This is a genomic window from Pseudomonas sp. A (genome assembly GCF_056270345.1).
This window is the reverse complement of sequence record NZ_CM149873.1, coordinates 5744665-5800268: the sequence shown is the minus strand read 5'-3', so window position 1 is coordinate 5800268 and position 55604 is coordinate 5744665. Positions and strand designations below refer to the sequence as shown.

Here is a 55604-nt window from a genome sequence, read left to right as displayed (position 1 = left end):
TCTGGAGTGCCGGCTTCGTCACCGCCGGCCATGGCTACAGCAACACCGGCGGCTTCAGCAACGGCACCTTCGATGGCGACCAGTACGCCACCCACGGTCGCAACAACTCGGACTACGCCTTCATTGCCGACAGCGACAGCGCCAACGGTCTGCACTATGTGTTCGACCCGTCCAAGGCCCCGGGCGACAACCTCAACCACTACCTGTGGGGCTCGCTGGACAACGTCTCCCTGGGTGAAGTGCTCGGTGGCGGCAGCGGCAGCGACTTCAGCCTGGGCAACTACGTGGTCAGCTTCAACGGCCTGGACCTGGATGCCGCGCAGGGTGCCGGGCGTGCCGGCAACGAAGTGCAGGGCGTGATCTACGGCCTGATGCAGGGCAACACCTCGGCCCTGGAAGGCGTGCTGGACAACCTGCTGGCCGGTTATGGTGTCTCCACCAACAGCACCTTCGCCGAGATCGGTGCGGCCCTGGCCGCCGGCCCGGCTCACGCCGCTGCTGCCGAAGCGGTCGGCGTGCAGGCGCTGCCCGAGGACCTGGCCCTGGCGGCCTGAGCGCAGGCATGAAAAAGCGAATGGAAGGTCACCCTGCCATTCGCTGATCTGATGCACTTACCCCGCAGCCCGTGTCTTTGCCGGGCCCAGGCTGCGGCGGTGCGAATTCTGTGGCGACGACAGGGCGAATGCAATCACCGGTCGGCGCCTTCTACGAGGTTTCCAACAAATGCGAACCGCTCCCGCCGCGGCCAACGAAGTGCTGCGGGCGCTCAGGGCCTGCGGTGCCGGGCTTGGCAACGTTGCGCTGTTCACCGCGGTGATCAACGTGCTGATGCTGGCCCCGGCGCTGTATATGCTGCAGGTCTACGACCGGGTCCTGTCGTCGCGCAACGAGATGACCCTGTTGATGCTCAGCCTCATGGTGCTCGGGGTGTTCGCCTTCATGGGCCTGCTGGAGTGGCTGCGCAGCCAGGTGGTGATCCGCTTGGGCACGCGCATGGACATGGACCTCAACCCACGGGTGTTCGAGGCCGCCTACGAGGCCAGCCTGGCCGGGCACAAGGGTGCCGCAGGGCAGATGCTCGCCGACCTGACCGCGCTGCGCCAGTTCGCCACCGGTCAGGCCCTGTTCGCGTTCTTCGACGCGCCGTGGTTCCCGGTGTACCTGCTGGTGATGTTCATGTTCAGCCCATGGCTCGGCCTGATGGCGCTGCTGGGGGCGGTGCTGCTGACGCTGCTGGCCTGGGTCAACGAGCGCCTGACCCAGGCGCCGTTCGCCGAGGCCGGGCAGCTGTCGCAGCAGGCCGGCCTGGAAGCCAGCGCCAACCTGCGCAACGCCGAGGTGATCGAGGCCATGGGCATGCTGGCGCCGGTGCGTCAGCGCTGGGCGCGCCTGCACCATGGCTTCCTGGCTCGGCAGAACCTGGGCAGCGAGCGTACCGCGGCGGTCACCGCATTGACCAAGACCGTGCGCCTGGCGCTGCAGTCGCTGGTGCTCGGCCTGGGCGCCTGGCTGGCCATCGAGCAACTGATCACGCCGGGGATGATGATCGCCGGCTCCATCCTCATGGCCCGGGTGCTGGCACCCATCGACCAGTTGATCGGCGCCTGGCGCCAATGGAGTGGCGCGCGCCTGGCCTATCAGCGCCTGAGCGAGCTGCTGCTGGCCCAGCCGCCGCGTCCGGCGGGCATGCCGCTGCCGGCACCGCTCGGCAAGCTGACGCTTGAGCAGGTGGGGGCGACGCAGCCGGGCAGCAGCCGTCTGTGCCTGAACAACCTGGGCTTCGAACTGCCAGCGGGCGAGTCACTGGGGATCATCGGCCCGTCCGGCTCGGGCAAGTCGACCCTGGCGCGGCTGCTGGTCGGCGCCGTTGCCCCGGCGAGCGGCAAGGTCCGCCTGGATGGCGCGGACCTGAGGGTCTGGGACCGTGGCGCACTGGGTCAGCATATCGGCTACCTGCCCCAGGACGTGCAGCTGTTCGCCGGCAGCATCGCCGACAACATCGCCCGGCTTGGCGCGGTGGATGCCCAGCAGGTGGTGGCCGCGGCGCAGCTGGCGGGGGTGCACGACATGATCCTCAAGCTGCCGGGCGGCTATGACACGCTGCTGGGCGAGGGCGGACTGGGCCTGTCCGGCGGCCAGCGCCAGCGCATCGGCCTGGCGCGGGCGCTGTATGGGCTGCCGGCGCTGATCGTGCTCGACGAGCCCAATTCCAATCTCGATGAAGCCGGGGAGCAGGCGCTGGTCGAGGCCATTGCCAGGCTGCGCGAGCACAAGCGCACGTTGATCCTGATTACCCACAAGTCCTCGCTGCTGGCCGGCCTGGACAACCTGCTGATGCTCAAGAGCGGCCAGTTGCAGGCTTTCGGCCCCACCGCCCGGGTGCTGCAGGACGCACAACGGTCCGCCCGGCCGGCTCCCGCACCCGTCGCGCCACCCACCACACGCAATCCCATCGGCCTGAGCGTCACCTTCGGCCAGCCAAGAGCCTGACTTCATGAGCGTACACGCCCTCTCCACGCAAAAGACCGAGGCGAGCCTGCTCAGCCTCGACGAACACCGCCCGGGCCGGGTCGGCCGCTGGCTGGTGCTGGCAGGTTTCGGTGGCTTCCTCCTGTGGGCCGCGTTGGCGCCGCTGGACAAGGGTGTGCCGGTCAGCGGCAGCGTGATGGTCGCCGGTAGCCGACAGGCCGTGCAGCACCCCACGGGTGGGGTGATCGAGCAGTTGCTGGTGCGTGACGGCGACACGGTGAGCGCCGGCCAGGTCGTACTGCGCATGGACCCGACCCAGACCCAGGCCCAGGTTGGTTCGCTGCGGGTGCAGTACGTCAACGCCCGCGCCGCCGAGGCGCGCCTGCTGGCCGAGCGCGATGGCAGGGCTTCGATCGACTTCCCCCAAGGCCTGCGTGACCAGGCCGCCAGCGCCTGGGTGGCCACGGTGCTGGAGAGCCAGCGGCAACTGCGCAGCAGCCGCGCCCAGGCGCTGGAGATGGAACTCGGCGGCCTGCGCGAGAGCATCGCTGGCGCCGAAGCCTCGCTGCAGGGCCTGCAAGGCTCGCTGATCAGCAAACAGGCCCAGCGTGACGCGCTGGACGAGCAACTGCGCGGCCTGCGCGAACTGGCTCGGGATGGCTACATCGCCCGCAATCGCCTGCTCGACAGCGAACGCCTGCTGGCCCAGGTCAACGGCTCGATCGCCGAGGACTTCGGCAGCATCGGCCGCACCCGGCGCCAGGTACTGGAGCTCAAGCTGCGCATCGGCCAGCGCCAGCAGGAGTACCAGAACGAGGTGCGCCAGCAGCTCGCCGAGCTGCAGGCCAGCGCCGAGGACCTGGACAACCGCCTGCGCAGCGCCGAATTCGAGCTGGCCCATACCCAGGTGCGGGCGCCCGTGGCCGGCACAGTGGTCGGCCTCAGCGTATTCACCAACGGCGGGGTCATCGCCAGGGGCCAGCAACTGATGGAGATCGTGCCGCGCGATGCGCCGTTGCTGGTCGACGCCCGCGCTTCGGTGGACATGGTCGACCGCCTGCGCCCAGGGCTGCCGGTGGAATTGATGTTCGTCGCCTTCAACCAGAGCACCACGCCGCGAGTGGATGGCGAGGTGACGTTGGTCTCGGCCGACCGCCTGCTCGACGAAAAGACCCAGCAGCCCTACTACCAGGTGCGCATCAAGGTCAGCGAGCAGGGCCTCGGCCAACTGGCCGGCCTGGATATCCGTCCGGGCATGCCGGTGGAGGCCTTCGTGCGGACCGGCGAACGCTCGATGCTCAACTACCTGTTCAAGCCACTGGCCGACCGGGTGCATGTCGCCCTGGCCGAGGAATAAAAGGATGTCAGTGTTTTTGCGTGCCGCCTGCCCGCTGCTGTTGTTTACGAGTCTGTCGGCGCAGGCCCTGGACCTGGGCGACGCCTATGCCCTGGCCCTGCGCAACGATCCCACCTGGCAGGGCTCCATCGCCGAGCGCGAGGCGGGGCTCGAGAACCTGGCGATCGGTCGTGCCGGCCTGCTGCCCAGGCTGTCGTACCGCTACAACCGCGCCCGCAACGATTCCGAGGTGACCCAGCGCAGCCAGTTCGGCGACGTGACCACCCAGCGCGACTACCGCAGCTACAGTTCGACCCTGACCCTCGAGCAGCCGCTGTTCGACTATGGTGCCTGGAGCGACTACCGCCGTGGCGTGGCCCAGGCCGCCCTGGCCGACGAGCGCTATCGCGGCCGTGGCCAGGAGCTGATGGTGCGTTTGTTCGGCGCCTACAGCGAAGCGTTGTTCGCCAACGAACAGATCGCCCTGGCCCAGGCCCAGCGACGCACCTACGCCGAGCAGTTGACCCTCAATGAGCGCCTGCTCAAGGGCGGCGAGGGCACCCGTACCGATGTGCTGGAAACCCGCGCCCGCTACGAGCTGGCCCAGGCCCAGGAGATCGAGGCCGGCGACAATCTCGATGCGGCGTTGCGCGTCTTGCAGGCGATCATCGGCGAGCCGGTGGCAGTCGAGGACCTGGCGCCGATGGCCGGCGATTTTCGCGTCCAGCCGCTCACCCCCACACGTTTCGAACCCTGGCGCGACCTGGCCGTCGCCCACAACGCCGAACTGGCCAGCCAGCGCCACGGGCTCGAGGTCGCCGAGCAGAACATCGAGCGGCAGCGGGCCGGGCACCTGCCTTCGTTGAGTGCCTATGCCAGCAAGGGCATTTCCAGTTCCAGCTCCGAGAGCAGCTACAACCAGCGTTACGACACCGACAGCATTGGCGTGCAGTTGAGCGTGCCGCTGTTTGCCGGAGGCGGTGTGCAGGCGTCGGTGCGTCAGGCCCGGGCCCAGCGCGATGCCGCGGGTTTCGAGCTGGATGCGCAGCTGCGCGACACGCTCAACCAGCTGCGCCGGCAGTTCAACCTGTGCGCCAGCGGCACGGCGAAGATCCGTGCCTACGACCTGGCGGTGAAGGCCGCCTCGGCCCTGGTGCAGGCCACGCGCAAGAGTGTGCGGGGAGGGGAGAGGGTCAACCTGGATGTGCTGGACGCCGAGCAGCAGCTGTTCGGTGCCCGGCGCGACCTGGCGCAGGCACGCCATGAGTACCTGCGGGCGTGGTTGCAGTTGCGCTATCTGGCGGGGGTGCTGGAGGCGGGGGATCTGAATGTGTTGAACCGGTACTTCGTGGCGCACGGCTAGGGCGACTCAGCGGATCGAACGTGGGAGCGGGCTTGCCCCGCGATGGCGTCCTGTCATGAAGTGATGTTGTACCGACAGACCGGATCGCGGGGCAAGCCCGCTCCCACAGTGCCCGCATCCCACAGTGCCTGCTTGCGCACATGCTCGAGACGAAAAAAAGAGCCGACGATGCGCGTCGGCTCCCCCTCGATGACCGTCCTGGTCAGCGATCAGTGTTCGGCAACTGCCTTGCGCCTGGGCGCCTCGTTGCCGTGCTCGTCGAGTTCCAGCACCGGAACCTCGTTACCGTCGGCGTCGAACAGCTTGCCATCCTTGAAGTAATCGCCATCGCGCAGGGCCGAGATGTCCGAGTACTGGATGGTGCGCTCGTAGGCCGCGGCGAACACCGACTGGTTTTCCGAGTTGCCGGTGGTGAAGTGGTTGAAGATCAGGTTCAGCAGGATGGCCATGATCGCCGCCGAGCTGATGCCGGAGTGGAAGATGGTTTCGAACCAGCTCGGGAAGTTGTGGTAGAAGGTCGGCGCCGCGATCGGGATCATGCCGAAGCCCAGCGAGGCGGCGACGATGATCAGGTTGACGTTGTTCTTGTAGTTGACCTTGGACAGGGTACGGATGCCGCTGGCCGCCACGGTGCCGAACAGCACGATGCCCGCGCCGCCGAGGACCGGGGTTGGTACCGCGGCGATGACCCGGCCCATGATCGGCAGCAAGCCCAGCACCACCAGGATCACCCCGCCGGTGGCCACCACGTAGCGGCTCTTGACCCCGGTCACGGCCACCAGGCCGACGTTCTGGGCGAAGGCGCTCTGGGTGAACGAGCCGAAGATCGGCGCCAGGATGCTCGACGCCATGTCGGCGCGCAGGCCATTGCCCAGGCGCTTGGAGTCGACCTTGGTGTCGATGATCTCACCGACTGCGAGGATGTCCGCCGAGGTTTCCACCAGGGTCACCATGATCACGATGCACATCGACAGGATCGCGGCGATATGGAAGGTCGGCATGCCGAAGTGGAACGGCGTGGGGAAGGCGAAGATCGGGCCTTCGGTGACCTTGCTGAAGTCGGTCATGCCCAGCGCCCAGGCAATCAGGGTGCCGGCGACCATGGCCAGGAGGATCGACAGGCGCGAGATGCTCGCGCTGCCCAGCTTGCTCAGCAGCAGGACGATGGCGAAGGTCAGCCCGGCCAGACCGATGTTGGCCACGCTGCCGAACTCCGGCGAGGCGCTGTTGCCGCCCATCACCCAGCGTGCGGCCACGGGCATCAGGGTCAGGCCGATGGTGGTGATGACGATGCCGGTGACCAGCGGCGGGAAGAACTTGGTGATGCGCGAGAACACCGGGGTGATCAGGAATCCGATGAGCGAAGCCGCCATCACCGCGCCCAGCACCGAAGGCAAGCCGCCACCGCTCTGACTGCCGAGGATCGCGCCCATGGTCGCCACGCCGGCGAACGATACGCCCTGCACCAGTGGCAGCTGGCAACCGAAGAACGGCAGGCCGAGGGTCTGCAGCAGGGTGGCCAGGCCTCCCGCGAACAGCGAGGCGGCGATCAGCAGGCCGATTTCCGCCGGGGCCAGGCCGGCGGCCTGGCCGAGGATCAGGGGTACGGCGACGATCCCTCCATACATGGTCAGGACATGCTGCAGCCCGTAGGCCAGGTTGGCGCCAAGGCCGAGATTTTCGTCCTCGGGGCGCGGGGCGGGAGACGTGCTGGGGGACGTGGTCATTGGAGCAGGCTCTCTGTTTATTGTTGTGTCGCTACTGTAGACAACTACCACAAAAAATTGCCACAAAAATTGTATACAAAGTTTTGATCGTAGCGACGGAACGGGTGCGTCCAGGGTGCGTGAAACCTGGATGCAGGTTGCGTTCCAACATGCAGGAGGCTGTTCCAGAGGGGTGTGTACAAACAGGCTGGCGGGTGTAGGAAAGCTGTCTGGCTGGACAGGAAAGCCGTCACAGCCAGATAGATAGCAGGCTAAGAGATATCAATCTTCGATGAGTTCGCGCAGCTCGCGCATCATTTCGGTGCTGTCACCCACGTTCAGCTCCACCAGACGGTGCAGATGGGTCATCGAATCGATATCGATGTGCAGGCAGATGAAACCCAGACGGCTCGGCTCCTCGTGGCGCAGTTCGACCTGCATCAGCACCTGGGTCTTCTTGTCGTTGAGGTGGATGATCGCTTCGAAGTCCTGGGTGAGGTCGGCATTCCAGGGATCGGGGCGCTCGATCAGCAATCCCTTGAGCGACAGGTCGAGCAGTTTCACCGGCCAGCGCCGCTCGCCCTGGCGCAGTTCAGTGGGGGCATCGAAGGCGATGCGTTGAAAGCGGCGGCGTTCGTCGTGGTCGCTCATGGGAAAAGCCCTCGGGGGTTCAACCTGACTATAGTGGGTTATGTTGCCGTATCAGGTACCGCAATCTGGCCGCAGAGGCTCTAGACCAAAGCAAGTGTGGCAATGCGCTTTGACTGGCCCTAGACTCGATGGGCGGTCTTTCCAATCCACCAGCTGGAAGTAAACCATGAACAACAATAATAGCCTGCTACGCCACATTCCGTGGCTGGCGCTGGCAGTCATAGGGGCCTGCGCGCTGGGTGTGGTTGCCCTGCGTCGCGGTGAGGCGATCAATGCCTTGTGGATCGTGGTCGCGGCAGTGGCCCTCTACCTGGTCGCCTACCGTTACTACAGCCTGTTCATCGCCACCAAGGTGATGCAGCTCGACCCCCGCCGGGCCACGCCCGCGGTACTCAACAACGATGGCCTGGACTACGTCCCGACCAACAAGCACATTCTCTTCGGCCACCACTTCGCCGCCATTGCCGGCGCCGGCCCGCTCGTGGGCCCGGTGCTCGCCGCGCAGATGGGCTACCTGCCCGGCACGCTGTGGCTGATCGCCGGCGTGGTGCTGGCCGGCGCGGTGCAGGACTTCATGGTCCTGTTCCTCTCCACCCGCCGCAACGGCCGCTCGCTGGGCGACATGGTGCGCGAGGAAATGGGCCGCATCCCCGGCACCATCGCCCTGTTCGGCTGCTTCCTGATCATGATCATCATCCTCGCGGTGCTGGCGCTGATCGTGGTCAAGGCCCTGGCCGAGAGCCCGTGGGGCATGTTCACTGTGATGGCGACCATCCCGATCGCGATGTTCATGGGCATCTACATGCGCTACATCCGCCCGGGCCGCATCGGCGAGATCTCGGTCATCGGCGTGGTCCTGCTGCTGCTGTCGATCTGGCTGGGGGGCCAGATCGCCGCGGATCCGGTGTGGGGCCCGGCGTTCACCTTCACCGGCGTGCAGATCACCTGGATGCTGGTCGGCTACGGCTTCGTCGCCGCCGTGCTGCCGGTGTGGCTGGTGCTGGCGCCGCGTGACTACCTGTCGACCTTCCTCAAGATCGGCACTATCGTCGGCCTGGCCATCGGCATCCTGATCATCGCGCCCGAACTGAAGATGCCGGCGCTGACCCAGTTCACCGACGGCACGGGCCCGGTGTGGAAGGGCACCCTGTTCCCGTTCCTGTTCATCACCATCGCCTGCGGCGCGGTGTCCGGCTTCCACGCCCTGATCTCCTCGGGGACCACGCCCAAGCTGCTGGACAACGAAACCAACGCCCGCTACATCGGCTACGGCGGCATGCTCATGGAGTCGTTCGTCGCCATCATGGCCATGGTCGCCGCCTCGGTGATCGAGCCGGGCGTGTACTTCGCCATGAACAGCCCGGCCGCAGTGGTCGGTGCCGACGTCGTCTCGGTGGCGCAGACCGTGAGCAGCTGGGGCTTCATGATCACCCCCGAGCAGCTCGAGGCCACCGCCCGCGACATCGGCGAGCACACCATCCTGGCCCGTGCCGGCGGTGCGCCAACCCTGGCGGTCGGTATCGCGCAGATCCTCCACCAGGTGCTGCCGGGTGAGAACACCATGGCGTTCTGGTACCACTTCGCCATTCTGTTCGAAGCACTGTTCATCCTCACCGCGGTGGACGCCGGTACCCGTGCCGGACGCTTCATGTTGCAGGACCTGCTGGGCAGCTTCGTGCCGGCGCTGAAACGCACCGAGTCGTGGACCGCCAACCTGATCGGCACCGCCGGTTGCGTGGCGCTGTGGGGCTACCTGCTGTACCAGGGCGTGATCGATCCGCTGGGTGGCATCAACACCCTGTGGCCGCTGTTCGGCATCTCCAACCAGATGCTCGCCGGCATCGCCCTGATGCTGGGCACCGTGGTGCTGATCAAGATGAAGCGCCAGCGCTACGTTTGGGTCACCCTGCTGCCGGCCGTGTGGCTGCTGATCTGCACCACCACCGCGGGTCTTATCAAGCTGTTCGACCCGAACCCGGCGGTCGGCTTCCTGGCCCTGGCCAAGAAGTACAGCACCGCGCTGGACGCCGGCCAGGTGCTGGCCCCGGCCAAGGACATCGGCCAGATGCAGCACGTGATCTTCAACGCCTACACCAACGCCGGCCTGACCGTGCTGTTCCTGGTGGTGGTATTCAGCGTGCTGTTCTTTGCCGTCAAGGTCGGCCTCGCCGCCCTGGGTCGCAAGGAGCGCAGCGACAAGGAAACCCCGTTCCAGGCCCTGCCTGACGCTTGAGAGGACCGCCGCGATGTTCAACGACCTGGGTCGACTGGGTAAGTACCTGGGGCAGGCCGCCCGCCTGATGGTCGGCATGCCCGACTACGACAACTATGTCGAGCACATGCAGAAGAAGCACCCGGACAAGCCGGTAATGAGCTACGAGGCGTTCTTCCGCGAGCGCCAGGAAGCGCGCTATGGTGGCAAGTCCGGGCCCAAGTGCTGTTGAACCTGATGCCGGCGCGGTCCTTGTAGGAGCGGCCTTGTGCCGCGAAAGGGCCGCGCAGCGGCCCCGGCAATATCTGCTGCGAACCTGCAAATCTGGGGCCGCTTTGCGGCCCTGTCGCGACACAAGGCCGCTCCTGCAAGGGATCGCGGCCTTTCTTTTTTTTCCGCACAGGAGATTTCCGCGTGCAAACGCCGATTCCCGTTACCGTGCTGACCGGCTTCCTTGGCGCCGGCAAGACCACATTGCTCAAGCACATGCTCAAGGCCGAGCATGGCCTGAGGCTCGCCGTGATCGAGAACGAATTCAGCGAGGCCGGCATCGACAGCCAGCTGCTGGGCGATGAACCGGTGCAGGTCATGACCCTGGCCAACGGCTGCGTGTGCTGCAGCATCCATGGCGACCTGACCCGGGCCCTGTACCTGCTGCTCGAACGGCTGGATGCCGGTGAAATCGCCTTCGATCGCCTGGTCATCGAATGCACCGGCCTTGCCGACCCGGCACCGGTGGCGCAGACCTTCTTCATTGATGAAGAGCTGCGCGAGCGCTATATCCTCGACGGCATCATCACCCTGGTCGACACTGCCCACGCCGAGCTGCACCTGACCCAGGCCATCGCCCAGGCCCAGGTCGGCTTCGCTGACCGTCTGCTGCTGAGCAAGACCGACCTGGTCGAGCCGCAGGTGGTCGAAGCCCTGCGCGAGCGCCTGGCGCGCATCAATGGCCGGGCGGCGATCCGTGTGGTCGAGCACGGTCGCATCGACCTGGCCGAGCTACTCGATGTGCGCGGCTTCAACCTCAACCCGGATCTGGGCATCAGCCCAAAGCCCACCTTGCGCCCGGTGCTCAAGCCGGCCACGCCTGACCGTATCTCGACGCTGGTGCTGCGCACTGAAACGCCGTTGGACATCGATCGGCTCAGCGACTTCATGAACGAGCTGCTGGAAGAGCACGGCAAGCAATTGCTGCGCTACAAGGGGGTACTGAACATTGCCGGCGAGGACCGCCGTCTGGTGTTCCAAGGGGTGCTGAAGCTGTACGGGTTCGACTGGGACGCCGAGTGGAAGGAAGGCGAGACGCGCGAAAGCGTGATGGTGTTCATCGCCGATGAGTTGCCGGAAGAGAATATTCGGGCAGGGTTTGAGGCGTTGTATCACGCATGAGTGGGACGTAGCTGACTGGTTGATGCCGCCGAATGGCGGCATTTTTTTGCCTCGTTCAATTCATTGGGCCATACGCTATGGCCCCCTTGAAAGAGGTACCTTTTTTGGTACACTTGGTCGAGTCACATCCACAGCTTCGGGTGTTTTTCTTTCGCAGTGACCTCGGTAATGAGCCAGTGCGGGAGTGGTTGAAAGCGTTGCCGCGCAACCAGCACAGGTTGATCGGAAACAAGATCAAGTCTGTTCAATTCGGTTGGCCGCTTGGCATGCCTCTGGTTCGGAAGATGGAAAGCGGACTCTGGGAGATCCGTATCGACCTGGGGGATAGCGTGGGACGGGTGATGTTCACGATCACCGATGGGGTGATGGTCTTGCTCCATGGATTCATCAAGAAAAGTCAAAAGACGCCCTCGATCGACCTCGCATTGGCCAGGCAGCGCAGGGCAAGCTTGCGGAGGCAAACGATATGAACCCGCACATCGGTTCGGATTTCGATGATTTTCTTGCCGAAGAAGGCATTCTGGAGGAGGTCACGGCCACAGCGCTCAAACGGGTGATTGCCTGGCAGCTGACTGAGGCGATGAAGCAGCAGAAGGTCAGCAAGAAGGCGCTTGCCGAGCGCATGCACACCAGCCGTACGGCGGTCGATCGAGCGCTTGATCAGACGGATGCCGGCATGACGCTGGCAACGCTGGCCAGTGCGGCGAGGGCGTTGGGGCAGCGCGTGGAAATACGTCTCGTGCCGGATGTCGCAATAACTCGCTGAGAAGAAGCACAAAAAAGCCCGGCACATGGCCGGGCTTTTTCACATCAGGCGTGTGCCAATCAGTTGCCGTACACCGGCAGCTTCTTGCAGATGGCCTTGACCTTCTCACGCACGGCGTCGATCACCGCTTCGTTGTTCAGGTCGGCCAGGATGTCGCAGATCCAGCCGGCCAGTTCGCGGCACTCGGCTTCCTTGAAGCCACGGGTGGTGACGGCCGGGGTGCCGAAACGCAGGCCCGAGGTGACGAACGGCGAACGTGGGTCGTTCGGGACCGAGTTCTTGTTGACGGTGATGAAGGCCTTGCCCAGGGCGGCGTCGGCGTCCTTACCGGAGATTTCCTGCTTGATCAGCGACAGCAGGAACAGGTGGTTCTGGGTGCCGCCGGAAACGACGTCGAAACCACGCTCGATGAACACTTCGGCCATGGCCTGGGCGTTCTTCACCACTTGCTGCTGGTAGGCCTTGAACTCAGGCTGCAGCGCTTCCTTGAAGCAGATCGCCTTGGCGGCGATGACGTGCTCCAGCGGGCCGCCCTGGGCGCCCGGGAAGACCGCGGAGTTCAGCTTCTTCTCGATGTCGGCGTTGGCACGGGCCAGGATCAGGCCGCCACGCGGACCGCGCAGGGTCTTGTGGGTGGTGGTGGTGACCACGTCGGCGAACGGAACCGGGTTCGGGTACACGCCAGCGGCGACCAGGCCTGCCACGTGGGCCATGTCGACGAACAGGTAGGCACCGACCTTGTCGGCGATTTCGCGGAAGCGTGGGAAGTCCAGGACCTGCGAGTAGGCGGAGAAGCCGGCAACGATCATCTTCGGCTTGTGCTCCAGGGCCAGTGCTTCGACTTCGTCGTAGTTGATCAGGCCGTTGGCGTCGATGCCGTACTGGATGGCGTTGTACAGCTTGCCCGAGGAGGAAACGCTGGCGCCGTGGGTCAGGTGACCGCCGTGGGCCAGGCTCATGCCCAGGATGGTATCACCGGCCGACAGCAGGGCCAGGTAGACAGCGGCGTTGGCCTGGGAACCGGCGTGCGGCTGGACGTTGGCGTAGTCGGCGCCGAACAGTTCCTTGGCGCGGTCGATGGCCAGTTGCTCGACGACGTCGACGTACTCGCAACCACCGTAGTAACGCTTGCCTGGGTAGCCTTCGGCGTACTTGTTGGTCAGAACCGAACCCTGGGCCTCCATGACCGCCGGGCTGGTGTAGTTTTCCGAAGCGATCAGCTCGATATGCTCTTCCTGGCGCAGGGCTTCTTGCTGCATGGCTTCGAAGAGCTCGGCGTCGTACTTGGCAATGGTCAAATCACGGCTGAACATGGCGGTCCTCAAGGATCGGGCAGAATTGGGGGTGCATTCTAACCGATTGATTCGCCGCTGGCATATGAAGTGGCATCAAGTCGCGGACCAATGGCCCTCATGTTGCAACCCGCGCCGTTTCTGGGCTGGAGTTGACTTTTGGGTCCGGTTTTTCGACGCTGCGCCGTGCCCTTGTAGGAGCGGCCTTGTGCCGCGAAAGGGCTGCGTAGCAGCCCCAGGATTTCAGCGTTGATGCAAGGTTAGCGGGGACCGCCTTGCGGTCCTTTCGCGGCACAAGGCCGCTCCTACAGGGGCCGTGTGGTTTTGCGATTACTGGAACATGAACAACGTCTCGTTGCTGAACTGCGCCTCGAACTGGTTGGCCGGCATCGGCCGGCCGAACAGGTAGCCCTGCACCTCGTCGCAGCCGTGCTCGCGCAGGAACTCCAGCTGCTCGTGGGTTTCCACGCCCTCGGCGATCACCGCCAGGTTGAGGCTGTGGGCCATGGCGATGATTGCCCGGGCGATCTGCGCGTCCTGCTCGCCCTCGGGCAGGCCGTCGACGAAGGTGCGGTCGATCTTGAGCACGTCGATGGGGAACTGCTTGAGGTAGTTGAGCGACGAGTAGCCGGTGCCGAAGTCATCGACCGCGATGCTCAGGCCGAGGTTCTTCAGGCTGTCGAGGATCTGCATGGCCTCGTTGACCTCGCGCATCAGGATGCTTTCGGTCAGCTCCAGTTCCAGGCAGGCCGGGGGCAATCCGGTTTCCTCGAGGATGGTGGCGATGCGCGTGCCCAGCTGGCCGTCGGAGAACTGCCGGGCGGAAATGTTCACCGACACCTTCGGTACCCGCACCTTCTCCTTGTGCCAGGCCTTGAGCTGGCGGCACGCCTCGCGCAGCACCCAGTCGCCGACGTCGACCACCAGGCCCAGCTCTTCGATCACCGGGATGAAGTCGCCCGGCGGCACCAGGCCGCGGGTCGGGTGGCGCCAGCGCAGCAGTGCCTCGGCGCCGGTCAGGCGCTTGCCGTCGCCGCTGAACTGCGGCTGGTAGTAGAGGATGAACTCGTTCTGCTCCAGAGCATGGCGCAGGTCGCTTTCCAGTTCCAGGCGCTCAAGGGCGCTGGCGTTCATGTCCGTCTGGTAGAACTGGAAGTTGTTCTTGCCGCGTTCCTTGGCGTGGTACATCGCCGTGTCGGCGTTCTTCATCAGCTGGCTGAGCTCGCTGCCGTCCTGCGGGCTCAGGGCGATGCCGATACTGGCGGTGACGAAGAACTCGCGGTTTTCCAGGACGAACGGCGTGACCAGCCCCTCGAGGATGTTCTCGGCGACATGGATGGCCCGGTTGAGCGCCTGCTCGCGGCTGGCCTTGGGCTGCAGCAGCAGGGTGAACTCGTCGCCGCCCATGCGCGCCACGGTGTCGTCGTCGTCGACGCAGGCCAGCAGGCGCTCGGCCATGTCCTTGAGCATGCGGTCGCCCGCGGCATGGCCGAGGGAGTCGTTGATCGGCTTGAATCGGTCGAGGTCGAGGAACATCAGCACCACCCAGGCCTTCTGCCGTTCGGCCTGTTGCAGGGCGGTGTACAGGCGGTCCTGGAACAGCGTGCGGTTGGGCAGGTGGGTCAGGGCATCGTAGTAGGCCAGGCGATGGATGCGCTGTTCGCTGGCCTTGCGCTCGCTGATATCGGTGAAGAAGCACACGTAGCTGGCCAGGTCGCCCTCGTCGTCGAGCACTGCGGTGATGCCCACCCACGCCGGGTAGTGCTCACCGTTGCGGCGCTTGAGCCAGACCTCGCCTTCCCAGGTGCCGCGCTGGCTCAGTTGCTTGAGCACGTAGCCCAGCTGGGCGCTCTGCTGCTGTTCGACGGTGAGCATGCCGGGCAGCTGGTCGAGTACCTCGGCCACGGCATAGCCGCTGACCCGGCTGAAGGCCTCGTTGGCCTGGACGATATAGCCGGCCGGGTCGGTGATGAGGATCGCCGAGGTGGAGTGTTCGAACACTGTCGCGGCCATGCGCAGGTCTTTCTCGGCCCGGCGCTGCTGGCTGATATCGCGGCCCACGCCAAGCACGCCCTCGAAACGCTCGTGTTCGTCCCACACCAGCACCAGGCGCAATTCGATGGGGATCTTGCGGCCATCGGCGCGCAGGCAGTCGAACAGGAACAGCTGGGTGGGCAGGGTGCTGCGCAACTGGGCCAGTTGCTCACTGTCGCCCAGCACCTTGCTGACCCGCTCCAGCAGGTTGTAGACGCCGCTGAGCTGGGCGGGGTTGGCGACGATCGACTGCCAGCCGTTGGCGAAGATCCAGTCGGCCTGGTAGCCCAGCACCGCTTGCACCGAGGGGCTGACGTAGTTCAGCTGCAGCTGGCTGTCGGTGGAGAAGATCACGTCGCTGATGCTCTCGGCGAGCATGCGGTAGCGCTGCTCGCTGTCGCGCAGGGACTCGCTGGCCTCGATCTGCACGGTGACGTCCTTGCCCACGCCGATGATGCGGGTGACCAGGCCCTCGCTGTCGCGGGTCAGCACCTGTTCGCGGATGTCGTAGCAGCGCCAGCCGCCATCGCGGTGGCGGAAACGCAATTGGCAGTGCAGCGACTGGCCGTAGCTGGTATCGCGCTGCTGCTGGCGAAGGGCGCGGTAGTGCTCGGCGTCGCCGGGGTGCAGGAGCATCTCCCAGAAACGGTCGCCCATCTGTGCCAGCTCCACGCGGTCGTAGCCCAGGGTCTGGCCGAGGTGGCGGTTGCTGAAGATCATCCGCTGGCTGTTGACGTCCTGCACGTAGAGCTGGTCGGGCACGGTGCGCACCACATCCGACCAGAAGCCTTCGCGCTCCAGCAGCGACAGCTCCACCTGCTTGCGGCTGGTGATGTCGCTGATGCTCAGGATCACCGCCTGGTAGTCGCGACGCTGCTGGGGCAGGCGGGCCATCAGCCACAGGTGCAGCTCGCCGCCCAGCGGGGCGGGCAGGCGCACTTCCAGCTCAAGCTGCTGGCGCTCTTCGATCAGCGCGTCGAGCAACTGCATGCCGACACTGTCGCGGCTGTCGCCGCTGCCTTCGATCAGGCGCTGCCAGGCGCCTTCGTGGCAGTCGACGTTGAGCAACTGGCGCGCCACCTGGTTGATCTCGGTGATTTTCAGTTCCGCCAGCAGTGTGCGTCGCAGCCTGGTGTCCAGCGCCAGGCTCTGCTTGAGCGCGGCGCGGTTGCGCAGGTGATAGCGGTCGAGCTGGCCGGGCAGGCTGGAGAGGTCGAGCACGCACAGGGCCACGCCGGTGCCCTCGAAGATTTCCTGGTAGCGTCGGCGATCTTCCTGCAGGGCGCGCTGGCGCCGGCGCATGTTGATCAGCGCCAGCACCGGCAGCAGGGCGCAGAACAGCACCAGCACGCACTTGCCGATCAGCGCCGGCAGCAGTTTGTCGCGGGCAAGGCCGGCGTCGAACAGGCCGCGCAGTTGCCAGGTGCTGTTGTCGATGAACGCAAGCATCACGCTCTGCAGCGGTTCATCGCTGGTCTGGCGGTGGCCGTGGTGCTCGATGACCTCGCCGCTGCGGCTGTTTTCCAGCAGCCACAGGGGGTGGGTGGGGCCGTCCAGATGACGGGTCAGCTCTGAGTAGTAGTCCGGGCTCAGGCGCAGCAGCCAGTAGCCGCGGTCCTGTTCGGTCGGCTGGCGCAGCAGCAGGTACACCTGTTTATTGTCGGGGCCGTTGCCATAGAAGAAGGCGCGGCCCTGATTCAGTTGCAGGAGGTCGTCAATCAGCTGACGGTCCGGGGTACCGTCGAGGCTGTCGCTGCGCACCTGCCCGGCGGCGTCCAGCCAGGCCAGGTCGCGCAGGGCCGGCAGGCGCGCCTGCAAGGTAGTGAGCAGGCTCGGCAGGGCGGCGGGCGCCGGTGGTTTGACGTAAGGCTGGACCAGGTTCAGCGATTGCTGGGCCTTGAGCGCCATGTTCAGGCTCAGGTGGTCGGCCAGTTCTGCGCTGGTCGCCAGGCTGTGCTGGCGCAGGTCGGCCTGGGTATGGCGAAATTGGGCGAACAGTTGCCACAACAGCAAACCCAGCAAAACCAGGGCGAGCAGGGCCAGCGCCCCCTTGAGCGAGCCACGCAGGTGTGTACCGGCCGAGGCGTCGGCAGGCCGCAGGGATGACGGTTGCGTGAGATTGGTCAAGCGTTGGGTCCTGCGATTGGGCTGGCGATGGCAGGGGTTGGGTTCTCGCAGCATGCACGGCGCGTGCCGTGGTCACTGAGCACTATAAGACGCAGGCGAGAAGCCGACTAGCATGCCTTCAAATATGGCAAAGTGCCAGTCTGTGTGTCCGCGGTCTGGTCAGCAGCCGGTCATGTCGGTTCGGCAAGCCCCTGCAACCTGTGCGAGAATGCCGCCCGCTTCATAGTCAACGCAACGGAGATGTACGGTTTTGGTTACCCACTATTCCTCCAACGGCCTCGATTCCGCCTGTGGGCGTAGCAGTCAGACCCTGGTCAGCACGGCCGTGGCCGAGGACGTATCCTGCAAGACCTGCCAGCGTTCGCTGGCCAAGCCGGACACGGCTGCCGTCAGTGCCAACAAGACGCCGTCGCTGGCCGAACTGCGCAAACAGGCCAAGCCTGCGGTCGAGCCCGTCGCCCCGGCGCCTGCCAAGCCTGTTGCCGCGCCCGCCAAGGTCGCGAGCAAGCCGGCCGCAAAGGCTGCTGAAAAACCTGCCCGCAGCGGTGGCTTCAGCGTCAAGGCCGCCTGGGCCGCGCGTCTGTCCGAACAGTCGGACCGTTGCCGTCTGCCGCGTGGCAAGGTAAGGCAAGCTCACGTCTGAGCCTGCTCACCCTATCGCGGGTCAAGCCCGCTCCCACGAAACAATGCCGTGGCGTGGGAGCGGGCTTGACCCGCGATAGCCGCCGAGCGGCCCCGCCATCTACCCCATCTGTGCAACGCCGCGACTTGGCGTAGAATGGCCCACTTTGTTCAACGACACCCCGTAACTACATCCCCCTGGCCCATGCCGGGGCGCGTGTCTTTACCTATCTGATAGAGGGCTTGGTTTTGGCTCAATACGTCTACACCATGCATCGGCTGAGCAAGGTCGTGCCGCCGAAGCGGGAAATTCTCAAGAACATTTCCCTGTCGTTCTTCCCGGGCGCCAAGATCGGCGTGCTGGGCCTGAACGGCGCGGGTAAATCGACCCTGCTGCGGATCATGGCAGGCGTCGACAAGGAATTCGACGGCGAAGCCCGTCCGATGCCCGACATCAACGTCGGCTACCTGCCCCAGGAGCCGCAACTGGACCCGACCAAGACCGTGCGTGAAGTGGTCGAGGAAGCGGTCAGCGTGATCAAGGACGCCCAGGCTCGCCTGGACGAGGTCTACGCCGCCTACGCCGACCCGGATGCCGACTTCGACAAGCTGGCCGCCGAGCAGGCCAAGCTCGAGGCCATCCTGCAGGCCGCCGACGGCCACAACCTGGAGCGTCAGCTGGACGTCGCCGCCGACGCCCTGCGCCTGCCGGCCTGGGACGCCAGGATCGAGCACCTGTCCGGTGGCGAGAAGCGCCGCGTGGCCCTGTGCCGCCTGCTGCTGTCGGCTCCCGACATGCTGCTGCTGGACGAACCGACCAACCACCTGGACGCCGACTCGGTGGCCTGGCTTGAGCGTTTCCTCCACGACTTCCCCGGCACCGTGGTGGCGATCACCCACGACCGTTACTTCCTCGACAACGTCGCCGGCTGGATCCTCGAACTGGACCGCGGCGCTGGCATCCCGTACGAAGGCAACTACTCGGGCTGGCTGGAGGCCAAGTCGGATCGTCTGGCCCAGGAATCCAAGCAGCAGAGCGCCCACGAGAAGGCCATGAAAGAGGAACTGGAGTGGGTGCGCAAAGGCGCGAAAGCCCGCCAGTCCAAGTCCAAGGCCCGTCTGCAGCGCTTCGAAGAGATGCAGTCGCAGGAATTCCAGAAGCGCAGCGAGACCAACGAGATCTACATCCCGGCCGGTCCGCGCCTGGGCGACAAGGTCATCGAGTTCAAGAACGTCACCAAGGGCTACGGCGATCGCGTGCTGATCGACAACCTGTCGTTCGCCATGCCCAAGGGCGCCATCGTTGGCGTGATCGGCGGCAACGGTGCCGGTAAGTCGACCCTGTTCCGCATGCTGATGGGCAAGGAGCAACCGGACTCGGGTAGCATCGAGATCGGCGAAACCGTGCAGCTGGCCTGCGTCGACCAGAGCCGCGAGGACCTGGACGGCAGCAAGACCGTGTTCCAGCAGATCTCCGACGGTTCCGACCAGATTCGCATCGGCAGCTACGAGATCCCGTCGCGCACCTACGTCGGCCGCTTCAACTTCAAGGGCGGCGACCAGCAGAAGTTCGTCAAGGACCTCTCCGGTGGTGAGCGTGGCCGCCTGCACCTGGCCCTGACCCTGAAGGAGGGCGGCAACGTCCTGCTGCTCGACGAACCGTCCAACGACCTCGACGTCGAAACCCTGCGTTCCCTGGAAGAAGCCCTGCTGGACTTCCCGGGCGCCGCCATCGTGATTTCCCACGACCGTTGGTTCCTGGACCGTGTGGCCACTCACATCCTGGCGTACGAGGACGACTCGAGCGTGGTGTTCTTCGAGGGCAACTACACCGAGTACGAAGCCGACCGCAAGAAGCGCCTGGGCGACGCCGCTGCCCAGCCGCACCGTGTGCGTCACAAGAAACTGGCCCAGTAAGGCGGTTTCGGTTGCACAAGAATGGGGCCCTTCGGGGCCCCATTTTTGTGCCTGGAATATGCTGTTTGTCTTTGTTTGCGTGGGAGCGGGCTTGCCTCGCGATGGCTCGCGCTCAGGCAATCGCGGGGCAAGCCCGCTCCCACGATTCAGTCATTGATTCTGTATACACTTATAGAAATTGCACCAAATAATTTCATAAAAACGACATTTCGCCCTGTTCCAGTGCGATTGGTTCTTGGTACATTCGGGAAAAAACCAAAAACAATCCCTCTTGGTGAGATGTCTACCATGATCGAATCTGTCGACGATTTCCTGGCCCGGTTGCAGCAGCGTGACCCGGCCCAGCCCGAGTTCCACCAGGCCGTGGAGGAGGTGCTGCGCAGCCTGTGGCCTTTCCTCGAAGCCAATCCTCACTACCTGCAGGCGGGCATCCTCGAGCGCATGGTCGAGCCCGAGCGCGCCGTGCTGTTTCGTGTGTCGTGGGTCGATGACCAGGGCAAGGTCCAGGTCAACCGCGGCTACCGCATCCAGATGAGCAGCGCCATCGGCCCGTACAAGGGCGGCCTGCGCTTCCACCCGTCGGTGAACCTGGGCGTGCTCAAGTTCCTGGCCTTCGAGCAGGTGTTCAAGAACTCGCTGACCTCGCTGCCCATGGGCGGCGGCAAGGGCGGTTCGGACTTCGATCCGAAGGGCAAGAGCGACGCCGAAGTGATGCGCTTCTGCCAGGCATTCATGAGCGAGCTGTACCGTCACATCGGCGCCGACCTCGACGTGCCGGCTGGTGACATCGGTGTCGGCGCCCGCGAGATCGGCTTCCTGTTCGGCCAGTACAAGCGCCTGGCCAACCAGTTCACCTCGGTGCTGACCGGCAAGGGCATGACCTACGGCGGCAGCCTGATCCGTCCGGAGGCCACCGGCTACGGCTGCGTGTATTTCGCCGAAGAGATGCTCAAGCGCCAGGACAAGCGCATCGACGGTCGCCGCGTGGCGATCTCAGGCTCCGGCAACGTCGCCCAGTACGCCGCGCGCAAGGTCATGGACCTGGGCGGCAAGGTCATCTCGCTGTCCGACTCCGAAGGCACCCTGTTCTGTGAAGCCGGGCTGAGCGACGCGCAATGGGATGCGCTGATGGAACTGAAGAACGTCAAGCGTGGCCGCCTCAGCGAGCTGGCCGGGCCGTTCGGCCTGGAGTTCCGCAAGGGGCAGACGCCGTGGAGCCTGCCGTGCGACATCGCCCTGCCGTGCGCCACCCAGAACGAGCTGAACGCCGAGGACGCCCGTACCCTGCTGCGCAACGGCTGCATCTGCGTGGCCGAGGGCGCCAACATGCCGACTACCCTGGAGGCTGTGGATATCTTCATCGAGGCCGGCATCCTCTATGCGCCGGGCAAGGCTTCCAACGCCGGTGGCGTGGCCGTGTCGGGCCTTGAGATGTCGCAGAACGCCATGCGCCTGCTGTGGACTGCAGGCGAGGTGGACAGCAAGCTGCACCACATCATGCAGTCGATCCACCATGCGTGCGTGCATTATGGGGAAGAGGCTGATGGCCGCATCAACTATGTGAAAGGCGCCAACATCGCGGGCTTTGTGAAAGTCGCCGATGCCATGCTGGCCCAGGGCGTGGTCTGATCTCGGATCGCAGGGGCCGCTCTGCGGCCCTTTCGCGGCACAAGGCCGCTCCTACAGGTACAGCGCATGGTCCAATCTTTGCGCAATACCTGTAGGAGCGGCCTTGTGCCGCGAAAGGGCTGCAAAGCAGCCCCTCAACCCTCTACCTCGATCCCGGCAATCTCGATCATCTGATCCCCCACCGGCCTTCGCCACAACACCTCATCCCCAGGCCCCGCCCCCAGCAACGCCCGCCCCAGCGGTGAGCCCCAGTTGATCAGCCCATGCTGCGCATCTGCCTGGTCCTCGCCCACCAGTTGCACCTGATGCTCCCGGCCATCCTCATCGACAAAGCGCACCCGGCTGCCAATCTGTACCTTCTGCGTGGACGTGGCAGTAGGGACCACCTGCGCACTTTGTACGCGGGCGTTGAAGTAGCGCAGGTCACGCTCGGTATCGGCCAATCGCTGTCGGTCGGCCCGCTCGCCCTGCGCTTGCAGCTCGCCGCGTAGCGCATTGAGCGCGGCCAGCCGTTGCTGCAACTGGGCAAGACCGCTGGCAGTGACATAGTTGGGCTGGTCGCTGACGCGTCGCTCCACCGGCTGGCTGGCCTGGGCGGCGGCCTGGTCCTCGTTGACGAATGCTCGGCTCATGCAAAGGCCTCCTTGTACTGGAGACCATGGTGGCAGGTTGCGGGTTGCAACGGTTGTCCGTTTGCGACGTCACTTGCGGCGATAGGCGCGGGCGGCGTCCTGGTCCTTTTCCTGCTGCCAGTCGCGGTCGCGCTCGTCCCAGTAGCGTTCGCGGTATTCGCGCAGGTCTTCGTTGGACTGCATGGCGTGGCACTGGCGAAAGCCGTCGTCCCAGCCGCTTTCGTACTGGCGATTGCGCAGGTAGCGCGGGACATCCTTGCGAAAGTCGCCGGCCATCAGCCCGGCGGCCTGGCGACCGCTGCTGCAGCCGTCCTGGAAGCCGTCGGCGTAGGCGGGGGGATAGCCTTGATTGACCATCTGTTCATGGGTGGTCTCGCACCCCGCCAGCAGTAACACGACGCACAATCCCAACCCGTACCGCAACATGGCCACCAGACCCTCGGAGTGATACTGCAAAGTCTAGGAGGGGAATTGTCGGCGCGATGTCAAAACGCTGTCGAAGGATTGCACCTGGACCGCTTTGCGGTCCTTTCGCGGCACGAGGCCGCTCCTACAGTGTAGGAGCGGCCTCGTGCCGCGAAAGGGCTGCGCAGCGGCCCCACGGTTTCAATACTGATACCACTTCAGCTCCAGCATCACCTCGTTCTGCGCCGTGGCCAGATGACTGAACTGCCGCGAAGCGCTCAACCTCAGCCCCAGGTCACGGCTGATTTCCCACTGCTGGTTCAGGCTCACGCTGCGCCGTACCTCGCCATTGGCAAAGTAATCCCCCTTGGCCTCCAGGGTCAGGTTGCCCAGCCCATTGCGCCATAGCAGCCCGCCATTGAACCCGGCCGCCGGCGAGATGAATTCGGCGAAATCATTGTGGTGTTCAACCCGCACTGTACCCAGGGCAAAGCCCAGCAGGTCGTCGCCCAGCTGCCAGGTGCCGCCGGCGCCGCCGTTGACATGGCTGACCAGCACCTCGTCGTCGTGCTTGCCCGGCACCCGCTCCAGGCCCCCGGCGACCTGCCACGACCAGGGCTTGAGCAACTCATTGCGCGGGGTCAGCGAGCGGATGGTGGCCAGGTCCAGGCGCTGCACCTGCCAGTCGTTGCCCTCGTACTGGCGCAGCTTGAGCTGGAGGATCTCGATCTGCGCGCCCAGCGGGAAGCCATACAGGTTGTCGTTGAGGTCGTGATAGGCCATGCGCAGGCCGTACTCGGCATAGGCACGGTCTTCACGGCTGCCGACGCCCAGTTGCCAGGTGCGCGACTGGTGGCCGTCCTCGGGCAGGCCTGGACGCTCGATCGCCAGCGGTGGCGGCGGGTTGCGGTTGATCGCCTTGAGCAGTTCGAAACTGCGCGCGGCCTGGGCCGGGTCGCGTTCCTGGCCGTTGGCCCGGTAGCGTTCCAGGCGGTAGGCGGCATCCTGCACCAGCGCCTGGCGCTCGCGGGGCAGGGCGGTGAAGTCAGGACTCTGCAACTGGGCGGTGTCGGCGCTGATGGCCAAAACCTGCTGTTTCTCCTCATGGTCCAGCGGCTCGGCGCGGGCCAGCAGCTCGCGCTCGCGGGAGGGGCGGTAGCGCACGTCGGAGACCAGCCCCGACTGCTTGACCGCCTTGACCGTGTCGGTGGGAATGGCGGTCAGCGGGAACTGCGAGGTCAGGTCCAGGCTCGGGCGTGCCACCTGCAGCAGTTCCAGCAGGCGGTAGGAGCAGTTCTCGTCGAAGAAGAAGTAGTCGAACTTGATCTGCTTGAGCTCCCACACGTGCTCGACCATGCGTCCGGTCTCCTCGGGCGTCAGGTCCAACTGGTATTCCCACAGGTCGCGGTTTTCCAGGCTGCGGTACTCGGAGAGCTTCTCCTGGTAGGGCATCATCGCGAACAGGCCGGGATAGCCACCCATCAGGCCCTTCCAGGCATAGAGGATGCTGTTGTCGCTGCCTTCGATGTAGGCGCCGAAGTTGATCGCGTAACTCAACAGCGTGGTGTCGTCGCGGCGGGTGTTGGACTGGTCGATGCGCAGCAGCGTGTGGCCGAACATCGACGACGGGCTGTTGAGGTAGGCCGCCGGGAAGATCAGCGTTGCGCTGTGCGGGTCGATGGATTTGTACCAGGTCTTGAATTCCTGGCAGTCCGGGCTCGGCAGGCCGGTGAGGTCCAGCTGCTCGCGCAGCCAGCGGGTGCGTGCGGGGAACACGCACTGGGCATGCTTGTCGCCCAGGCTGGCCGGGGCGTACAGGGCGGCGACCGTGGCCTGCAGCTCTTGGTCCGGGTGATGGGCGCCATCTTCGGCGAGGAAGAAGCGTCGATCGTCCACATAGCTGCGCCAGCCGCCGAGCTTGGCGGTCTCGTAGTGCCCGAGGGCGATCCAGTAGGGCGTGGCCGCCAACTGCTGGACGCGGGCCGGGTCGAGCTGGGGTGCGGCATGAATCGGTGCGCTGACGATCAGCGCCAGGGAAGCGAGGCGTTTGAGCATGTCGGGCAACTACATCCTGATGATGCCGGAAGGTGAAGCGCCAAACCCGCCCCGCAACCGGGGCGGGAGGCGTGGAACTCAAGCCTCGGTGGCGTACTTGGCCAGTTGCGGGTCGCTCTTGAGCACGGCCAGGGTGTTGGAGTGGACAGTCTCGGCAGTCACGTCGGCGCTGCTGAAGATCTGCTGGAAGTGCTCATGGGTGACGGCGGCGAAGCGAGCGCGGTCTTCAGGGGCTACACCGAGGACCACGGCATAGGTGGTCAGGGCTTCGCCCTGGCCCTGGGCCATGTCTTCGGAGAGCTCGTTCATCATGCCGTTCATGGCGAACCAGGATTTGCCGCCATAGGTGAGCGCGGCCTTGGTCGAGCAGCCGTTGGTGCCCGAGGTCATGCCGAAGGTTGCGTTGCCGGAGGTGCCGTTGGTGGTGGAAGCCAGGAAGTGGGCCGGTGTGCCGCGCTGGCCCTCGAACAGCAGGTTGCCCCAGCCGCAGTTCGGGCCGCCCGGCGCTTCGGCCATGGCGTTGATCGAGACAGCGGCGAACAGAGTACCCAGAAGAATCCGTTTCATAGCGTTGTTCTCTTTCTCAAGTGACGTACCAATGGTCAGGGTTCTGGCAACGCGGTTGCCAGGGCGGGAGGATTTCCATCCCCCTGCGCAGCTTGGAGTTTAGGCACGATCCAAAGGTTGCGTTGTTTATTGCGAAAAATTGCTTGCGCGATCGGCCATGTTGGGCTGTGACATAAAGTCCCACGGAGCCTTGCCGCTGCGCGCTGGCGGCGCCAGAATGCCTTCCATCCGCCCCGCCGAAGTAAGGAAACCCAATGCCCGATTCTGTCGCCTCGCGCCTGCGTCTCGCGCCCGAAGCCCTGACCCGGCGTTTCTCCGCTGAACAGTTCGCTTTCTCCAACACCGACGACCTGGAGCCGTTTCGTGGCGTCCTGGGCCAGGAGCGTGCCGTCGAGGCCCTGCAGTTCGGCGTGGCCATGCCGCGCCCCGGTTACAACGTGTATGTGATGGGCGAGCCCGGCACGGGCCGCTTCTCGTTCGTCAAGCGTTACCTCAAGGCCGAAGGCAAGCGCCAGCACACCCCGGCCGACTGGCTGTACGTCAACAACTTCGAGGACTCCCGCGAGCCCCGCGCCCTCGAGCTGCCGTCCGGCAGCGCCCATGAGTTCATCAGCGACATGAACGGGCTGATCGACAACCTGCTGGCCACCTTCCCGGCGGTGTTCGAGCACCCGTCCTACCAGCAGAAGAAGAGCGCCATCGACCGCGCCTTCAACCAGCGTTACGACCGGGCGCTGGACGTGATCGAACGGGCCTCGCTGGAAAAGGACGTGGCCCTGTACCGCGACAGCAGCAATGTCGCCTTCACCCCCATGGCCGATGGCAAGGCGTTGGATGAAGCCGAATTCGCCCAACTGCCGGAGGCGTTGCGCGAGCGCTTCCACGAGGACATCGCCGAGCTGGAGGAACGCCTGAACGAGGAGCTCTCCAGCCTGCCGCAGTGGAAGCGCGAATCGAACAACCAGTTGCGCCAGCTCAATGAAGAGACCATCACCCTCGCCCTGCAGCCGCTGCTGGCGCCGCTGTCGGAGAAGTACGCGGAAAACGCCGCAGTGTGCGCCTACCTGCAATCGGTGCAGCTGAACCTGCTGCGCACCGTGGTCGAGCAGTTGGTCGATGACAGCAAGACCGACGCCGTGGCGCGCAAGATGCTCGAGGAGCAGTACGCGCCCAACCTGGTGGTCGGCCATCCCGGCAAGGGCGGGGCGCCGGTGGTGTTCGAGCCGCACCCGACCTACGACAACCTGTTCGGCCGCATTGAATACAGCACCGACCAGGGCGCGTTGTACACCTCCTACCGCCAGTTGCGCGCGGGGGCGTTGCACCGCGCCAACGGCGGCTTCCTGATCCTGGAAGCGGAGAAGATGCTCGGCGAGCCGTTCGTCTGGGACGCCCTCAAGCGCGCCCTGCAATCGCGCAAGCTGAAGATGGAGTCGCCGCTGGGCGAACTGGGTCGTGTCGCCACCGTCAGCCTGACGCCGCAGATGATCCCGCTCAGCGTCAAGCTGGTGATCATCGGCTCGCGCCAGCTGTACTACGCGCTGCAGGACCACGACTCGGACTTCCAGGAGATGTTCCGGGTGCTGGTGGATTTCGACGAAGACATGCCCATGGTCGACGAGAACCTGGAGCAGTTCGCCCAGCTGTTGCGCACCCGCACCAACGAAGAGGGCATGGCGCCTTTGACCAGCGATGCGGTGGCGCGCCTGGCCACCTACAGCGCGCGCCTGGCCGAGAACCAGTCGCGGTTGTCGGCACGGATCGGCGACCTGTTCCAGCTGGTCAGCGAGGCGGACTTCATCCGCCAGCTGGCCAACGAGGCCATGACCGATGCCGGCCACATCGAGCGCGCGCTCAAGGCCAAGGCCCAGCGCACCGGGCGGGTGTCGCAGCGGGTGCTCGACGACATGCTCGCCGGGATCATCCTGATCGACACCGAAGGCGCGGCGATCGGCAAGTGCAACGGCCTGACCGTGCTCGAGGTCGGTGATTCGGCGTTCGGCATGCCGGCGCGGATTTCCGCCACCGTCTACCCCGGCGGCAGCGGCATCGTCGACATCGAGCGCGAGGTCAACCTCGGCCAGCCGATCCACTCCAAGGGGGTGATGATCCTCACCGGCTACCTGGGCAGCCGCTACGCCCAGGAGTTCCCCCTGGCGATCTCGGCGAGCATCGCCCTGGAGCAGTCCTACGGCTACGTCGATGGCGACAGCGCCTCGCTGGGCGAGGCCTGCACACTGATTTCGGCGCTGTCGCGCACGCCGCTCAAGCAGTGCTTCGCCATCACCGGCTCGATCAACCAGTTCGGCGAGGTGCAGGCGGTCGGCGGGGTCAACGAGAAGATCGAAGGCTTCTTCCGTCTCTGCGAGGCCCGTGGCCTGACCGGCGAACAGGGCGTGATCATCCCGCGGGCCAACGTCGCCACACTGATGCTCGACGAGCGGGTGGTGCAGGCGGTCGAGGCCGGGCGCTTCCATGTCTACGCCGTCAGCCAGGCCGACGAGGCGCTGAGCCTGCTGGTCGGCGAGGAAGCCGGCGCGGTCGACGACAAGGGCGAATTCGCCGAGGGCAGCGTCAACGCCCGGGTGGTCGAGCGCCTGCGGGTGATCGCCGAGATGATCAGCGAGGAGGAGATCAAGGAGGCCGAGAAGGAGCGCATGGAGGAGGTCATCGCCCAGGCCAAGCCTGCCTGAGTCAATAAACCGGCGCTGGCGGCCATGTGCTACCGTTCAGCGCCGGTTTTCCAACTTTTTCCTCAGCTCGGCTAAAGTGGAACTTAAGGACGTTGTCAGGGTTCAGGATGGAAACAGCCTGAGGGTTTCAGGCTGAACAGGGCTTTACAGAGGGGACGCCGCCATGCGCAACCTCAGCCTCACCCGCCAGTGCCTGGGCCTGGTGACCCGCATCGAATGCAGCATCCGTCCGTTGGCCGGGGACAACGGCATGTGGACCTTGCTGTTCGCCGCCGGCATGGCCGGCGAACAACCCTCGGCGATCAAGGCCCAGGGCCCGTTCCATGGGCCGATGGTGGCCGAGTCGGTGATGAACGCCATCGTCGACAGCCTCACCCTTCATGGTTATCAGGTCGCGGAAGACCCGCAGATCTGGTGCCTGCACCTGCAGGCGCAGTTGCGCCGGATCAACGGTGAGCGTTGCCGCAATCTTGGGGACTATCAGTTCCATCCGGAGACCTGAGCGTCTTTCCTGTGGAACCAGGTTCCCGTGGGAGCGGGCTTGCCCCGCGATAAAGGCCCGGCCTGGCCATTGTGACAAGATGGCTGGCGCCATCGCGGGGCAAGCCCGCTCCCACGAAGTCGTCTCCACAAAGCCCGTTCCCACGTGCGGCAACCAGCCGCAGGCTTTTGCTGTCACAGGTGGCTGGCTATACTCGCGCTCGCTTTTCCAGTCACTTCACGAGTCCCCTACTGTCCATGGAACGTATCCTCGAAAACGCGATGTATGCCTCACGCTGGCTGCTCGCCCCGATCTACTTCGGCCTCTCGCTTGGCCTGCTGGCACTGGCCCTGAAGTTCTTCCAGGAAATCATCCATGTCCTGCCCAACGTCTTCACCCTCGCCGAGGCCGACCTGATCCTGGTGATCCTGTCGCTGATCGACATGTCGCTGGTCGGCGGCCTGTTGGTGATGGTGATGATCTCGGGCTACGAGAACTTCGTCTCGCAGCTGGACATCGACGACAGCAAGGAGAAGCTCAACTGGCTCGGCAAGATGGATTCTTCGTCGCTGAAGATGAAGGTCGCCGCGTCCATCGTCGCTATCTCGTCGATCCACCTGCTGCGGGTGTTCATGGATGCGCAGAACATCTCCACCGACTACCTGATGTGGTACGTGATCATCCACATGACCTTCGTCATCTCGGCGTTTGTCATGGGTTATTTGGATCGCATTACCAAGCACTGATGCCTGCAAGGGCCATTCGCGGGTAAACCCGCTCCCACAGGTTCTCTGCCAACCCTGTGGGAGCGGGTTTACCCGCGAAGAAGGCAATGCGCTGCAACTGACGAGCGGTGCCTTGTCTAATCCAAGGTTCTGTACAAAAAATGAGCACTCATGCGTGGTTCCCGCAGCGAGGTACGCCCATGAACCTGCATCAGCTCAATACCGAGGCCAGGGCTGGCCATGTCGACGAACTCAACCTGATCGCCATCGAAGGTGGTGACTACCTGCTCGAGGCCCGGGTCAAGGGCCGTGCCCACCCATTGGACGATGCGCGTGGCAAGCGCTTGCGCGTGCACTCGGTCGAAGACGCGCGTCAGCTCCTGCAAGCGCTTCCCCTGCTGTCGATGAACCTGGTTCACTGGTCCGTGCAGGATGAGATGTGTGGCCTGGGTCTGCACCCGGAAGAAGACCTCAAGGTCCCGATTTCCCAGCGTTCGGCCTGGTAGCTGCTTCGCGCGGCACCAGTGTGCTAGGCTGCTCGCCCTTTTCATTAGGGCGCGGATGCAGTGCGCCCTTAAGCGGAGCAAGCCAATGTCCGAACTCAACCTGTCCACCGACGAATCCCGCGTCAGCTACGGCATCGGCCGCCAACTGGGCGGCCAGCTGCGTGACAACCCGCCACCAGGCGTCAACCTGAACGCTATCGTTGCCGGCCTGACCGACGCCTTCAACGGCGCCGACAGCCGCGTCAGCGAAGAAGACCTGTCGGCCGCCTTCAAGGTCATCCGCGAAGTGATGCAGGCCGAAGCCGCAGCCAAGGCCGAAGCCGCCGCTGCCGCCGGCAAGGACTTCCTGGCCTTCAACGCCAAGCGCGAAGGCATCGTGACCCTGGCCTCGGGCCTGCAGTACGAAGTGCTGACCGCAGGCGAAGGCGCCAAGCCGACCCGCGAAGACAACGTGCGTACCCACTACCACGGTACCCTGATCGACGGCACCGTGTTCGACAGCTCCTACGAGCGCGGCCAGCCGGCCGAATTCCCGGTCGGTGGCGTGATCGCTGGCTGGACCGAGGCCCTGCAGCTGATGAACGCCGGCAGCAAATGGCGCCTGTACGTGCCGAGCGAGCTGGCCTACGGCGCCCAGGGCGTCGGCAGCATCCCGCCGCACAGCACCCTGGTGTTCGACGTCGAGCTGCTCGACGTTCTGTAATGCCTGATCGCGGGTCAAGCCCGCTCCCACGAAGTAGCAGAGCACCAGTGGGAGCGGGCTTGACCCGCGATGCCTTTCAGTTCCAATCCGTTCCCCCCGGGCGCAACGCCCGCGCATAGCAGAACAGAAACAGATTCCTCACCAGCTCCTTGAGCACCCCGGGTTCACTCGAATTCAACCCCGTGAGGTCCAGGTCACCCTGGTCACGCAGTTCGTCGAGCGCGTCTTCCTCGAGTACGGCGCACACTTCGCCAGTCTCGCGGTGGAGGATACGCAGGTAGGGGTGGGGGCGGTCGAGCCAGGCGTCGATCAGATAGGTCATGGCTATTCTCCTTGGATAGCGTTTCCAATGAGAATAATTCTTATTATCAAAATGGCAAGGGACTATTGGAAGAAATCTTCCAAATGGTGCAGGCGATCCTGTTGCAGGATCTGTCAGGGCCGCCCGCAGGGCAGCCCCGAGGGGCAGGAGATCAGACCTTGCGCACGAACTCGGACTTGAGCTTCATCGCGCCGATGCCGTCGATCTTGCAGTCGATGTCGTGGTCGCCATCGCACAGACGGATGTTCTTGACCTTGGTGCCGACCTTGACCACCAGGGACGAACCCTTGACCTTGAGGTCCTTGATCACGGTGACGGTGTCGCCGTCCTGCAGGACGTTGCCGACCGAATCCTTCTTCACCACGTCGTCGCTGGCGGCTTCGGCTTCGCCGTTGGCCGACCACTCGTGGGCGCATTCGGGGCAGATCAGTTGGGTGCCATCCTCATAGGTGTATTCGGAGTTGCATTGGGGGCAGGGTGGCAGAGTGCTCACGGCTTTTCCTTTCAAGTACAGGCGGGTAAAGGCGCACATTGTATAAGGTTTTGCCTGGGAAATGTGCTTCGCCTGTGCAAAAGCATTCGCGGGTAAACCCGCTCCCACAGGTAAACCATGCTTTCAAGAGCAGTGGGGTACCTGTGGGAGCGGGTTTACCCGCGAAGAAGGCGACGCGATTTGTTTAGTGGGTGCGCGCGACCGCGAACTCGCTCAGCTCGACCAGGGCATCCCGGTACTCGCTGGCCGGCAGCACTTCCAGGCAGGCGATGGCGCGGGCGACGTAGTCGCGGGCCATCTGCGCGGTGTAGTCCAGGGCGCCGGATGCCTCGACGGCGATGCGGATCTGCTCCAGGTCTTCCAGGCCACCTTTCTGGATCGCCTGGCGCACCAGCGCGGCCTGCTCCGGGGTGCCTTCGCGCATGGTGTAGATCAGCGGCAGGGTCGGCTTGCCTTCGGCCAGGTCGTCGCCGACGTTCTTGCCCAGGGTCTCGGAGTCGCCCTTGTAGTCGAGCAGGTCGTCGACCAGCTGGAAGGCCACGCCCAGGTGGTCGCCGAAAGTGCGCAGTGCTTCGCGCTGCTCGTCGCTGGCGCCGGCCAGCGCGGCGGCGCTGTGGGTCGAGGCCTCGAACAGCATCGCGGTCTTGCCGCGGATGACGTCCATGTACACCTCTTCGGTGGTGCTGGCGTCGCGCACGCGCGACAGCTGCAGCACTTCACCCTCGGCGATCACCCGGGTGGCCTTGGAGAGGATCTGCATGACCGGCATCGAGCCCAGCTCGACCATCATCTCGAACGAGCGCGAATAGAGGAAGTCGCCCACCAGCACGCTCGGCGCGTTGCCCCACAGGGCGTTGGCGGTGGAGCGGCCACGGCGCATGCCGGACATGTCGACCACGTCGTCGTGCAGCAAGGTGGCGGTGTGCAGGAACTCGATGGTCGCCGCCAGCAGGCGCAGGTCGTCGCCTTCGCGGCCCAGGGCCTTGCCGCACAGCAGCACCAGCAGCGGGCGCAGGCGTTTGCCGCCGGCGGAGGTGATATAGTCGCCGATCTTCGATACCAGCGGGACGCGCGAGGTCAGCTGCTTCTTGATGATCTCGTCGACGGCGCTGAAATCATCAGCTACCGCGCGGTAGAAGGATTGGGGTTGCATCGGCTGCTCCATTGAGGTTGCGCGGCATGCTAGGTCGCGGGTCCCGGTGTGTCAAGGCGCGGTGGCCGTGGCCCCGGGCCGGTACTTGCAAGCATTTATGGGGTTGCGTACAATCGCGCACCCTAACTTCCTGGGCAGCACCTGCCTTACGCAATTGCACCGGGCCGTTCCAGCCTTGTGCAGCCATGCCAGCCAATACTCATCATATAAAGCGCTGGGTGAGCAGGATTATCGGAGAAATACCATGTCTTACGCAGTAATCGTTACCGGCGGCAAGCAGTACAAAGTCGCTGAAGGTGAATTCCTCAAGATCGAAAAACTGGAAGTCGCCACTGGCGAATCCGTGACCTTCGATCGCGTCCTGCTGGTCGCCAACGGTGAAGAAGTCACCATCGGCGCTCCAGTTGTTGCTGGTGCTAAAGTAGTGGCCGAAGTCGTTTCGCAAGGCCGCCACGACAAGGTTCGCATCATCAAGTTCCGTCGTCGTAAGCACCACATGAAGCGCATGGGCCACCGCCAGTGGTTCACCGAAATCAAAATCACCGGTATCCAGGCTTAATCGCCCCGATCCCCTGAATTTATTGGAGAATTGAACCATGGCTCACAAGAAGGCTGGTGGTAGTACTCGTAACGGTCGCGACTCAGAATCTAAACGCCTTGGCGTGAAGATGTATGGCGGCCAGGTGATCAAGCCGGGCAACATCATCGTCCGTCAGCGCGGCACCGAATTCCACGCTGGCTACGGCGTTGGCATGGGCAAGGATCACACCCTGTTCGCCAAGATCGAAGGCGTGATCAAGTTCGAGAAGAAAGGCGAGTTCATGCGCCGTTACGTGAGCATCGTCGCCGCTTAATCGCGACGTCGCTCCAGAAGCCCCGTCATGCGACGGGGCTTTTTCGTTTGTGGTGAGCCTCTTGCAAAGCTGTTTGTCTGGGCTGCCGGCGTTGGTTTCTGATGGTACGGGGCCGCCGCGCTCATTTTTGCAAGAGCCTCATGGTTTTCTGGTTTTCGACTCGTCGTCCGACGAGAGGCGGTTTTGAATGAAGTTTGTAGACGAAGTATCGATCCGGGTTAAGGCCGGTGACGGCGGCAACGGTTGCATGAGCTTCCGCCGCGAGAAATTCATCGAGAACGGTGGCCCCAACGGCGGTGACGGTGGCGACGGCGGTTCGGTGTACATGGTGGCCGACGAGAACCTCAACACCCTCGTCGACTACCGCTACACCCGTCACCACGAAGCCCAGCGCGGCTCCAACGGCGGCAGCACCGACTGCACCGGCAAGAAGGGCGATGACCTGTTCCTGCGCGTGCCGGTGGGCACCACCGTGATCGACGCAGCCACCCAGGAAGTCATCGGTGACCTGATCACCCCGGGCCAGAAGCTGATGGTCGCCCAGGGCGGCTGGCACGGCCTGGGCAACACCCGCTTCAAGTCCAGCACCAACCGGGCGCCGCGCCAGACCACCCCGGGCAAGCCCGGCGATCAGCGCGACCTGAAGATGGAAATGAAGGTCCTGGCCGACGTCGGCCTGCTGGGCCTGCCGAACGCCGGCAAGAGCACCTTCATCCGCTCGGTCTCGGCCGCCAAGCCGAAAGTCGCCGACTACCCGTTCACCACCCTGGTGCCGAACCTGGGCGTGGTCAGTGTCGACCGCTGGAAGAGCTTCGTCATCGCCGACATCCCCGGCTTGATCGAAGGCGCCTCCGAAGGTGCCGGCCTGGGCATCCGCTTCCTCAAGCACCTGGCCCGTACCCGCGTGCTGCTGCACCTGGTCGACCTGGCGCCGCTGGACGGCAGCAGCCCGGCCGATGCCGCCGAGATCATCATCAACGAGCTGGCGCAGTTCAGCCCGGCGCTGGTCGACCGTGAGCGCTGGCTGGTGCTGAACAAGGCCGACATGATCATGGACGACGAGAAGGATGAGCGCGTCAAGGAAGTGGTCGAGCGCCTGAACTGGGACGGTCCGGTCTATGTCATCTCGGCCATCGCCAAGCAGGGCACCGAGAAGCTCAGCCACGACCTGATGCGCTACCTCGAAGACCGCGCCGACCGCCTGGCCAACGACCCGGCCTACGCCGAGGAACTGGCCGAGCTCGACCAGCGCATCGAGGACGAGGCCCGTGCCCAGCTGCAGGCCCTGGACGATGCCCGCACCCTGCGTCGTACTGGCGTCAAGAGCGTGCACGACATCGGTGACGATGATGACTGGGATGACTTCGAGGACGACGAAGACGGCCCGGAAATCATTTACGTGCGCGACTGATCGGTTGCAGTACACTAAACGCCGCTCTCTGGAGCGGCGTTTTTGTATCCACGGTATCTACAGATTCGACATAGGTTGGAAGAGAAGATGCGAAGCAAGGTGACTGGCGCCCAGCGCTGGGTCGTGAAGATCGGCAGTGCGCTGCTGACCGCCGATGGCAAGGGCCTCGACCGCGGCGCCATGGCGGTGTGGGTCGAGCAGATGGTGGCCCTGCGTGAAGCGGGCGTGGAACTGGTGCTGGTCTCCTCCGGGGCCGTGGCCGCCGGCATGAGCCAGCTGGGCTGGACCTCGCGACCGAGCGCGATGAACGAGCTGCAGGCCGCCGCCTCGATCGGCCAGATGCGCCTGGTGCAGGCCTGGGAGTCGAGCTTTGGCGAGCATGGCAAGCACACCGCGCAAATCTTGCTGACCCACGACGACCTCTCCGACCGCAAGCGTTACCTCAATGCCCGCAGCACCCTGCGCACGCTGGTCGACCTGGGCGTGGTGCCGGTGATCAACGAGAACGACACCGTGGTCACCGACGAGATCCGCTTCGGCGACAACGACACCCTGGCCGCCCTGGTGGCCAACCTGGTGGAAGCCGACCTGCTGGTGATCCTCACTGACCGCGACGGCATGTTCGACGCCGACCCGCGCAACAACCCCGAAGCCCAGCTGATCTACGAAGCCCGTGCCGACGACCCGTCGCTGGACGCCGTGGCCGGCGGTACCGGTGGCGCCCTGGGCCGCGGCGGCATGCAGACCAAGCTGCGCGCCGCGCGCCTGGCCGCCCGTTCCGGTGCCCACACCATCATCATTGGTGGCCGTATCGAGCGCGTGCTGGATCGCCTGAAGGCCGGCGAGCGCCTGGGCACCCTGCTGTCGCCCGAGCGCGGCATGCTCGCCGCGCGCAAGCAGTGGCTGGCCGGCCACCTGCAGACCCGTGGCACCCTGGTGCTCGACGACGGCGCGGTGAAGGCCCTGCGCGAATCGAACAAGAGCCTGCTGCCGGTGGGCGTGAAGACCGTGCAGGGTAGCTTCCGCCGTGGCGAGATGGTGGTCTGCGTCGGCCCCGATGGCCTGGAAGTGGCCCGTGGCCTGGCCAACTACAGCGCCCTGGAGGCGCAGAAGATCATCGGCCAGCCGTCCGACGCCATCGAGAGCCTGCTGGGCTACAGCGCCGAGCCTGAGCTGGTGCATCGCGATAACCTGGTCCTGGTCTGAAGGAGATCACCGTGCTGAAAAGGATGTTTGCCGTGGCGGCGCTGCTGCTGCCGATGCTGGCCGGGGCCGAGGAAATCGGCCAGGTGTCCACCGTGTTCAAGTTCGTCGGGCCCAATGACCGCATCGTGGTCGAGGCGTTTGACGACCCGAAGGTCGACGGCGTGACCTGCTACCTGTCGCGGGCCAAGACCGGTGGCTTGAAAGGTGGGTTGGGGCTGGCCGAGGACCGTGCCGAGGCGTCGATTGCCTGCCGCCAGGTGGGGCCGATTCATTTCAAGGGTGAGTTGAAAGATGGCGAGGAGGTGTTCAAGGAGCGCACCTCGCTGGTGTTCAAGACCATGCAGGTGGTGCGGTTCCTCGACAAGAAGCGCAATACGCTGGTGTACCTGGTGTACAGCGACCGGGTGATCGAAGGCAGCCCGCAGAATGCGGTGACGGCGATTCCGATTGTGCCTTGGGCACAGCAGTAACTTCCCGATTTTTGGGAGGCCTTTGGCCTCCTTTCGCGGCACAAGGCCGCTCCTACAGGGGGACGCATATCCCTGTAGGAGCGGCCTTGTGCCGCGAAAGGGCCGCGAAGCGGCCCCATGCACCTAATCAGGCCAGTTCCTCGGCCTCATCCTCGCGCACGATCGCCTTCACTTCGTCGCGACGGCTGATGTACTTCCAGTCCGCCTCGTCGATGTAGATGCCATTCGGCCCGCTGCCGCCTTCCAGGTCGATTGCCACCCGCGCCGACACCTGCGGCTTCACGCTCGCCAGGATCGGCACGAAGCCCAGCTGCTGGCTGGTCTCCAGCAACGCCGCCTGGTTGCGTTCGTCGATGTCCGCCGCCTCGTCGAGGTAGTACGGCAGGCGAATGCGCCCGGCCAGGTCGCGGTCCATCAGGTGCAGCAACAGGTACATGTTGGTCAGCGCCTTGATGGTCATGGTGGTGCCGTTGGACGCGGCGCCGTCGATGTCGGCGTGGATCACCGGCTGGCTGTTGATCTTGGTGATCTCGAAGGCCAGCTCGAACAGGTCCTTCAGGCCCAGCTGGTTGTGGTTGGCCGCCACCAGCCGCGCCAGGTACTCCTTGGCCTCTTCGTTCTTGTGATCCTGCTCGGCGCTTTGCGTGAGGTCGAACACCGACAGGGTTTCGCCTTCCTCGTACTGGCCGGCGCTGTGGATGATCTGGTCGATGTGCCGGAGCGCTTCCTTGTTCGGTGCCAGCACCACGCGGAAGCTCTCCAGGTTCGACACCTGGCGCTTGTTGATCTCGCGGTTGAACAGCGCCAGCTGGTGCTCGAGGCTGTCGTAGTCGCTGCGGATGTTGCGCAGGGTCCGGGCGATGTCGGTGACCGCGGCGCGGCGGGCCTTGGCCAGGGTCAGCGCTTCCTCGGTGCGGTGCGAGTAGGCGTTGATCAGCAGCTGCAGGCGGCGCTCCATGTCGTCTTCGCTGTCGAACTTGGCCACGCCCTTGAGGCGCACCTGGGCGTACAGCGCCTCGATCTGGTTGTCCACGCGCTGCAGCGCCTGCCAGCTGTCCTGGTAGTCGTTGAGCAGCGGCAGCAGGTTGTCCATGGAGTCGTCGATCGCTTCCATGAACGGCGTGCCGAACGGCAGGTCGGCCGGCAGCAGCTGGCGACGGCGCAGGGCGTCCTCCAGGGTGCGCTGTTTGGCTTCGAGGTCGGCGATCTGTCGGCCCACCAGCTGCAGCTTGGCCGACAGCTGCTGGACGCGTTCGGTGAAGGCGTCGCTGGAGCGCTTGAGCTCGTCCTGGGCGGCTTCCAGCTGGCCCAACTGCTCCATTTTTTCCGGCTCTTCGGCGGCCAGGGTCTCGGTGCGGCGGAAGTCTTCCAGGGCCTTCTGCGCATCCAGCACCTGCTGGTACAGGGCCTCGGTCTGCGCCTTGCTGGCGGCGCGGTCGAGGGCCACGGCCTGCTGGGTCTTGAGCTGCTTGAGCTCTTTTTCCAGGCGCTCCTTCTGGTCGCGCAGGGCGGCGCGGTCGGCCAGGGCCTGCAGCGCGGGTGGGTCGATGTGCGAGATGTCGATGGACAGGCCCGGCACTTCGAAGCGCTCGCCCTTGAAGCGGTCGAGCACGCCTTCGAGGGTCTTCACCCAGACGTCGCTGTCGTCCAGCTCGATGCCACGGTCACCCAGCGGCAGGCTGAACAGCGCGCCGTTGAACAGGCGCATCAGGCGGTCGACGTCCTGCTGCGAGAACTCCTCGCGCAGGCGGGCGTAGCTGTTGTTGTCGGCGTGGTCGAGCTGCTGCTTGACTGCCTTCACGCGTTTTTCCAGGTCGCGCACGCGCTCGTCGAGGTCCTCGGCGGAGAACTGGCGCGACTGGGCCAGGGCGCCGGCCAGTTCGTCGTGGGCGTCCTTGGCGGCCAGCAGTTGCTGTTCCAGCACCTTGACGTCGGTGACCAGGGCGAAGCGGTGCTTGAGCACCGACAGCTCACCCAGCCAACGCTGGATACCGGTGATTTCGCGCTCCAGGCGCATCAGCTCCTGGGTGCCGCCGCGCTGGTCGTTCTGCAGGCGGTCCTGCTCGCCACGGTAGTGCTCGGACTGGATCACCAGCTCTTCCTTGCGCGCCATGGCGTATTCCTGCCAGGTGCCCAGCAGGTTGTCGAGCAAGGGCGAGATGCGGTGCAGCTTGCCGCGCAGGATGTCACGCTGGGCCACGCCGCCGGCCAGGGCCTCGACCAGTGGGCCTGCGGCCACCAGGGCGTTGTAGTCGCCCTCCATGCGGCGCACGTCGCGGAAGGCCTCTTCGCAGGCGGCGATGTAGTCGACGCTACCGGAGCGCAGGCTGTGCTCGAAGGCGTCGAGGAACAGCTGCTTGAGCTTGGCGGCGGTGATCTCGCGCATGTGCAGCAGGTTGATGAACAGCGCGCGGAAGGTCTTCAGGCTCTGCTCGCTGGTCGAGCGCAGCGGGATCAGGGTCAGGTCCAGCGGCACCGAGGTGTGGCCGCCGACCAGCAGCCGGCGCAGTTCGTCCGGCTTGAGCTCGTAGGCTTTCAGGCCATGGCGCTCGAGGTTGGTGAACAGCTCCTTCTGGCGCAGGCAGGTGTCGTCTTTCTGGTAGTGGGCCAGGTCCAGCTCGCCCTGGTAGGCGAAGAACTGGTGGCCGAAGCCGCCGCCCGGGCCGCGGCCGACCACGCCGATCACGTGCGGGCCGTGGGGCAGGTTCAGTTCGGTGAGGATGTAGCTGGTGTCGCTGGCGAAGTAGAAGCGCCGCGACTGCTCCAGGCTGTACTTGCCGAAGCTCATGTCGGACATGCGCGCCAGGATAGGGAACTGCAGAGCGTTGATCGACGCCGATTTACCCAGGTTGTTGGCGCCGTAGACCGACAGCGGGTGTTCCAGGGGGAACAGGCCGAGGCTGTAGCCGGCGGTGTTGAGCAGTGCGAAGCGGCGGATGCCGTAGCGTTCCTGGCTCATGCGTCAATCTCCTGTTGCTCTTCGCGGATCGCCCGGGCCAGGGCATCCTCTTCGCTTTCCTCGCCGTCGAACGGGGTGAGGTCGAGCGGGTCGTCGGTGCGGTTGAGTTCTTCGGGCGTCTCTTCCACCACCAGCACGGGCACCGGCAGCGGCAGGTCGCTGTGCAGGGTGGCGGCCAGGTCGCGGTCCTGCTGGACCGACAGGCACACGTCGAGGAAACGGTGCATCGGCGGCATGAAGCGGTAGATGCCGCCTTCCTCGAAGGCGAAGCCCAGCTGGGTCATGCGGCGCATGATCTTTTCTTCGAGCTCGTCGACGGTCTGCACTTCGGCCTGCAGGAACAGGTCGCGGTACTTGTCCAGCAGCGACGGCAACTCGTCGCGGCCGATGCTGCCGCCGTCGAGCACGGCCATCGGGTCGCGGCCCTGGTCGGCCAGGTGCTCGACCAGGATGAAGGTGAACAGCGACAGGCGCTGGGCGGTCTTGTTGACCTGCGCGGCGGCCTGCTCGGGGACGAAGTAGTAGAAGCCGCGGGTGTCGCAGACCAGCTCGAAGCCCAGGGCCTTGAACAGGGTGCGGTACTGGTCCTGGAAGTTCGACAGCTGGGCGTACAGCTCCGGGTCGCGGCGGCTGATGTGGAAGCCCTTGAACAGCTCGCGGAAGATCGGCGCGAGCTGGGACAGTTCGGAAAGATCAAGATGCATGGACGGGGCTCGCGGTGGATTCGGTCGTGGTCGCCGGCTTGTTGTCGCGGCTGGAGGTCAGGGCGAAGGAGCGCAGGCTGACCAGGTGTTCGCGGGTGAGGTATTGCTGGCGATCGAGGCGCTCGCGGCTGAAGCGCTTCTCGCGCGACAGGCGCGAGAACCAGTACAGCAGTTCGTCGGTGGCGCCCTCGGGCTCCTGCTCCAGCAGCCAGACCATCAGGTCCGGCAGCGGCAGGGCGTCTTCGCAGCGTTCGAGCATTTCCTTGACCGTGCGTGGGGCGCGGGGCAGCGGGCCCTTTTGCGTCTTGTGCGCCTTGGGGAAGCGGGCAGGCTTGGGCTCGAAGCGGGCCAGGGCGTAGACGTAGGCTTCAACTTGGCTCGCGCTGCCAAGGAAGGTGCTCTGCGGGCGGGTGAACAGCGGCATGGCGGCCTGCGGCACGGCGTCGATGCCCTTCTTGCGGATCACCGACAAGGCCAGCGCGGCGCCACGGGTCACGGCGTTGTGCCGGCGCGCTTCTTCGCGCAGCGGCAGCAGCAGTTCGCGGGCGTGGCGCAGGGTCAGCTGGGCGCTGGTCTGCATTTCGAGGATGCGCGCATGGGTGCGCAGCAGCATGTCGTCGTCGACCAGGTGGCCCAGGCGCGCCTGCTCGCCCAAAAGGCGCAGCAGCACGGTCTCGACCTTGCGCACGCCCTGCTCGAAGGCGCCGTCGGCGTTGACCAGCTGGATCATCGGTTCGACGTACTCGTCCCAGGTCGCCAGCACTTCGGCGTAGCGCTGGCGCAGGGGGATCTGCCGGTTGCTGGTCTTGGCCCGCTCGGCCACGGCCACCAGCGCCTGTTCGTCGTTGTCGAGCTTCTTCAACACGTCGCGCACGCGCATGTCGAGCAGGCGCAGCTGGCGCGCCAGGTCGTCGCTGTCGCGGTTGTCGAAGGCGTCCTGGATATGCCCGGCGAGGCGTTCCAGGTGGCGCAGGTAAGCCTCGATCTCCAGGCACAGGCCCAGCCGGTGTTCGCGGCGCAGGTAGGCGAGGAAATCGTGGATCTGCGCGTTGAGCTCGAAACGGTTCGGGCTCTTGGCCACCGGGACCAGGATGTCCAGGCGGATCCACACGTCGAGCAGCTGGGTGATGTCCTGCGGGGTGCTTTCCACCTGCTGGCGGGCCAGCTGCTGGCGCAGCTCGACCAGGCTCAGGGTGCCCTGGTCGAAGCGCTCGCACAGCGGCTCGATCAAGGCCCAGTGTTCGGCTAGGGCGCGCAGGACGCGCTTGGGTTCGATCATTGGCGGGTCGACTCGTTGCCAAATAAAAGGGGCGATTGTACTGCATCCGGGGGGGAGGATTTCACCCCTTGGTCTGTAATGGGGGATAACCCGAGTTACAGGGTGGCCTGCACTGGCCCTTTCGCGGGTAAACCCGCTCCCACAGGGCCTGCACGCCCTCTGTGGGAGCAACTGTCTTGCTCAATTTTTAGAATCTGGCGCGATCCCTGTGTGTGGGTTTACCCGCGAAAGGGCCAGTGCAGGCAGTAAAATTCCGTCGACCTGTTGCGCCACGATGCTGCCAACGGCGTTAGAATGCCCGACTGTTTCGTCTATCCCCGGATACCCGCGCCTTGCTGATCGAGTCCCGCCGCCGCGCCTACCTGTCCGCCATGCAAGTGGTGCACTGGCTGCCGCGCGCCGAACTGCCGTTCGCCGCCCCGTCGCGGCCGGAGCTGCTGTTGCCGGTGGCGCCGGTTGAGGAACTCGACTTCGAAGTACGTCCGGCCGCTCCCGCGCCTGCGCCGAACGCCACCCCGGCGGCCCCTCAGGCACGTGCCGAGCGGCCGAAGATCGAAATCCCGCGCCCGGGCAGCGCGCCGAAACCGGCCGCCAAGCCGGTCGAGGCCGAGCAGGAGGCCCCCGCGCCACGCCCGGCGCCGGTGCCGCCACCGCGCTTCGCCCTGCAGTTGCTGCGCGCTGGCAGTTGCCTGCTGCTGGTCGAACTGGCCACCGGCCAGCCGTTCCAGAGCCGCGACCCGTCATACCTGCTGCTCAAGGACATGCTGCGTGCCGCTGGCCTGCCGGATGCCCCGCAGATCATCGGCGAGCCGGTGCGCTGGCCGTTGCTGATGCGCGGCAACATGGACCAGGGCCCGGACGCCGCCCGCGACTTTGTCCAGGGTTTCATCGCCGCGCGCCTGGAAGAGGCGCCGTGCACCTGCCTGTGGCTGCTCGGCCTGCCGGCCATCCGCTTCGCCGGCCAGGCCGATGCCGAAGCCTACTACCAAGAACTCGAGGTCGACCTGCTCGGCAACGCCTGGGCTTTGCCCGGCCTTGAACTGTTGATGGACGAGCCGCAACGCAAGGCGGACGTCTGGAAAGCCATGCGCCAGCTGATGGCGCGCTGGAAGAGCGTTGAATGAGTGACTCGATCAGTTTCCGCCCGGCAACCGAGGCGGATCTGGATGCCCTGCTTAAGATCGAATATGCCGCCTTCAGCCACCCCTGGACCCGCGGCATCTTCCTGGATGCGCTGAAGTCCTATGAAGTGTGGCTGATGTTCGTTGGCCAGCAGCAGGTCGGCCATGGCGTGATCAACGTGATCATCGACGAGGCGCACCTGCTCAATATCACCGTCAAGCCGGAGAACCAGGGCTGCGGGTTGGGCCTGCGCCTGCTCGAGCACCTGATGGCGCGGGCCTTCCAGCTCAATGGCCGCGAGTGTTTCCTCGAAGTGCGCGCCAGCAACCAGTCGGCCTATCGCCTGTACGAGCGCTATGGGTTCAACGAGATCGGCCGGCGTCGAGACTACTATCCGGTGGCGGGCGGGCGCGAAGACGCGCTGGTGATGGCCTGTACGTTGCTGGAGGACTGAGGCGCGCCGCCGCGGGCACCGGTTCAAGCCAGTGCCAGGCGACGGCTCAGGTTCAGGCGGCGAGAATCAACGCTCGATTGCCAGGGCTACGCCCTGACCGCCGCCGATGCAGAGGGTCGCCAAGCCTTTCTTCGCATCGCGCTTGATCATTTCGTGCAGCAGGGTCACCAGCACCCGGCAGCCCGAGGCGCCGATCGGGTGGCCCAGGGCGATGGCGCCGCCGTTGACATTGACCTTCGCCGCATCCCATTCCAGTTGTTTGCCAACGGCCAGCGCCTGGGCGGCGAACGCCTCGTTGGCCTCGATCAAGTCCAGATCGGCCAATTGCCAGCCGGCCTTTTCCAGGCAGCGCTGGGTCGCCGACACCGGGCCGATGCCCATGATCGCCGGGTCCACGCCGGCGCTGGCGTAGCCGGCGATCTTCGCCAGCACCGGCAAGCCCAGGGCCTTGGCCTTGGCGGCACTCATCAGCAGCACCGCGGCGGCGCCGTCGTTGAGGCTGGAGGCGTTGCCGGCGGTGACGCTGCCGTCTTTCTTGAACGCGGCGCGCAGCTTGCCCAGGGATTCGGCAGTGGTGCCGGGGCGTGGCTGTTCGTCGGTGTCGAACACCAGCGGCTCGCCTTTTTTCTGCGGGATGTGGATCGGGGTAATCTCGTCCTTGAAGCGCCCGGCCTCGATGGCGGCCACGGCCTTGCGCTGCGACTCGGCGGCGAAGGCATCCTGTTGTTCGCGGGTGAGGGCGTACTTGTCCACCAGGTTCTCGGCGGTGATGCCCATGTGGTAGTCGTTGAAGGCGTCCCACAGACCGTCGGTGATCATGCTGTCGACCAGCTGGCCGTGGCCCATGCGCTGGCCGGTGCGCGCCGAAGGCATCACGTAGGGCGCCAGGCTCATGCTTTCCTGGCCGCCGGCGATCACCACCTCGGCGTCACCGCAGCGGATGGCCTGGGTGGCCAGGTGCAGGGCCTTGAGGCCCGAGCCGCAGACCTTGTTCAGGGTCAGCGCCGGGACCTCGAAGGGCAGGCCGGCCTTCACGGCGGCCTGGCGGGCGGGGTTCTGGCCGGCGCCGGCGGTGAGCACCTGGCCGAGAATCACTTCGTCGACCTGGGCCGGGTCCAGCTGGGTCTGGGCCAGCAGCTGGCGGATCACGGCGGCGCCCAGCTCCACGGCGGACACGTTGGCCAGGGCCCCCTGGAAACTGCCGATGGCAGTACGGGTGGCGGCGACGATGACGACTTCGTTCATTGTTGTTCTCCGGGATGCGGGCGTGATCCTGACAGCATCCCCGCCCGGGGCTTATTTGAGAAGTTTGTTTTTCTTTGCCATTGATCTGAAATTCAAATGAATGATTGGTGCGGGTCGGTGCCTTCAATCGGGCAGGGCTAAGCTTGGCTGGTTCCCGCCAACAACAAGGGGTTCGACCATGCGCCATTCAGTGATCGCCATCACCCTGCTGCTCGCCAGCGCCGGTGCGTTCGCCAGGACCGAGTGCACCACTGCCGATCGCAGCACCTGGCAGGATGCCGACAAGTTCCAGGCCCAGCTCAAGGAGCAGGGGTACAAGATCAACAAGTTCCAGGTCACCAAGGGCAACTGCTACGAGATCTACGGTTTCGACAAGGACGGCCGCAAGGTCGAGATCTACCACGACCCGGTGACGGGCAAGGCGGTCAAGACCGAGTACCATAAGTGACCGCCAGCGTGCGGCTGTGGGACCCGTTGCTCAGGGTGTGCCACTGGTCGCTCGCGCTGGTGTTCTTCGGCGACTATTTCTTCAACGAGGCCGGTGACGACTGGCACCAGTGGCTGGGTTACTACGCCTGCGTGTGCCTGGTGATACGGCTGACGTGGGGCTTCGTCGGGCCGCGCAGTGCGCGCTGGGCGGACTTCTGGCCGACGCCTGCGCGGCTGCTGGGCCATGCCCGGGCGCTGTGGCGCGGTGAGCGTTATCACCGCCTGGGGCACACGCCGATCGGCGCGCTGGTGATGGTGCTGATGATGACCGGCATCGCCAGCCTGGGCCTGACCGGCTGGATGATGCTGGAGGTGGATGCGTTGTGGGGCGCCGAGTGGCTGGAAACCTTGCACAGCTGGCTGGCCGATGGCCTGCTGGCGCTGGTCTGCGTGCACCTGCTGGCGGCGCTGGTGGAGAGCGTGCGACTGCGCGAGAACCTGCCGTGGTCGATGGTGACGGGGCGGCGCAGGTCTACCGAGGACCCGTGAAAGTGGGGCCGCTTTGCGGCCCTTTCCGGCCGGTCCGACGCCTCGGCAAGGCCGCTCCTACAGGAGATAGCGTTTTCTCTGTAGGAGCGGCCTTGTGCCGCGAAAGGGCTGCGCAGCAGCCCCGGCAATCGTGCCTACACCGCCGGGCACTGGTTGGTCACGCAGTGAATCCCGCCCCCACCCGCCGCAATCGCATCGATATCCAACTGCACCACCTTGCGCCCCGGATACAGCTTCACCAGCAACGCCCGCGCCTTCTCGTCGGCACTGCGGTCACCGAACTGCGGCGCGATCACCGCGCCATTGATGACGAAGTAGTTGATATACCCCGCCGCGAAGTCCGGATTGTCCTCGCTGAACTTGCTGCGCCGAGGCTTGAGCGGTGGCGACATCGTGTGCACCTGCAACTTGCGGCCATCGGCATCGGTGGCGTTGCGCAGGATTTCCAGGTGCTCAAGGGTCACTTCGTGATCGTACGAGTCCGGATCGTTGTCCAGGTTCGCCACCACCACGCCGGGCGCCGCGAAGCGCGCGTAGAAGTCCACATGTGCATCGGTGATGTCCTTGCCCTTGATGCCCGGCAGCCAGATGATCTTGCGCAGCCCCAGCCGCTCCTTCAGCTCCGCCTCGACCTGAGCCTTGCTCCAACCCGGGTTGCGGTTGCTGTTGATCCAGCTGCTCTCGGTCATGATCCCGGTGCCGTGGCCGTCCACCTCGATACCGCCGCCTTCGCCCACCAGTTCGCTCTGCTGGTACTGGGCGCCGGCCAGCCTGGCGACGCGAGCCGCGAGCTTGGCGTCGTAGCGGTGCTGCTGCTTGCCGCCCCAGCCGTTGAAGTTGAAGTCCACCGCGCCCAGCGCGCCATCGTCGTCGACCACGAAGTTGGCGCCGATGTCGCGCATCCAGATATCGTCCAGCTCGGTCTCGACATAGGTGATGTTGTGGCTGCCGCATTCCTCCTCGGCGATGTCGCGCTCGCTGGCGCGGCAGAACACCGTCACCGGCTGGAACGCGGCGATGGCACGGGCGATGCGCCCGAGCGCGGCCTGGACGTCTTCGGTGAAGTCTTCCCAGATGGCGTCCTGGGCGCCGAAGGCGATGTAGGCGCGCTGGTGCGGTTCACCCTCGTCGGGCATGAACCAGCGACCGGCCTCGCTGGCGCGGGCGCTGTTGCTGCCGAACGGCAGGCCAAAGCTGGCGGCGGCGCCGAGGCCGGCGACGACGCTCATTTGCTGGAGGAAGGTACGGCGAGTGGGCATGGGGTCAGTCCTGTGCAGTCTTGAAACGGGTCCAGACGCGCATGCGCGCACGCATGTCGGCCTGGGGGATGTCCTTGCCCGGGATCAGCCGGGTGTAGGTGGCATCGGCGAGGTAGATGTCCGGGTTGTCACGCAGGCGCGCGTCCACCAATGGGCGGGCCTTGGCGCTGGCGGTGGGGTAGCCGGTGAAGTTGCTGATCGCGGCCATGTTCTCCGGGCGCATGACGAAGTTGATGAAACGATAGGCGTATTCCGGGTGCTTGGCGTCGGCGGGGATGGCCATGGTGTCCATCCACACCGTGGTGCCTTCGCGGGGCACGCGGTACTGGAAGTCGATGGCCTTGCCGGCGGCCTCGGCGGTGCGCTGGGCCTGGATCACGTCGCCGCTGTAGCCCAGCGACAGGCAGGTGTTGCCGTTGACCAGCTCGGTGACCGGCTGTGACTGCAGCTTGCGCACATAGGGGCGAATGCCCTTGAGCAGTTCGCTGGCGGCGGCCAGGTCTTCGCGTTTGGCGCTGCGTGGTTCGCGACCGAGGTAGTGGAGCACCACGGCCAGCACTTCGTCGGGCGAGTCGATCATCGAGATGCCGCAGTCGGCGAACTTGGCCGCCAGCTCCGGTTTGAACAGCAGGTCGAGGCTGTCCAGCGGGGCGTCGGGCATGCGCTCGCGGATCTTCGCCGCGTCCATGGTCAGGCCGATGGTGCCCCAGGTGTAGGGCACGGTGGCCTGGCTGGCCTTGGGATAGCGCTCGTGCAGCTGGCGCAGACCGGGCTCGATGTCATCCAGCGCGGTCAGTTGCTGGCGGTCCAGCGGCCGCAGGCTGCCGGCGCGCATCAGCCGTTCGGCCACGGTGTCGCCGGGGAACACCAGGTCATAGCCGCTGCGCCCGGACATCAGCTTGGCCTCGAGCACTTCGCTGCCGTCCATGACGTCGTAGATCACCGGGATGCCGGTTTCGGCGGTGAAGCGCTTGAGGGTGTCCTCGGCAAAATAGTCGGCCCAGTTGTACAGACGCAGGGCTTCCTGCTCGGCCTGGGCAGCGCCGGCGCAGGCCACCAGGGCGGCGATGGCGAGCAGTTTCGATGGACGGCTTGGCATGGTTCAGGCCCTCGCGGTTTGTGGGGTACGGCCGTCGAGGGTCATCAGCGGCGCATACATGCTGGGGCGACGGTCACGGTAGATGCCCCAGGTCAGGCGGTCCTCGCGCATGCCTTCCAGGTCCAGGTCGTGCAGCCACACGCCGCTGCTGTCGCGGTCGGCTTCTTGCAGCATGGCGCCTTTGTGGTCGCAGATGAATGACGAGCCGTAGAAGTGCATCGACAGGTTGTCGTCACTACGGGCGACCTCGTGGCCGACCCGGTTGGCGGCCACCACCGGCAGCAGGTTGGCGGCGGCGTGGCCACGCATGGCCATCTGCCAATGGTCGCGCGAATCCAACTCGGCGGCGCCCGGCTCCGAGCCGATGGCGGTGGGGAACAGCAGCACCTCGGCGCCCATCAGCGCCAGGCAGCGGGCGGTCTCGGGGAACCACTGGTCCCAGCAGATGCCGATGCCCAGGCGGCCGAAGGCGGTGTCCCAGACCTTGAAGCCGGTGTCGCCGGGGCTGAAGTACTCCTTCTCCTGATAGCCGATGGCGTTGGGGATGTGAGTCTTGCGGTAGATGCCCAGCAGGCGGCCGTCGGCGTCGGCCACGGTCAGCGAGTTGAAGAAGGCATTGCCGGCGCGCTCATACCAGCTCAGCGGCAGCACCACGCCCAGCTCCTTGGCCAGGGCGGCGAAGCGCTTGAGCAACGGGCTGTCGTGGTAGTCCTGGGCCAGGGCCTGGTGGCTGTGGCACTGCTCGATGCAGAAGTACGGGGTGGCGAACAGTTCCTGCAGCAGGATCACCTGGGCGCCCTGGGCGGCGGCCTCTCGCACCAGCTGCTCGGCACGGTCGAGGTTGGCGGCCAGGTCCCAGCTGCAGGCCATCTGCGTGGTGGCGATGCGCAAGGTGCTCATGGCCGCGCCCCCTGCCACGCTGGCTGCTGCTGGGTGATGCAGTGGATGCCGCCGCCACCGTGGGCGATGTGGTCGATGCGCACCGGCACGACCTCGCGGCCGGGGAAGGCCAGGGCCAGCTGCTGCGCGGCGGCCTGGTCGGCGTCGATGCCGTAGGCCGGCATGATCACCGCGCCGTTGGCCAGGTAGAAGTTGGTGTAGGAGGCGCAGAACACCTCGGCTTCGGTGTCCACGGCCGCCGTGGCCTCGTACAGGTCGAGCAGCTCGAACGAGCGGCCCTGGGCATCAGTAGCCAGTTCCAGGGCGCGGCGGTTCTCGCGGGCCACTTCGGCGTACACCGAACCCTGGTCGTGGGTGGCGTCCACCAGCAGCACGCCGGGGCGGGCGAAGGCGCACACGCCATCGACATGGCCGTCGGTCATGTCGCCGGTGACGTACTGCGGGTCGCCCGGCAGCCAGATGGTCTTGCGGATGCCCAGCAGGCGGGCGAAGCAGTCCTCGAAGTCGGCCTTGCTCAGGCCCGGGTTGCGGTTGGGATTGAGCAGCACCGACTCGGTGGTGATCAGCGTGCCTTCGCCGTCGACGTGGATGGCGCCGCCTTCGTTGCACAGCGGGGTGCTCAGGCCTTCGAGGCCGAGGTGGTCGAGGATGCGCCGGGCCAGGCTGCGGTCCTTGCCATGCTCGGACTTGTCGCCCCAGGCGTTGAAGCGCCAGCTCAGGCCGGCCACGCCCTGTTGCGGGTGGACGAGGAAGGTCGGGCCGCTGTCGCGGCACCAGCTGTCATCCACGGCCAGTTCGACCAGCTCGATGCCGGGGCCGCACAGTTCGCGGGCAATGGCCATGGCCGAAGGATCGACCACCATCTTCACCGGCTCGAAGCGGGCGATGGCGGCGGCCACGCGGGCATAGTCGCGCTGCACGTCGGCCAGGGTCACGCCCCAGCCCGACTCCCACAGCGGCTTGTTGTGTGGCCAGATCATCCAGGTGGCGGCGTGGCGGGCCCATTCGGCAGGCATGCGCCAGCCGCTGTCGCGGGACAGGGTCATAGTGAACTCCGATCTATTAGGGATTGTTATCAACGAAGCCCGCCGTCGCGGGTGTTGCTGCCCATGTTATGGCTGGGAAAGTGGCGCGACAAACGATAGATTTAGCGTATTTCTGATTAGTCAGGCTTATCAGCATGCTCAAGCATTGGCCCCCGCTCAACGCCCTGCGTGGTTTCGAAGCCGCCGCCCGCCTGGGCAGCTTCCATAAGGCCGCCGAGGCCCTGAACCTCACCCAGTCGGCGATCAGCCAGCAGATCCGCAGCCTGGAAAGCTACCTGGAACAGCCCTTGTTTCATCGCAGCGGGCGCAGTGTCAGCCTGACCGATGCCGGGCATGACCTGCTCAGCACCACCCAGGCCTTGCTGCAGCAGCTGGCGGTGGGGATTCGTCGTCTCGACCAATACCGCAAGCCCAACCAGCTGGTGGTCAATACCACCCCGGCCTTCGCCCGGCATTGGCTGTTACCGCGCCTGGCGGATTTCCACCGGTGTCACCCGGACGTGGACCTGTGGCTGTTCACCAGCTTCGAGGTGCCGGACATGGCCAGCGAGACCATCGACCTGGCGATTCGCGACGATATCGGCCCGCAGGCTGAATGCAGCTTCACTGTGCTACACCAGGACACGCTGTATCCGGCTTGTCACCCGACATTATCCGAGACCGGGCGCACGACCTTGCACGGCGAGCGCGAGATGGACTGGAGCCACTGGCAGCTGGAGGGCGGCGAGGAGGTAGGGCAGCAGGGCAAGGGGCTGAATTTCTCCGACCCGGGGCTGCTGCTGGAGGCGGCGGGCGAGGGGCTGGGGATTGCCCTGGTCAGTCAGCTGCTGGCGCAGCGGATGGTCGACGAGGGACGTTTGCGGCCCTTGTCGGCACAGCGTGTACGCGGGCCGGTGTGGAGCTGCCTGGTGCATTGGGAAAGCCAGGAGGATCCGTTGGCGCGGCAGTTCCTGGCATGGTTGCGCGAAGCCTTGCAGCCAGCACCGTCCCTGTAGGAGCGGCCTTGCGCCGCGAAAGGGCCGCGCAGCAGCCCCAGATTTCGGAAGATCGCTGAAATTGCCGGGGCCGCTTCGCGGCCCTTTCGCGGCACAAGGCCGCTCCTACAAAATGTTCGAGGATTTTGAATCACCCCGTAATATGTGTCGGATATCCCGCGAGGGTAGTCTCACCCTCTAGATCAAACGGCAGCGCCCCGAATCCGGGTGCTGCCCCAGCCTAAACCTGACGAGGTACAGACATTGGCCATCATTCATCCCAAGGTTCGCGGTTTCATCTGCACCACGACTCACCCCAAGGGCTGCGAGCTCAACGTCCGTGACCAGATCGAAGCCACCCGCAAGCTGGGCGTGCGCGAGGATGGTCCGAAGAAAGTCCTGGTGATCGGCGCCTCCAGCGGCTACGGCCTGGCCGCGCGCATCACCGCGGCGTTCGGCTTCAAGGCCGATACCCTGGGCGTGTTCTTCGAAAAGCCGGGCACCGAGACCAAGCCCGGTACCGCCGGCTGGTACAACGCCGCCGCATTCGACAAGTTCGCCAAGGCCGAAGGCCTGTACAGCAAGTCGATCAACGGTGACGCCTTCTCCGACGAAGCCCGTGCCAAGGTCATCGAGCTGATCAAGACCGAAATGGGCGGCCAGGTCGATCTGGTGATCTACTCCCTGGCCTCGCCGGTGCGCAAGCTGCCGCAGACCGGTGAAGTGATCCGCTCGGCGCTCAAGCCGATCGGCCAGCCGTACAAGTCGACCGCCATCGACACCAACAAGGACACCATCATCGAGGCCAGCATCGAGCCGGCCACCGAGCAGGAAATCGCCGACACCGTCACCGTGATGGGCGGCCAGGACTGGGAACTGTGGATCGACGCGCTGAACGCCGCTGGCGTGCTGGCACCGCAGGCCCGCACCGTGGCCTTCAGCTACATCGGCTCCGACATCACCTGGCCGATCTACTGGGACGGCGCGCTGGGCAAGGCCAAGCAGGACCTGGACGAAACCGCCCAGCGCCTGGGCAAGAAAGTCGGTGGCAGTGCCAACGTTGCGGTGCTGAAGTCGGTGGTTACCCAGGCCAGCTCGGCGATCCCGGTGATGCCGCTGTACCTGTCGATGGTCTTCAAGATCATGCAGGAGAAGGGTATTCACGAAGGTACCCAGCACCAGCTGGACCGCATGTTCCGTGACCGCATGTACCGTGCGGACGGAGCGCCGGCTGCCCTGGACGACGAAGGCCGCCTGCGTCTGGACGACTGGGAACTGCGTGATGACGTGCAGGAGGCCTGCCGTACGATGTGGCCAAAAGTCACCACCGAGAACCTGTTCGAGCTGACCGACTACGCCGGCTACAAGAAGCAGTTCCTCAACCTGTTCGGTTTCGAGCGCGCTGACGTCAACTACGACGAAGACGTGGCCACCGACGTACGGTTCGACTGCATCGAGCTGTAAGCAAGTCCTTGACCGCGCAGCCGTTGATGACGGCTGCGCGGTTCCCGCCGACGACTTGTTAATATTCTGAAACAAATCACCCAATGGCCCTTTGCCATGGGCACCCCGCGCCTGATCTATACCCCAGCTATTGGCCTGGCAATTCCGCCGGGGCCGAGGAGGGAGCAATGGGCGCACTGCAAAAACTACAAGAACGCATTCGCCAGAAGGGCCTCAAGCGCACCTTCAAGACCTTGTTCGAACGTTACGTGTTCTTCCACTGGGAGCTGCTGTGGATGGAGCGCGACCTGGTCAGCCCGGTGCCGCCCTACAGCCTCAAGGCTCACACGCCGGTTACCCTGGCACAGATCACCACCGCCAACGCCGACGCCTTCGCCGCGTATTTCGGCGACCGCGTCGAGACCATGCGCGAGCTGGCCGCCGAGGGGCACACCGGACACATGTACCTGGACGAGCAGGGCGATGCCGTGGCCTTCATCTGGGCCAGCGTGGTCGACTATCACGACAAGCACTACTACGGTTGCACCTTCCCGGTGAAACCGGGCGAGTTCTTCGAATTCGGCGGCGAAATGACCCGGCCCTACTTCGGCAGCGAGCTGTCGGTGACGGCCCAGGTCGAGCTGTGGAACGCCATGCGTGCCAAGGGCTGCCATAAGGTGGTGGATGTGGTGGAGACCCACAACGTGCCGGCCATGAAGCTGCACCTGCGCATGGGCTATCACGAGCAGGGGCGGGTGATGCATGTGTACGGCCTGTTCGGCTTCTGGAAGCTGTTCCGCGAAACCCGCTACGACGGCTCGCGCCTGGCGGTGCTGCGCAAGCCGGGTGTGGCGCGAGCCCTGCCGACTGCCTGAAAGCACAGGACCTGTAGGAGCGGCTTCAGCCGCGATGAAACCAACGAGGTATATGGCACCAGCTTCGCTGGTGATCGCGGCTGAAGCCGCTCCTACAAGGAACTCGCGCTGTTCGGGAATTTTTTGCTAGCGTGGGCGCACGACAACAGCCCGTCCGCCAGCATGGCGCGACGCCGCAGGGAGCGCGCCATGAGCAGCCTCACCCAACCCGCCTGTGCCTTTCGTCATGTCGCCGCCGACGGCTACAGCCTCGGCGGCTTCCGCTGGCGCCACGCCGAGCCCGATCCAGGGCGAGCACTGGTGATCATCAACGCCGCTACCTCGGTGCGCTGTCGTTACTACTCGCGATTCGCCGACTACCTGTTCGCCCAGGGCTTCGACGTGCTCGCCTATGACTACCGCGGCATCGGCGAATCGCGCCCGGCCACGCTGCGCGGCTTCCAGGCGTCCTGGAGCGACTGGGGGCGGCTGGACTTCGAGGCGATGCTGCAATTGGCCGTCGCCGAGCATCCCGGCCAGCCGGTGCATGTGGTCGGCCACAGTTTCGGCGGCTGGGCGCTGGGGCTGGCGCCTTCGGCGGCGCAGGTGCGCCATGCGGTGCTGGTGGGGGCGCAGTTCGCCTACTGGCGTGACTACGCGGCGGAGCAGCGTTGGCAGCTGTTCGGCAAATGGCATGTGCTGATGCCGCTGTTGACCCGGGTGTTCGGCTACTTTCCCGGCAAGCGCCTGGGCTGGCTGGAGGATACCCCGGCTGGTGTGGTGCACGACTGGAGCACCCGCACGCCGCGCTACGAGCACCGGCCCAGTGGGCGCCTGCTCGAGGCGGCGCCGTTCGAACAGGTGCGGGCGGCGACCCTGGCCGTCAGCTTGACCGATGATCCGTTCGGCACGGTGGCGGCTACTGAGCGGTTGTTGGGGTATCTGCGGCAGGCCGAGCGTCGGCACCTGCGGGTGGCGCCTGTGGATATCTCGGTGGAGGAGATCGGGCATTTCGCGTTCTTTCACGATCGGTTTCGTGAAAGTTTGTGGCCAATAGCGCTGGGATGGCTGCGAGAAGGGCAGTTGCAGGGCCAGGTGCCGGGTCGCGTTATCGGTTGAGGGCCCATCGCGGGGCAAGTCGCATCGGCGCACCGCCGCTCCCACCAGCAGTGGGAGCGGGCTTGCCCCGCGATGGGCGAGACGCGAAGTCAGGCCACGCGCGTGAGCGGCTGGGCGGTGAACTTCACGCCGGCCAGCCCATGCTTGATCAGCGCACGGATATTGCCATGGTCGCTGCCCTCGGGGGTGGCCACCACGCTGCGGTAGTGCTCGCCGAAGGCCAACAGTGCTTCCTGGTCGCTCAGCCCTTCCAGCAGCGCCAGGCCCAGGGTCTTGCACGAGCCTTCGTTCTGCCCGGCGGCATTGTGCACGTCGCCGTTGTCGAAGGCCTGGGGCTGGTAGCTGTAGTTCGCGGCGATGAACGCCAGGGTGTCGGCGAAAACGTGTTCGCCGCTGGCGAGGCTGCTGCGCAGGGTGTTCAGGTCAGTCACGGGGTTTTCCTTGTTCGAACGCCGCCTGTTGCTCGGCGCTGGCTTCTTTCTGGTGTTGGGCTTTCCACTCGGCGTAGGGCATGCCGTACACCTGCTCGCGGGCAGCGTCCAGGCTCAGCTCGATCTGGCGATCGTCGGCGGCGGCCTTGAGCCATTTCGACAGGCAGTTGCGGCAGAAGCCGGAGAGGTTCATCAGGTCGATGTTCTGCACGTCGGTGCGTTTCTGCAGATGGTCGACCAGGCGCCGGAACGCGGCGGCTTCGAGTTCGAGCTGTTGTTGCGGGGTCATGGGCGGTCTCTTCAGGTCATGCGGTTCTTCAGATGGCGGCCACCGTTGATGACCACCTGGCTGCCGGTGCTGTACTGGCTTTCGAGCAGGAACAGCACGGCGTCGATCAGCGGGCGGGCGCCGGGTTCGAATTCGAGCAGGGCCTTTTTCAGGGTCTGCTGGCGGTACTGCTCGTCGCCGCCTTCCTTGAGGATCAACAGGCCCGGCAGGATACCGTTGACCCGCACCTTGGGCGCGTACTTTTCGGCGAACGACAGCACCATGTTCTGCAGCGCGGCCTTGGTCGCGGCGTAGCCGATGTGGCTCTTGCTGCCGCGCGAGGAGGTCTCGTCGCAGATGTGGATGATATCGGCCTTGTCCACCTTGTTCAGCCATTCGCCGAGGGCCAGGTTGAGGTGGTAGGGCGCCTCGACGTGCAGGCGGAACATGGTGTCGAGGTTGTCCAGGCCGTCGTCGAGCCACAGCGAGGCGTTGTGGATGATCCCGCGCAGGCCGTCGTAGTGGCCGTGCAGGTGGTCGATCAGGGCCTGACGGTCTTCACTGCGGGTCAGGTCGGCCTGGAACTGCCGGATGTTCGGGTGGGCCGCCTGGGCATGCAGGCTGCGGCTGGCGCTGACCACCGTATGGCCGGCCTGGGCCAGCTCCAGGGCCAGGGCCAGCCCGACGCGCTGGCTGGCGCCGGTGATGAGGATTGGGCTGTTCATGTGCGGGCGGTCTGTTCGTCTGTCCGTGCGTGATGCCCCAGCATACCCGAACTGCGCGGCCTTGCGAGCCCGTGCCTCAGCGGCTGCGCAGCCCCTGGGGGCGGTCGCTCGGGGCCTGCGGCGCGGCGTTCAGCCAGCCGGCCAGCAAACGGGTGGACAGCGGGATGAACAGGTACACCATCAAGGGGGTCAGGGCCAGGGTGCTGAGCAGCACGCGGGGCAGTAGTTCCAGCGCTGCCAGCCAGTGGCCGAACAGCAAGTTGAACAGCAGCGAGACCGGGAAGAACGCCAGCCAGATGGCCGTGGCCTGTTTCCAGCGTGGCGGTTTTTGCACCGTATTGGTGCCGAACCAGTCGTCGATGCCGCTCACGCGCCTCTCTTTGGGGCGTTCGAACAGGCCGTCGCCGCGCTCCAGCCAGGTCCGGCGCGAGGCAGAATGCTCCCAGGCGTGCAGGGTCTGCTCGTCGGTGAAGCGGAAGATGATCTGGAATTCATCGCCCTCGGCCGGCGGCGCGAGGATGCCCGAGCCCAGGTAACCGGGGAAGTCGGTGGCC

Annotated in this window: 52 protein-coding genes and 1 pseudogene (2 of these 53 only partly in view); 30 read left to right on the top strand and 23 right to left on the bottom strand. The window is 65.3% G+C overall.

Annotated features, from left to right (window positions below):
• The 4 genes from AC0MAZ_RS25895 to AC0MAZ_RS25880 form a co-directional block, all read left to right on the top strand.
• Positions 1 to 554, top strand: the 3' portion of a protein-coding gene (locus AC0MAZ_RS25895) for a heme acquisition protein HasA (RefSeq protein WP_203650496.1). The gene continues 64 nt to the left of window position 1, outside the view; 554 of the gene's 618 nt are visible here — the last part of the coding sequence; its start codon lies off the left edge, out of view; its stop codon occupies positions 552 to 554.
• A 169-nt stretch (positions 555 to 723) separates the two neighbouring features.
• Positions 724 to 2490: a type I secretion system permease/ATPase gene (locus tag AC0MAZ_RS25890; RefSeq protein ID WP_475859687.1), complete on the top strand. Its 1767-nt coding sequence runs from the start codon at positions 724 to 726 to the stop codon at positions 2488 to 2490.
• A 4-nt stretch (positions 2491 to 2494) separates the two neighbouring features.
• Complete coding sequence (locus AC0MAZ_RS25885) at positions 2495 to 3826, top strand: HlyD family type I secretion periplasmic adaptor subunit (protein WP_475859686.1); 1332 nt, start codon at positions 2495 to 2497, stop codon at positions 3824 to 3826.
• Positions 3827 to 3830: 4 nt separating this feature from the next.
• Positions 3831 to 5168 (top strand): TolC family outer membrane protein, encoded by a 1338-nt coding sequence (locus tag AC0MAZ_RS25880; RefSeq protein WP_475859684.1) that lies wholly within the window; start codon positions 3831 to 3833, stop codon positions 5166 to 5168.
• Between the two features lie 209 nt (positions 5169 to 5377).
• Here the strand turns inward: AC0MAZ_RS25880 and AC0MAZ_RS25875 are convergent, their stop codons facing one another.
• Together AC0MAZ_RS25875 and AC0MAZ_RS25870 are read right to left on the bottom strand one after the other, a co-directional pair.
• Entirely contained in the window at positions 5378 to 6895 is a 1518-nt protein-coding gene (locus AC0MAZ_RS25875; RefSeq protein WP_050706911.1) for a nucleobase:cation symporter-2 family protein, read from the bottom strand.
• 261 nt (positions 6896 to 7156) lie between these two features.
• On the bottom strand, positions 7157 to 7525 hold the full coding sequence (locus AC0MAZ_RS25870) for a PilZ domain-containing protein (RefSeq protein ID WP_028691346.1): 369 nt from the start codon (positions 7523 to 7525) through the stop codon (positions 7157 to 7159).
• A 166-nt stretch (positions 7526 to 7691) separates the two neighbouring features.
• On the opposite strand from AC0MAZ_RS25870, the gene AC0MAZ_RS25865 reads away from it, so the two are divergent.
• The 5 genes from AC0MAZ_RS25865 to AC0MAZ_RS25845 all read left to right on the top strand — a co-directional run bounded on the left by AC0MAZ_RS25865 (position 7692) and on the right by AC0MAZ_RS25845 (position 11895).
• Positions 7692 to 9758 (top strand): carbon starvation CstA family protein, encoded by a 2067-nt coding sequence (locus AC0MAZ_RS25865; RefSeq protein WP_050706910.1) that lies wholly within the window; start codon positions 7692 to 7694, stop codon positions 9756 to 9758.
• A gap of 13 nt (positions 9759 to 9771) precedes the next feature.
• Positions 9772 to 9969: a YbdD/YjiX family protein gene (locus AC0MAZ_RS25860; RefSeq protein ID WP_050706909.1), complete on the top strand. Its 198-nt coding sequence runs from the start codon at positions 9772 to 9774 to the stop codon at positions 9967 to 9969.
• A gap of 182 nt (positions 9970 to 10151) precedes the next feature.
• On the top strand, positions 10152 to 11129 hold the full coding sequence (yjiA, locus tag AC0MAZ_RS25855; RefSeq protein WP_475859680.1) for a GTPase: 978 nt from the start codon (positions 10152 to 10154) through the stop codon (positions 11127 to 11129).
• Positions 11130 to 11206: 77 nt separating this feature from the next.
• A complete protein-coding gene (locus tag AC0MAZ_RS25850) occupies positions 11207 to 11599 on the top strand; it encodes a type II toxin-antitoxin system RelE/ParE family toxin (RefSeq protein ID WP_232855733.1) in 393 nt (130 codons plus the stop codon).
• Positions 11596 to 11895, top strand: a complete 300-nt coding sequence (locus tag AC0MAZ_RS25845; protein ID WP_475859679.1) for a helix-turn-helix domain-containing protein — start codon at positions 11596 to 11598, stop codon at positions 11893 to 11895. Before AC0MAZ_RS25850 ends, AC0MAZ_RS25845 begins: the two co-directional genes overlap by 4 nt.
• Positions 11896 to 11954: 59 nt before the next feature.
• Here the strand turns inward: AC0MAZ_RS25845 and glyA are convergent, their stop codons facing one another.
• Positions 11955 to 13208 (bottom strand): serine hydroxymethyltransferase, encoded by a 1254-nt coding sequence (gene glyA, locus AC0MAZ_RS25840; RefSeq protein ID WP_028691350.1) that lies wholly within the window; start codon positions 13206 to 13208, stop codon positions 11955 to 11957.
• A 309-nt stretch (positions 13209 to 13517) separates the two neighbouring features.
• Positions 13518 to 16502 (bottom strand): annotated as a pseudogene (locus AC0MAZ_RS25835) (sensor domain-containing protein); the annotation flags it as partial.
• Positions 16503 to 17598: 1096 nt separating this feature from the next.
• Between AC0MAZ_RS25835 and AC0MAZ_RS25830 the strand changes: the two are divergent.
• The 3 genes from AC0MAZ_RS25830 (at position 17599) to gdhA (ending at position 21515) form a co-directional block, all read left to right on the top strand.
• The gene (locus tag AC0MAZ_RS25830) at positions 17599 to 17991 is read left to right on the top strand and encodes a hypothetical protein (protein ID WP_475859677.1); all 393 of its coding nucleotides are present in this window, start codon (positions 17599 to 17601) and stop codon (positions 17989 to 17991) included.
• A gap of 227 nt (positions 17992 to 18218) precedes the next feature.
• Positions 18219 to 19886: an energy-dependent translational throttle protein EttA gene (gene ettA / locus AC0MAZ_RS25825; RefSeq protein WP_186734197.1), complete on the top strand. Its 1668-nt coding sequence runs from the start codon at positions 18219 to 18221 to the stop codon at positions 19884 to 19886.
• A gap of 288 nt (positions 19887 to 20174) precedes the next feature.
• On the top strand, positions 20175 to 21515 hold the full coding sequence (gene gdhA, locus AC0MAZ_RS25820) for an NADP-specific glutamate dehydrogenase (RefSeq protein ID WP_203650517.1): 1341 nt from the start codon (positions 20175 to 20177) through the stop codon (positions 21513 to 21515).
• A 134-nt stretch (positions 21516 to 21649) separates the two neighbouring features.
• Here gdhA and AC0MAZ_RS25815 read toward each other — a convergent pair whose 3' ends face one another.
• The 4 genes from AC0MAZ_RS25815 to AC0MAZ_RS25800 all read right to left on the bottom strand — a co-directional run bounded on the left by AC0MAZ_RS25815 (position 21650) and on the right by AC0MAZ_RS25800 (position 25174).
• Entirely contained in the window at positions 21650 to 22147 is a 498-nt protein-coding gene (locus AC0MAZ_RS25815) for a GreA/GreB family elongation factor (RefSeq protein ID WP_475859675.1), read from the bottom strand.
• Positions 22148 to 22216: 69 nt separating this feature from the next.
• Positions 22217 to 22573, bottom strand: coding sequence for a hypothetical protein (locus AC0MAZ_RS25810; protein WP_475861501.1), 357 nt, complete (start codon positions 22571 to 22573; stop codon positions 22217 to 22219).
• 180 nt (positions 22574 to 22753) lie between these two features.
• Entirely contained in the window at positions 22754 to 24607 is a 1854-nt protein-coding gene (locus tag AC0MAZ_RS25805; RefSeq protein WP_475859673.1) for an Lnb N-terminal periplasmic domain-containing protein, read from the bottom strand.
• 78 nt (positions 24608 to 24685) lie between these two features.
• Positions 24686 to 25174: a DUF3015 domain-containing protein gene (locus AC0MAZ_RS25800; RefSeq protein ID WP_028691183.1), complete on the bottom strand. Its 489-nt coding sequence runs from the start codon at positions 25172 to 25174 to the stop codon at positions 24686 to 24688.
• Between the two features lie 254 nt (positions 25175 to 25428).
• Here AC0MAZ_RS25800 and AC0MAZ_RS25795 point away from each other — a divergent pair, with 254 nt between their 5' ends.
• The 5 genes from AC0MAZ_RS25795 (at position 25429) to AC0MAZ_RS25775 (ending at position 30282) form a co-directional block, all read left to right on the top strand.
• Entirely contained in the window at positions 25429 to 27867 is a 2439-nt protein-coding gene (locus AC0MAZ_RS25795; protein ID WP_203650523.1) for a Lon protease family protein, read from the top strand.
• Positions 27868 to 28030: 163 nt separating this feature from the next.
• On the top strand, positions 28031 to 28369 hold the full coding sequence (locus AC0MAZ_RS25790; protein WP_023631147.1) for a PA4575 family protein: 339 nt from the start codon (positions 28031 to 28033) through the stop codon (positions 28367 to 28369).
• A gap of 236 nt (positions 28370 to 28605) precedes the next feature.
• Positions 28606 to 29094, top strand: a complete 489-nt coding sequence (locus AC0MAZ_RS25785; RefSeq protein WP_203650525.1) for a TIGR00645 family protein — start codon at positions 28606 to 28608, stop codon at positions 29092 to 29094.
• A 179-nt stretch (positions 29095 to 29273) separates the two neighbouring features.
• Positions 29274 to 29579, top strand: a complete 306-nt coding sequence (locus tag AC0MAZ_RS25780) for a DUF6482 family protein (RefSeq protein WP_186712960.1) — start codon at positions 29274 to 29276, stop codon at positions 29577 to 29579.
• Positions 29580 to 29664: 85 nt separating this feature from the next.
• Positions 29665 to 30282, top strand: a complete 618-nt coding sequence (locus AC0MAZ_RS25775; RefSeq protein ID WP_203650529.1) for an FKBP-type peptidyl-prolyl cis-trans isomerase — start codon at positions 29665 to 29667, stop codon at positions 30280 to 30282.
• A gap of 76 nt (positions 30283 to 30358) precedes the next feature.
• On the opposite strand, the gene AC0MAZ_RS25770 is transcribed toward AC0MAZ_RS25775, so the two are convergent.
• From AC0MAZ_RS25770 to AC0MAZ_RS25760, 3 genes are all read right to left on the bottom strand, one after another.
• The gene (locus AC0MAZ_RS25770) at positions 30359 to 30604 is read right to left on the bottom strand and encodes a PA4570 family protein (RefSeq protein ID WP_028691179.1); all 246 of its coding nucleotides are present in this window, start codon (positions 30602 to 30604) and stop codon (positions 30359 to 30361) included.
• Between the two features lie 151 nt (positions 30605 to 30755).
• Complete coding sequence (locus tag AC0MAZ_RS25765; protein WP_046857186.1) at positions 30756 to 31097, bottom strand: zinc ribbon domain-containing protein YjdM; 342 nt, start codon at positions 31095 to 31097, stop codon at positions 30756 to 30758.
• Positions 31098 to 31281: 184 nt separating this feature from the next.
• Positions 31282 to 32250, bottom strand: coding sequence for a polyprenyl synthetase family protein (locus tag AC0MAZ_RS25760; protein WP_065864077.1), 969 nt, complete (start codon positions 32248 to 32250; stop codon positions 31282 to 31284).
• Positions 32251 to 32494: 244 nt separating this feature from the next.
• Here AC0MAZ_RS25760 and rplU point away from each other — a divergent pair, with 244 nt between their 5' ends.
• The 5 genes from rplU (at position 32495) to AC0MAZ_RS25735 (ending at position 36191) form a co-directional block, all read left to right on the top strand.
• Complete coding sequence (gene rplU / locus AC0MAZ_RS25755; protein WP_003247466.1) at positions 32495 to 32809, top strand: 50S ribosomal protein L21; 315 nt, start codon at positions 32495 to 32497, stop codon at positions 32807 to 32809.
• A gap of 37 nt (positions 32810 to 32846) precedes the next feature.
• A complete protein-coding gene (rpmA, locus tag AC0MAZ_RS25750) occupies positions 32847 to 33104 on the top strand; it encodes a 50S ribosomal protein L27 (protein ID WP_003247464.1) in 258 nt (85 codons plus the stop codon).
• Between the two features lie 187 nt (positions 33105 to 33291).
• The gene (cgtA, locus tag AC0MAZ_RS25745) at positions 33292 to 34515 is read left to right on the top strand and encodes an Obg family GTPase CgtA (RefSeq protein WP_110735931.1); all 1224 of its coding nucleotides are present in this window, start codon (positions 33292 to 33294) and stop codon (positions 34513 to 34515) included.
• Positions 34516 to 34602: 87 nt separating this feature from the next.
• Positions 34603 to 35721: a glutamate 5-kinase gene (proB, locus tag AC0MAZ_RS25740; RefSeq protein WP_203650531.1), complete on the top strand. Its 1119-nt coding sequence runs from the start codon at positions 34603 to 34605 to the stop codon at positions 35719 to 35721.
• Positions 35722 to 35744: 23 nt separating this feature from the next.
• A complete protein-coding gene (locus AC0MAZ_RS25735) occupies positions 35745 to 36191 on the top strand; it encodes a CreA family protein (protein ID WP_186713018.1) in 447 nt (148 codons plus the stop codon).
• A 127-nt stretch (positions 36192 to 36318) separates the two neighbouring features.
• Here AC0MAZ_RS25735 and mksF read toward each other — a convergent pair whose 3' ends face one another.
• The 3 genes from mksF to mksB are packed head-to-tail and all read right to left on the bottom strand — an operon-like array spanning position 36319 to position 41133.
• Positions 36319 to 39150, bottom strand: a complete 2832-nt coding sequence (gene mksF, locus AC0MAZ_RS25730; RefSeq protein ID WP_475859668.1) for an Mks condensin complex protein MksF — start codon at positions 39148 to 39150, stop codon at positions 36319 to 36321.
• Complete coding sequence (gene mksE / locus AC0MAZ_RS25725) at positions 39147 to 39854, bottom strand: Mks condensin complex protein MksE (protein WP_011532174.1); 708 nt, start codon at positions 39852 to 39854, stop codon at positions 39147 to 39149. The genes mksF and mksE overlap by 4 nt, the downstream gene beginning before the upstream one ends.
• Entirely contained in the window at positions 39844 to 41133 is a 1290-nt protein-coding gene (mksB, locus tag AC0MAZ_RS25720) for an Mks condensin complex protein MksB (protein ID WP_110735926.1), read from the bottom strand. Before mksB ends, mksE begins: the two co-directional genes overlap by 11 nt.
• Positions 41134 to 41465: 332 nt before the next feature.
• On the opposite strand from mksB, the gene AC0MAZ_RS25715 reads away from it, so the two are divergent.
• Positions 41466 to 42257, top strand: a complete 792-nt coding sequence (locus AC0MAZ_RS25715; protein ID WP_232855728.1) for an energy transducer TonB — start codon at positions 41466 to 41468, stop codon at positions 42255 to 42257.
• Entirely contained in the window at positions 42254 to 42709 is a 456-nt protein-coding gene (rimI, locus tag AC0MAZ_RS25710; RefSeq protein WP_475859666.1) for a ribosomal protein S18-alanine N-acetyltransferase, read from the top strand. The genes AC0MAZ_RS25715 and rimI overlap by 4 nt, the downstream gene beginning before the upstream one ends.
• 66 nt (positions 42710 to 42775) lie before the next feature.
• Here rimI and AC0MAZ_RS25705 read toward each other — a convergent pair whose 3' ends face one another.
• Positions 42776 to 43954, bottom strand: a complete 1179-nt coding sequence (locus tag AC0MAZ_RS25705; RefSeq protein ID WP_475859664.1) for an acetyl-CoA C-acetyltransferase — start codon at positions 43952 to 43954, stop codon at positions 42776 to 42778.
• Between the two features lie 178 nt (positions 43955 to 44132).
• Here AC0MAZ_RS25705 and AC0MAZ_RS25700 point away from each other — a divergent pair, with 178 nt between their 5' ends.
• Positions 44133 to 44402 carry a PepSY domain-containing protein gene (locus AC0MAZ_RS25700; protein ID WP_110736922.1) on the top strand — a complete coding sequence of 90 codons (270 nt, stop codon included), beginning with the start codon at positions 44133 to 44135 and terminating at the stop codon, positions 44400 to 44402.
• The gene (locus AC0MAZ_RS25695) at positions 44399 to 44932 is read left to right on the top strand and encodes a cytochrome b/b6 domain-containing protein (protein ID WP_475859662.1); all 534 of its coding nucleotides are present in this window, start codon (positions 44399 to 44401) and stop codon (positions 44930 to 44932) included. Before AC0MAZ_RS25700 ends, AC0MAZ_RS25695 begins: the two co-directional genes overlap by 4 nt.
• A 134-nt stretch (positions 44933 to 45066) precedes the next feature.
• Here AC0MAZ_RS25695 and AC0MAZ_RS25690 read toward each other — a convergent pair whose 3' ends face one another.
• Genes AC0MAZ_RS25690 through AC0MAZ_RS25675 form a run of 4 tightly spaced genes read right to left on the bottom strand, consistent with a single transcriptional unit; the run spans position 45067 to position 49236 of the window.
• Positions 45067 to 46191: an agmatine deiminase family protein gene (locus tag AC0MAZ_RS25690; RefSeq protein ID WP_475859660.1), complete on the bottom strand. Its 1125-nt coding sequence runs from the start codon at positions 46189 to 46191 to the stop codon at positions 45067 to 45069.
• A 4-nt stretch (positions 46192 to 46195) separates the two neighbouring features.
• Positions 46196 to 47290: an extracellular solute-binding protein gene (locus AC0MAZ_RS25685; protein ID WP_232855723.1), complete on the bottom strand. Its 1095-nt coding sequence runs from the start codon at positions 47288 to 47290 to the stop codon at positions 46196 to 46198.
• A gap of 3 nt (positions 47291 to 47293) precedes the next feature.
• On the bottom strand, positions 47294 to 48190 hold the full coding sequence (gene aguB / locus AC0MAZ_RS25680) for an N-carbamoylputrescine amidase (protein WP_475859658.1): 897 nt from the start codon (positions 48188 to 48190) through the stop codon (positions 47294 to 47296).
• A complete protein-coding gene (locus tag AC0MAZ_RS25675) occupies positions 48187 to 49236 on the bottom strand; it encodes an agmatine deiminase family protein (protein ID WP_234562978.1) in 1050 nt (349 codons plus the stop codon). The genes aguB and AC0MAZ_RS25675 overlap by 4 nt, the downstream gene beginning before the upstream one ends.
• A gap of 134 nt (positions 49237 to 49370) precedes the next feature.
• On the opposite strand from AC0MAZ_RS25675, the gene AC0MAZ_RS25670 reads away from it, so the two are divergent.
• The 4 genes from AC0MAZ_RS25670 (at position 49371) to AC0MAZ_RS25655 (ending at position 53626) form a co-directional block, all read left to right on the top strand.
• Positions 49371 to 50231, top strand: coding sequence for a LysR family transcriptional regulator (locus AC0MAZ_RS25670; RefSeq protein ID WP_203650556.1), 861 nt, complete (start codon positions 49371 to 49373; stop codon positions 50229 to 50231).
• A 243-nt stretch (positions 50232 to 50474) separates the two neighbouring features.
• On the top strand, positions 50475 to 51674 hold the full coding sequence (fabV, locus tag AC0MAZ_RS25665) for an enoyl-ACP reductase FabV (RefSeq protein ID WP_203650558.1): 1200 nt from the start codon (positions 50475 to 50477) through the stop codon (positions 51672 to 51674).
• Between the two features lie 167 nt (positions 51675 to 51841).
• Positions 51842 to 52528: an N-acetyltransferase gene (locus AC0MAZ_RS25660; RefSeq protein WP_475859655.1), complete on the top strand. Its 687-nt coding sequence runs from the start codon at positions 51842 to 51844 to the stop codon at positions 52526 to 52528.
• A gap of 189 nt (positions 52529 to 52717) precedes the next feature.
• Positions 52718 to 53626 (top strand): alpha/beta hydrolase family protein, encoded by a 909-nt coding sequence (locus tag AC0MAZ_RS25655; RefSeq protein ID WP_475859653.1) that lies wholly within the window; start codon positions 52718 to 52720, stop codon positions 53624 to 53626.
• An 89-nt stretch (positions 53627 to 53715) separates the two neighbouring features.
• Here the strand turns inward: AC0MAZ_RS25655 and AC0MAZ_RS25650 are convergent, their stop codons facing one another.
• From AC0MAZ_RS25650 to AC0MAZ_RS25635, 4 genes are all read right to left on the bottom strand, one after another.
• Positions 53716 to 54057, bottom strand: coding sequence for a HopJ type III effector protein (locus tag AC0MAZ_RS25650; protein WP_475859651.1), 342 nt, complete (start codon positions 54055 to 54057; stop codon positions 53716 to 53718).
• The gene (locus tag AC0MAZ_RS25645; RefSeq protein ID WP_475859649.1) at positions 54050 to 54346 is read right to left on the bottom strand and encodes a DUF1244 domain-containing protein; all 297 of its coding nucleotides are present in this window, start codon (positions 54344 to 54346) and stop codon (positions 54050 to 54052) included. The genes AC0MAZ_RS25650 and AC0MAZ_RS25645 overlap by 8 nt, the downstream gene beginning before the upstream one ends.
• Positions 54347 to 54357: 11 nt before the next feature.
• Complete coding sequence (folM, locus tag AC0MAZ_RS25640; RefSeq protein WP_203650575.1) at positions 54358 to 55050, bottom strand: dihydromonapterin reductase; 693 nt, start codon at positions 55048 to 55050, stop codon at positions 54358 to 54360.
• A 76-nt stretch (positions 55051 to 55126) separates the two neighbouring features.
• Positions 55127 to 55604 carry the 3' portion of a putative antibiotic biosynthesis monooxygenase gene (locus tag AC0MAZ_RS25635; RefSeq protein ID WP_203650577.1) on the bottom strand. The gene runs 95 nt beyond the window's last position, so 478 of the gene's 573 nt are visible here — the last part of the coding sequence; its start codon lies off the right edge, out of view — the gene reads right to left on this strand; it ends in the stop codon at positions 55127 to 55129.

Excerpts from the sequence above, each read along its gene's own strand:
- AC0MAZ_RS25890 (WP_475859687.1), top strand. The coding sequence starts at position 724 with ATGCGAACCGCTCCCGCCGCGGCCAACGAAGTGCTGCGGGCGCTCAGG.
- AC0MAZ_RS25885 (WP_475859686.1), top strand. The coding sequence starts at position 2,495 with ATGAGCGTACACGCCCTCTCCACGCAAAAGACCGAGGCGAGCCTGCTC.
- AC0MAZ_RS25880 (WP_475859684.1), top strand. The coding sequence starts at position 3,831 with ATGTCAGTGTTTTTGCGTGCCGCCTGCCCGCTGCTGTTGTTTACGAGT.
- AC0MAZ_RS25875 (WP_050706911.1), bottom strand. The coding sequence starts at position 6,895 with ATGACCACGTCCCCCAGCACGTCTCCCGCCCCGCGCCCCGAGGACGAA.
- AC0MAZ_RS25870 (WP_028691346.1), bottom strand. The coding sequence starts at position 7,525 with ATGAGCGACCACGACGAACGCCGCCGCTTTCAACGCATCGCCTTCGAT.
- AC0MAZ_RS25865 (WP_050706910.1), top strand. The coding sequence starts at position 7,692 with ATGAACAACAATAATAGCCTGCTACGCCACATTCCGTGGCTGGCGCTG.
- AC0MAZ_RS25860 (WP_050706909.1), top strand. The coding sequence starts at position 9,772 with ATGTTCAACGACCTGGGTCGACTGGGTAAGTACCTGGGGCAGGCCGCC.
- AC0MAZ_RS25850 (WP_232855733.1), top strand. The coding sequence starts at position 11,207 with ATGGCCCCCTTGAAAGAGGTACCTTTTTTGGTACACTTGGTCGAGTCA.
- AC0MAZ_RS25845 (WP_475859679.1), top strand. The coding sequence starts at position 11,596 with ATGAACCCGCACATCGGTTCGGATTTCGATGATTTTCTTGCCGAAGAA.
- glyA (WP_028691350.1), bottom strand. The coding sequence starts at position 13,208 with ATGTTCAGCCGTGATTTGACCATTGCCAAGTACGACGCCGAGCTCTTC.
- gdhA (WP_203650517.1), top strand. The coding sequence starts at position 20,175 with ATGATCGAATCTGTCGACGATTTCCTGGCCCGGTTGCAGCAGCGTGAC.
- AC0MAZ_RS25815 (WP_475859675.1), bottom strand. The coding sequence starts at position 22,147 with ATGAGCCGAGCATTCGTCAACGAGGACCAGGCCGCCGCCCAGGCCAGC.
- AC0MAZ_RS25810 (WP_475861501.1), bottom strand. The coding sequence starts at position 22,573 with ATGTTGCGGTACGGGTTGGGATTGTGCGTCGTGTTACTGCTGGCGGGG.
- AC0MAZ_RS25805 (WP_475859673.1), bottom strand. The coding sequence starts at position 24,607 with ATGCTCAAACGCCTCGCTTCCCTGGCGCTGATCGTCAGCGCACCGATT.
- AC0MAZ_RS25800 (WP_028691183.1), bottom strand. The coding sequence starts at position 25,174 with ATGAAACGGATTCTTCTGGGTACTCTGTTCGCCGCTGTCTCGATCAAC.
- AC0MAZ_RS25795 (WP_203650523.1), top strand. The coding sequence starts at position 25,429 with ATGCCCGATTCTGTCGCCTCGCGCCTGCGTCTCGCGCCCGAAGCCCTG.
- AC0MAZ_RS25790 (WP_023631147.1), top strand. The coding sequence starts at position 28,031 with ATGCGCAACCTCAGCCTCACCCGCCAGTGCCTGGGCCTGGTGACCCGC.
- AC0MAZ_RS25785 (WP_203650525.1), top strand. The coding sequence starts at position 28,606 with ATGGAACGTATCCTCGAAAACGCGATGTATGCCTCACGCTGGCTGCTC.
- AC0MAZ_RS25780 (WP_186712960.1), top strand. The coding sequence starts at position 29,274 with ATGAACCTGCATCAGCTCAATACCGAGGCCAGGGCTGGCCATGTCGAC.
- AC0MAZ_RS25775 (WP_203650529.1), top strand. The coding sequence starts at position 29,665 with ATGTCCGAACTCAACCTGTCCACCGACGAATCCCGCGTCAGCTACGGC.
- AC0MAZ_RS25770 (WP_028691179.1), bottom strand. The coding sequence starts at position 30,604 with ATGACCTATCTGATCGACGCCTGGCTCGACCGCCCCCACCCCTACCTG.
- AC0MAZ_RS25760 (WP_065864077.1), bottom strand. The coding sequence starts at position 32,250 with ATGCAACCCCAATCCTTCTACCGCGCGGTAGCTGATGATTTCAGCGCC.
- rplU (WP_003247466.1), top strand. The coding sequence starts at position 32,495 with ATGTCTTACGCAGTAATCGTTACCGGCGGCAAGCAGTACAAAGTCGCT.
- rpmA (WP_003247464.1), top strand. The coding sequence starts at position 32,847 with ATGGCTCACAAGAAGGCTGGTGGTAGTACTCGTAACGGTCGCGACTCA.
- cgtA (WP_110735931.1), top strand. The coding sequence starts at position 33,292 with ATGAAGTTTGTAGACGAAGTATCGATCCGGGTTAAGGCCGGTGACGGC.
- proB (WP_203650531.1), top strand. The coding sequence starts at position 34,603 with ATGCGAAGCAAGGTGACTGGCGCCCAGCGCTGGGTCGTGAAGATCGGC.
- AC0MAZ_RS25735 (WP_186713018.1), top strand. The coding sequence starts at position 35,745 with ATGTTTGCCGTGGCGGCGCTGCTGCTGCCGATGCTGGCCGGGGCCGAG.
- mksF (WP_475859668.1), bottom strand. The coding sequence starts at position 39,150 with ATGAGCCAGGAACGCTACGGCATCCGCCGCTTCGCACTGCTCAACACC.
- mksE (WP_011532174.1), bottom strand. The coding sequence starts at position 39,854 with ATGCATCTTGATCTTTCCGAACTGTCCCAGCTCGCGCCGATCTTCCGC.
- mksB (WP_110735926.1), bottom strand. The coding sequence starts at position 41,133 with ATGATCGAACCCAAGCGCGTCCTGCGCGCCCTAGCCGAACACTGGGCC.
- rimI (WP_475859666.1), top strand. The coding sequence starts at position 42,254 with ATGAGTGACTCGATCAGTTTCCGCCCGGCAACCGAGGCGGATCTGGAT.
- AC0MAZ_RS25705 (WP_475859664.1), bottom strand. The coding sequence starts at position 43,954 with ATGAACGAAGTCGTCATCGTCGCCGCCACCCGTACTGCCATCGGCAGT.
- AC0MAZ_RS25700 (WP_110736922.1), top strand. The coding sequence starts at position 44,133 with ATGCGCCATTCAGTGATCGCCATCACCCTGCTGCTCGCCAGCGCCGGT.
- AC0MAZ_RS25690 (WP_475859660.1), bottom strand. The coding sequence starts at position 46,191 with ATGCCCACTCGCCGTACCTTCCTCCAGCAAATGAGCGTCGTCGCCGGC.
- AC0MAZ_RS25685 (WP_232855723.1), bottom strand. The coding sequence starts at position 47,290 with ATGCCAAGCCGTCCATCGAAACTGCTCGCCATCGCCGCCCTGGTGGCC.
- aguB (WP_475859658.1), bottom strand. The coding sequence starts at position 48,190 with ATGAGCACCTTGCGCATCGCCACCACGCAGATGGCCTGCAGCTGGGAC.
- AC0MAZ_RS25675 (WP_234562978.1), bottom strand. The coding sequence starts at position 49,236 with ATGACCCTGTCCCGCGACAGCGGCTGGCGCATGCCTGCCGAATGGGCC.
- AC0MAZ_RS25670 (WP_203650556.1), top strand. The coding sequence starts at position 49,371 with ATGCTCAAGCATTGGCCCCCGCTCAACGCCCTGCGTGGTTTCGAAGCC.
- AC0MAZ_RS25660 (WP_475859655.1), top strand. The coding sequence starts at position 51,842 with ATGGGCGCACTGCAAAAACTACAAGAACGCATTCGCCAGAAGGGCCTC.
- AC0MAZ_RS25655 (WP_475859653.1), top strand. The coding sequence starts at position 52,718 with ATGAGCAGCCTCACCCAACCCGCCTGTGCCTTTCGTCATGTCGCCGCC.
- AC0MAZ_RS25645 (WP_475859649.1), bottom strand. The coding sequence starts at position 54,346 with ATGACCCCGCAACAACAGCTCGAACTCGAAGCCGCCGCGTTCCGGCGC.
- folM (WP_203650575.1), bottom strand. The coding sequence starts at position 55,050 with ATGAACAGCCCAATCCTCATCACCGGCGCCAGCCAGCGCGTCGGGCTG.